This window comes from Thiothrix caldifontis, from assembly GCF_900107695.1.
Lineage (GTDB): Bacteria > Pseudomonadota > Gammaproteobacteria > Thiotrichales > Thiotrichaceae > Thiothrix > Thiothrix caldifontis.
Genome location: NZ_FNQP01000027.1, coordinates 1 through 42887, shown reverse-complemented (window position 1 = coordinate 42887; position 42887 = coordinate 1). Strand labels below are relative to the sequence as shown.

Sequence of the window (42887 nt, the reverse complement as noted above, 5' to 3'; positions counted from 1 at the left end):
AATGGGGAGCTGTTGGAAGGCGGCTGTCCGACTTAATCCATCCAATGTGCTGGCAGGATTGCCCATCCAGCCAAACACCAAGCTGCGGATGAAGTTCGAGCCGCTGAGTTTGCGCTGGCGTTGAATGAAGCCGCTTTTTTTGCTAACGCGTCCGCTTTTTCATACAAGATGGCTTGCAATGCGGTGGCTACTTTTGTCAGTATCAATGCGCGGTCTCCTTGTCGAAGTCGATCTATTCGGTGTGCAAAACTAATAGCCTACCAGAGAGGGAGACCGCTTTCGCGGGTTAAAGTTGATGCGTATAGGGTGGATTCTGCGGAGACTCCACCATCTCTACGCATGGTCTGCGCCTTTGTCGCGGCTGCGGCGGCAACGTTCGGAACAGTATTTCACCTCATCCCAACACGCAGCCCACTTTTTGCGCCATGCAAACGGGCGTTGGCATACGGTACAGGTTTTGTGGGGCAAATTGGGTTTGTGGTGTGCCATGTGTTGCCTTGCGCTGATTAGCGATCACCAACGGTATGCCGCTGGATCGTATTCCCGCTGTTGCAGTTCATGGTGCGAACGGTATGCCGAGAAAATCAAATAATTGCCCCGAATCGTCGGCTTGCAAGCATTGCATCACGTGAAGTAAGTGACTGGCGGTGAATTCAGGTGTTTGCAGATGATCAGGCGGCACATTGCGTTTGAAAGGTTCAGACAGTGCGGTATCGGTTGTACCCGGTTGCAAGCCAACGATGATAGTGGGACGTTTCAGACGGTTGAGTTCGATAGCAAAATTTTTAATTAGCATATTCAAGGCAGCTTTGCTGGCACGGTAGGAATGCCAGCCACCTAGTTGGTTATCGCTGATACTACCGACCCGTGCAGACAAAATACCGATGGTAGTCGAGTGTTTGGGGTTTAGCTTCGCTAGCAAGGATTTCACCAGTAAGGTAGGGCCGATGGCATTGACCATGTAGGCGTGTAATAAGTGGTCGGCCTCCAAACTACGCCAGGTTTTTTCCGGTTGCATGTTGTTATCGTGTAACCAGCCCGTGGCAATAAATACCCAGTCGATCTCCACTTTATCAGGTAGGGCTTGCAGAGCTTTGGTAATGCTGGCTGCATCGGTAATATCGAAAGCGAAGTCCTGAGTTACTACAGGCAGCGGCAACAATTTAGTAGTGTTCCGTGCAAAACGAATCAATTCAATGTCAGGAAATTGCGTAATTAGTTGTTGGCAAAATGCTTGCCCGATACCGCCAGATGCGCCTGCGACTAATGCACGACGCGGCGCTGCATTCGGTGGGCGGTGCAGAATGGTCATCGTTAGTTAATACTGCCAGTAATCGCACAATCCGCCATATCATCGAAGATTTTTTTCAGGCCGGGGCTGTTTTCGCCGCCGTGCATGGGAATATCGAGGTATTCGCACTTGTTAGCTTCAGATTGGAAATAAATTTTTAGATCACCATCCATAATAAAGGGAGCGTTTTCCAGATCGGTAACATCTTCGAGAGTGATCGGGTCTAGGGTGCAGACGCGCATGGTAAAATCCTCCTCCTAATTAGTGTATTACTAGCATCATCGTTGTACGTAAAACTTACAATTAGGCTTGTTTTGTATCAGGTATTTACACATAACCTATTCTAAAGTAATACAATGTATGCATGACCCAATGACAAGGATTCCAATATGAAAGTCAGCATCATCGGCGGCACGGGTTTCGTCGGTACTTACCTCATTGATGCTTTACTGCAAACAGGACATACGCCGCGCGTGTTAGTGCGTGCGGGCAGCGAGAGCAAGCTCGCAGCTCCCTGTCAATGTGAAATCGTTTCCGGTGACATCAGTGACACCGCAGCACTTGATCGTTGTCTGCAAGGCACGGATGCTGTGATTTATCTCATTGGTATCCTGCGCGAATTTCCCGCTAAAGGCATTACTTACGAGGAAAGCCAGTTCAAGGGTGTGGAGCGCACGGTTGCTGCTGCACAACGCCAAGGCGTGAAACATTTCATTTTAATGAGTGCCAATGGCGTGAAAGCGGGCGGCACGCAATACCAAGACACCAAGTTTCGCGCCGAAGAATGTGTGAAGGCATCTGGCTTGTCGTGGACAATCTTTCGCCCCTCTGTCATTTTCGGCGACCCGCGTGGTAAGGCAGAATTTTGCACTCAATTGCAAAAAGAACTGGTATTACCACCGATCCCCGCACCGCTGTTCTTTGGCGGTGTAAGTATTTTGCAAGCCGGTGAATTCCAGATGCAGCCAGTGCATGTCACCGATGTGGCGCAAGCGTTTGCGGTAGCATTGGATAATTCGGCAGCACTTGGCAAAACCTTCACATTGTGCGGTACGGATGCAGTGAGTTGGAAAACCATTATTCAAACGTTGGCACAGGCGTCAGGGCGTAACCGCAAACTTGCTGTGCCAGCCCCAGCGGAAATTCTCAAAGTGGTGGCGGGCTTATTGGATAAGCAAGCATGGTTTCCGATTACCCGTGATCAGATTGTGATGTTGTTGGAAGGCAATACGTGTAGCGATATGTCGGCTTGGCAACTCTTCGGTATTCAGCCCAAGCGCTTTGCATTGGAAAATTTAACTTACTTGAATACAAAAGGTTGAGCATGAAACGTTTTTTGCAGTTATGGATGATGGTGATGATGACCATGTGGTTATCAGCATGTGCGACGAGCGTACCGGAAGGCATTACGCCTGTTACCGGGTTTAATGTCGAACGCTACCTTGGTAAATGGTATGAAATTGCCCGTTTGGATCATTCCTCCGAGCGAGGTCTGGAACAAGTGACAGCGGAATACAGCCAGCGTGATGACGGGGATATTCGCGTGCTGAATCGCGGTTTCAATACCAAAACGCAGGCATTTGAAGAGGCGGAAGGTCGTGCTAAGTTTGTTGGTAAACCGGATGTGGGGCAGTTGAAAGTATCGTTCTTTGGCCCATTCTATGGTGGTTATAACATCGTGGAACTTGACTCTAATTACCAGTACGTGATGATTGCAGGCAACGACCGTGATTATTTGTGGATTTTGTCACGTACCCCGCAACTTGATCCTGCTATTCAACAACGTTTGCTGGCAAAAGCTCAATCGCTAGGTTTCGCCACCGACAAACTGATTTTGGTGAAGCAAAACCAACTGTGAATACAGCCGTTTAGCTTTGTTCTAACGCCTTAATTCGTGCTTTGGCAGCCTCCAGTTCTTGCTGGAGGGTGACTAGATCAGTGACATCTTTTTGTACCCCGATGTAGTAAGTCACGCCTTCTTCTGTATCGAAGTAGGGGGTGATCGTCAGGTCATTCCAAAACAAGCTACCGTCTTTACGGTAATTACGCAATACCACCCGCACAGGTTGGTCATTCTCAATTGCTTCACGGATGTTGGCTAAGCCTGCTTGCTCACGTTCGCCGTTTTGTAAAAAACGGCAATCACGGTATAAACATTCCTCGGATGAATAGCCCGTTAATTCTTCAAAAGCACGGTTGACGTACAGCAAAATCGTATCACCGCCTTCGCGCTCAGCAATGGTGATGCCGTGTTCGGCATGGTCGATTAATGCCAATAATAAATCGGGGCGAATGGGGAATTCTTGTTCGTTACGCATGGGAGTATCCTGCATGGTTTATAGCAGATCATTATAAAGGGCTGGAGCAGTGGCTACCAGTAGTAGGCTTATTCCTGAAAAACTGCTTGCCCTATTTAATATCCTACTAATTAACTCGGAATTGTGGTACAGAATCTGAGTCTATTTGCTGCCAAGTGCTTATCCCGCTAAATTCCTCACTAAATCACTCAACTATTATTGTGAGGTCAGTGCTGATGGAAGCCGCAGAACGCCACCTTGACGCGATGAACCACGCCAGTTATGCTGCTGGGTTCGTTACCGAGATCGAAGCTGACACGGTTGCTCCGGGTTTAGATGAATCGGTGATTCGCCATATTTCCGCCAAAAAACACGAGCCAGAGTTTATGCTCGACTGGCGTTTGCAAGCCTTTCGCCAGTGGCAGCAAATGTCAGAGCCAACATGGGCGCACGTGCATTACCCCAAAATTGACTACCAAGCCATTTCGTATTACTCCGCGCCAAAATCCGCCAGTGATGGCCCGAAAAGTTTGGATGAAGTTGACCCCGAATTGCTGCGTACCTACGAAAAACTGGGTATCCCCTTGCAGGAGCAAAAGATGCTTGCAGGTGTGGCTGTCGATATGGTGTTTGACAGCGTGTCGGTAGCCACCACCTTCCGCAAGCAACTCGCTGAAGCGGGGGTAATTTTCTGCTCGATTTCTGAAGCGATGCGTGAACACCCCGCACTGGTACAAATGTACCTCGGTACGGTAGTGCCACAAACCGACAATTATTTTGCAGCATTGAATGCAGCCGTATTCACCGACGGCACGTTTGTCTACATTCCGCCCGGGGTGCGTTGCCCGATGGAGCTTTCCACCTATTTCCGCATTAATGAACGCAACACCGGGCAGTTTGAACGCACCCTGATTATTGCTGATAAAGGCAGTTACGTCAGTTACTTGGAAGGTTGTACCGCGCCGCAACGTGATGAAAACCAGCTTCATGCGGCGGTGGTGGAATTGATTGCGTTGGAAGACGCCGAGATTAAATATTCCACTGTGCAAAACTGGTATCCCGGCGATGAAAACGGCAAGGGCGGCATTTACAACTTCGTCACCAAGCGCGGTTTGTGTGCGGGCGACCGCTCCCATATTTCGTGGACACAGGTGGAAACGGGGTCAGCAATTACTTGGAAGTATCCCAGTTGTATCCTCAAGGGGGACGATTCAGTGGGTGAATTTTATTCCGTTGCCGTGACCCGTGGCGCACAGCAAGCCGATACCGGCACAAAAATGTACCACATTGGCAAAAATACCCGCAGCACCATTGTGTCCAAAGGCATCTCGGCTGACCGTGGGCAAAATGCCTATCGCGGTTTGGTGCGCATGAACAAGGGGGCGGAAAATGGGCGCAATCACACCCAATGCGACTCGCTGCTGATCGGCGACAAATGCGGGGCGCACACGTTCCCTTACATCGAAGTGGCTAACCCCACTGCCAAAGTCGAACACGAAGCCACCACCTCCAAAATCGGCGAAGACCAATTGTTCTATTGCCGCCAACGCGGTTTGTCGCAGGAAGACGCGGTGTCGATGATCGTCAACGGCTTCTGCAAAGAAGTGTTCAAAGAATTGCCGATGGAATTCGCGGTCGAGGCTCGCAAGCTACTGGAAATTAGTCTGGAAGGCGCGGTTGGTTAATATAGGAGATAACCCATGCTACACATCAATAATTTACACGTATCAATCAACGGCAAAGCCATCCTTAATGGCTTGAATCTGGACATTAAACCCGGTGAAGTCCATGCGCTTATGGGGCCGAATGGTTCGGGTAAAAGCACCCTATCCAAAGTATTGGCAGGGCGGGAAGAATACATTGTCACCGCTGGCAGCATTACTTACCAAGGGCAGGATTTGCTGGCACTTGCCCCAGAAGAACGCGCCCACCAAGGCATTTTCATGGCATTCCAATACCCTGTGGAAATCCCCGGTGTGAATAACACGTACTTCCTGCACCAGTCGCTCAATGCCATCCGCAAAGCGCGGGGCGAACCGGAATTGAATTCGCTGGCGTTTATGCGCTTGGTGCGTGACAAGCTCAAGGCGCTGGATATGGATGAAAGCCTGCTGAAGCGTTACGTCAACACGGGCTTTTCCGGCGGTGAAATGAAGCGCAATGAAATTCTGCAAATGACACTCTTGGAGCCGAGGTTTGCGATTTTGGATGAAACCGATTCCGGTCTCGATATTGATGCCCTGAAGATTGTCGCCAAAGGGGTGAATACTTTGCGCAACCCGGAGCGTGCCATGCTGGTGATTACGCACTACCAACGCTTGCTCGATTACATTCAGCCGGATGTGGTGCATGTATTAAGTGGCGGTAAAATCGTCATGAGCGGCGATAAATCGCTGGCGTTGGAGCTGGAAGCCAAGGGCTACGGCTGGATTCACCCCGAATGGGAGGAAGCCGCATGAATGCCGCGTTGGATAACATCTTAAGCCATTACCGCAGGTTTGCTGCATCCGCCGATTATGCAGGCTTACCCGACAGTCAGCAAACTGCCGCCGCCGCGTTACACCGTTTGCCGTTGCCGACGCGTCGGGATGAAAGCTGGCGCTATACTCCCTTGCCAGCGGTGCTTGAACACCCGTTTCAGCCGATTGCACTGGAAGACGATTTATTGACACCTGATGATGTGGAGCAATTGCGCTTAACGCCAGCGGATAGCCCGCGTGTGGTGATGCTGAACGGCTTTTTTATACCGGAATTGTCGACTATTCCCGATGATGGCAGTGTGGAGATTCTCCCCTTAAACGCTGCGTTGCGCGACCTTAGCAGTGATGCTTTTACGCGTATTGGGCAACTCAGTGGCACACGGCAGCATTTGTTTACGGCGTTGAATACGGCATCCTTGGGTGAAGGGGTGTACGTGCGTGTGTCTGCTGGTACGGTGTTGGCTAAACCGTTGGAAGTGCTGCATGTCAGTATCAGTTTTGAAAGTGAATTCATTGCACAACCGCGTCTATTGGTGGTGCTGGAAGCAGGCGCACAAGCGACATTGGTGGAACAATACGCGCACTTATCCGATACTTTGTGCCTGAATAATGGCGTGGTAGAAGTGTTTTTGGAGGCGGGGGCGCAACTGAGCCACCCACGGTTACAACACGAAAGTTTGCGTACCCGGCATTTATCCAGTTTGTACCTGCGTCAAGCCGCCGAAAGCCACTACCAAGGCACGACGTTGGCGTTTGGGGGAGCATGGTCACGCACTGAATTTCATGTCGATTTCAGTGGCACGGGGGCGCATTGCGATCTCAATGGCTTTTATTTGGCGGGGGATAAGCAATCCCACGGTATGCACGTGGATGTCATCCACAATTTGCCCAACTGCACCAGTCGCGAACGCTTCAAAGGCATTTTATACGGCAATAGCACGGCGGTGTTTGATGGCAATATCTTGGTGCAAGCGGATGCGCAAAAAACCGATGCCCGTTTGAGCAACGACAATTTATTGCTGTCACGCGATGCCGAAATTAATACCAAACCACGCTTGGAAATTTATGCTGATGACGTGCAATGCAGTCACGGTACAACGGTGGGGCAGCTTGACCCGGAAATGTTGTTTTACCTGCGAGCGCGGGGGATTCCACATGAGCAAGCCGTCACTATGATTTGCATGGGGTTTGCTGGGGCAATAATTGCAACATGTGAGTTCGAAACGTTGGAACAATGTGCGAATGCTTTGTTGGTTAAGCGACTTTCAAAATTGGTTGGTCTATCCCATCAAAATATTGACTGATTGCATATAAAAAAAATGGATTATAACGCTATACCATGGTAGAATCCTAAGCTTAAATATTATACAGATTACTCTGTTTGCGAGGGAACCATGAGAATACCTAACAATAAAGGTATGCGGTGTATATTTGCGTCTAATTTATTACAACGTGTTATTCTTAATGGCTTTTTACCCGTTATCCTGCTCTTAAGTAGTGTCAATGCGTATCCGGGAAGCAGTGCCTTGGAAAGCCATGCTTATGCAACACGCCAACCGTTGTCAGTATTGCCTTACATTAGTTCACTAGCAGTGATTCGCTTACAAGATTTAAACGATGCCAGCAGTATTACGTTAGCTGCACAAGCCGCCGTTGCTGCTACGGCATTGATGCCACAAGGTCAACGTGCCTTGCTGAATGTTGATTTGGACTTTTTGTCCTTGGCTCAAGCGCTGATAACCGCAACAGATGAGGCTGGAAAACCCATACAGGGAATAACGACCGCAGGTGCTTTACTGCCAGATCACGGCATTTGGTTAGAGCAAGGTGTGGCTGCGGCACGTCAACGGGTGTTGGCGTTTTTTCAAGCGTATCAGCAACATCAAGGTCAGCTTGACCGGGTTGCGTTGGAATACACCGGTTTGGGTTTAAGTGCCGCCGAGCTGAAAGCGACGGGTGAGGCGTCGGGTGATTTAATGGCATACCTTGCTGCTATTGAAACCGATCCACGTTTTGCAACAGAGAATTTGGCAGCGCAACTGGGGTTTAGTCATTTAAGCTCAATGTATGCTGGCGATGCGCAAGCCGCTAGTTATCAAACCCGCTGGAATGCCGTGATGAAACAGCGAGTGGCAGCGTACTTATACCAAGCATTTTATCAGCCATTAGCAACAGTATTTCCGCAAGCACAAGTCGCTGCACGTGATTATTATCGCCAAACAACAGATTTTGCCGTAACAGGCAGCGCATTTCAGGATACCGCAGGGGCGCTAGCAGGTAATGCCCAAGGGCGTAATCTGACGGGTATTTTGCCCGATACCGGTTTACAGATTGATGGTGTAGCCTACCCAGCAACAGCTTTTAATGCTTTTCGCTATGAAATTAATCGTGTGCGCAGTATGGCATTGTCTGCACCTGAGCCTATTTTCCCGACATTAAGTCCACCGAACCCAGCAACACCTAGCGGCATGACAGCCTTGTTGGCAGGGAGTGATTTGTATCAGGAAATGGTGATTCATGCAGTCCTGACAGGAGCCAGACAGTTCGTTTACCGGAATACCCAAGCAACGGCTGAACAAGAAATTTCACTCAATAATACGTTAAATGAAGTCGATGCGCTGCTGGGTAAAATGCCAGTAGTATCTACAGTGGATAACTTATCGGTATGGAAACAACCGTTTGTGCTAACTTCGGCGCGGGGGGCTAACGGTACGGTATGGCGGTTTAGCCCGCAGTTGGATGCTTCTACACCACTGACGAATACCATTCTTCAGCAACAGCCCGCAGTCTTTGCCGTGGCTGGTTTGCAAGTGACTGTGCCAGCCGCGCAAGTGCATAGCGTGAATAATCCGGCATCAGGACAGGGTGTGTGGTTAACCGAAAGCGAAAATCCGCAGGTGGTCAGTTGCCCTCAACCTTTGGCGGTTGGGCGCGAATGCGTTGCGTATTACGCAGGTGATGCGCTTGCTGCCCCTGCCACTTTATTGGTAGAAAAAACAGCTCCAGCCGTTGATGCTGCGGGTGCTGCAACCGTATTGTTTGCACGTGACTGGAAATCGGGTGGGGCAGATGCCGCCACCGGACGTGATCAGTTTACGGTGCAATATAACGCCAATATGGATTTTCCGTCGGGGCTTTATCAGTTTGCGATCAAGGCTGATGACCAAGTGCGGCTTTGGGTTGATGATCAATTGTTGTTGGATGGTAACGTGGGTGAAACCACTGCTGCACGTGATTTGAGTGCCGATGTGGCGTTATCCGGTTTACATACTTTGAAACTGGAATACACCGATCTGGCGGATGAAGCTGTTTTGGAGTTGAGAATGCAACGTCTCAGTAGTGCAGCAGACGATTGTTCCACCGTACCGAGTGGCAAATTCTGTGGACAGTTTTTTGCAAACCGTGACTTGAGTGGTACATCGGCGGCAATTGCGTCTACAGCGGCAATTGCATTTGACTGGGGTAATGGTAAGCCGTTGCCGAGTTTACCTGCTGATAACTTCTCCTCCCGTTGGGTTGGTGATTTTCAATTTGCAGCCGGGAATTACACCTTCACCACGACCGCTGATGATGGTGTGCGGGTATGGGTTGACGATGAGCTACTGGTGGATGCATGGAAAGATCAAGCACCCACGACTTATGTGAAAAGCAAAACCCTGAGCGCGGGTAAGCATCGCGTCAAAATGGAATATTACGAGCGCGGTGGCGGTGCAGTAGCGAAGTTGAATTGGGAAAAAACGCAAAGCTGCGACACTATTCCTACCGGGCAATTCTGTGCGGAATACTACAACAACGTCGATTTCGTGGGGAATCCGGCGAAAATCCAAAATGAAACTGCGATTAATTACGAGTGGAAAGATGGCTCACCGGCTGAAGGGGTTAATGCTGATCGTTTTGCGGTACGGTGGCAGGGTGATTTTGAGCTGGCAGGTGATTATCGCTTTCTTGCCAAAGTCGATGACCGGATGCGGGTATGGGTCGGCGATGACTTGATCATTGACTTGTGGGAAAGCAATGACGCGAAAGAACATTTCCATGATGTGTCTTTGCCTGCTGGGAAACATCGCATCAAAGTAGAAATGCGTGAGTACGGTGGTTGGGCGCGTGCCATGATGTCGTGGGAGCAACGCGCCGATTGTGAAGGCGCACCTGACAATGCTTTTTGTGGCGCATTTTATGCTGGTGATGCGTTAGCGGGTGACGTACTGCGGACTCAAAAAGTGGATGCATTGAATGTTAACTGGGGTACTGAGCGCGTGATGCACGGCGTGCCCGCTGATATGTTCTCGGCACGCTGGTTGGGTAAATTTGATTTCCCTACTTCCGGCTATTACCGTTTCAATACTGAGATGGATGATGGGGTAAAAGTGTGGGTCGGCGATCAACTGGTGATTGACCAGTGGAGTTCCGATTGGCGTTGGTCGGGTAAGGCGCAATCCGCACCGTTTATTGAAGCGGGTAAACACACGGTCAAAGTTGAATACCGTGAGCGTTACGGCGCGGCTTTCCTTAACTTGGGTTGGCAGTTAGTCGATGGTTGTGGCACAACCCCGGAAAATGCATTTTGTCTGTCTTACTTCAATAATCAGGAATTGACTGGGATTCCGGCACAAGTGCTGAAAACCCCGGCTACGATTGATTACGCTTGGGGCGATGCGCAACAACCTGAACCGATGGTGTGGAAAGATACATTCTCCGCCCGTTGGGTCGGTAAAGTGAATTTTGAAGATGCCACTTACCGTTTCGCTACGGATGTGGATGATGGTGTGCGGATTTGGGTCGATGGTGACGAGTTACCGTTGAATGCGTGGAATCGGGTTTGGCCTAATTACGGTAAATACCAACTGCTCAAAAAAATGTCGCCCGGTTTACACGATCTGAAAATCGAATACCGCGAAGGCTGGGGTGCGGCTGCGGCGAAGGTAACGTGGGAAAAAGCCCCCGATTGCAGCACTGTCCCGGATGGTCAATTCTGTGCAGCCTTCTTTAATGGCATTGGGTTGCAAGGTGCGCCGTTGGATACGCGCATGGATCAGGCTATTAATTTTGACTGGAAGTATGAAAGTCCTACGCCTGCTGTTCCACGCGATAACTTCTCAACACGTTGGGTCGGTAATTTCACTTTTGCAGAAGGCGAATACACCTTTACTGCTCGTACTGATGATGGTTTCCGCCTGTGGGTTGGTGGCAAACCTTTAATTGACTCGTGGAAACCACAAGGGCCGACCACTTATACCAAGCGCGTTTTTCTGACAGAAGGTGCGCATGAGGTTAAAGTCGAATACTACGAAAGTGGCGGCGGTGCGGTAGCGCAATTGGCATGGCAAATTGATCTGTCTGGGCAACCGCAAGCACCGGTCAATTTAAAAGCCAGTCAAGTGACGCAAACAGCGGCTACTTTGGATTGGACAGCGCAGGAGTTAGCCAGCTTTTACCGCGTGTATCGTGATGGTGAATTAGTCGCAACAGTTACTACACCCACGTTTACCGATACCGATGTGACGGTTACCCAAAGCTATGCCTATCGCGTGACCGCGTTGTGGGCGAGTGGGCGTGAATCATTGCCAAGTACTTTGAACGTTACCATCCCGGATACGCAAGCACCGACCCAGCCCGCGAACTTGAGAGCGCAGGCGGTAACGGGTGATTCGATCCAGTTGGTGTGGCAAGCAGCCAGCGACAATGTGGCAGTGGCACGTTACCGGGTATTGCATGATGGGGCACAAGTGGCAGAAACCACTACGCCAAGCTTCACCGATAACGGTTTGAGTAGCTTTAGCCGCTATGCGTATAACGTGTTGGCGTTGGATGCTGCAGGCAATGTTTCCCTGATGTCGAATCCATTGACCGCGTATACCAGCGATGGTACGCCGCCTTCTGTGCCACAGGCGTTACAGGCGTTTGCGGATAAAGGGCAAGTGACCTTAAGTTGGCAAGCGGCTACCGATAATGTGGGTGTTGCGGCTTACCGGATTTTACGTGATGGGCAGGAAATTGGCACAAGTACCGCAGCACGTTTTGGTGATACCAGCGTACAGCAAAATACTACTTACCGTTATCAGGTAGTAGCAGTCGACAGTGCGGGTAATCGTTCGGAGTCGAGTGCGGCGGTTAGTTTACTCAGTGGTGATTCCACCGCGCCGAGTGCCCCGGCAAATATGAGCGCGAATGCGGATGCCACACGCTTGCAAGTGGCACTGCGTTGGGATGCGGCAAACGATAACGTGGGTGTGGCTCAATACCGCGTATTGCGTAACGGACGTTTATTGGCGGTCAGTAAATTAGCTACTTACACCGATACGGATGTACAGCTTGGCAACACCTATCGTTACAGCGTGACGGCGGAAGATGCGGCTGGGAATGCCTCCATCGCCAGCAATGCCGTGGAAACCAGCTTATCCGCCATTTGCGAATCGACTCAACTGTATTACCAGCAACAAGTGGAAACCCATGTTGGTAACTGTGCCAGTTGTCACGTTGCTGGCGGTATGGCGCAAAACAGTCGCTTGATTTTCAGTACGGGCGACAATGCCAGCGCACGTAATCTCAATGCGTTGAATGCCATTACCCAAACCGTAGGCAAAACCACGGTATTGCAAAAAGCCAGCGGACAAGTTGCGCACGGCGGTGGTGCGGTATTGCCTGTAGGGTCAGACGCATTGCAGGTGTTCACTACTTTGCTGGATAAATTAGCTGATCCACAGCAGTGTGATGCCGTCAATACCAGTACCGGCGTGGCTGTTTTGGTGGAATCAATGGCAGCAAACTGTGCATCCTGCCACGGTACGAACGGTGTCAGTCATGGCCCCGCGACACCGGGTCTGGCGGGAATGGATAGCCACTATTTCAGTAAATTGATGCGTGATTACCAAACAGGCAATCGTGCTTCTACCGTTATGGGGCGGATCGCGAAAGGCTACAGTGCGCAAGAAATTGACCAACTGGCAACGTTTTTTGCGGCGCAAACCTTCAAGGTGACTGAGCAAACCACCGATGCAGTCCAAGTGGCACGTGGGCAGGGCTTACATCAGCAATATTGCGCGAGTTGCCACACGGCGAATGGGCGTGATGACAGTTTGACGGGGGTGCGTTTAGCAGGGCAGTGGCAGCCTTATTTGGAGCGTACCCTGCAAGATTACGCCACCAAACGCAGCCACGCACCCACCGGTATGGCAAATCAGCTAAGCGCGTTGCTAGCGCGTGAAGATGGGGAAGCGTTGAATGCATTAGCAGCATTTTATGCGAGTTCCCCAGCGGATAGCCAAGCTCCCGATGCTCCTGAGTATGTGGAGGTAGCTGCATACACGCCAACCGGTGTGACCTTAACTTGGATGGATGCTTCCGATGAATGGGGTGTGTCTTACTACGAAATTTACCGCGATGGCGTGTTGATTGGGCGCAGCCGTTACAACAGCTTTACGGATACCGGCTTAGCGCAAGGCAGTTACCGTTACACCATCGTGGCTGTGGATGCCTCTGGCAACCGTTCGGTGGTGAGTAATGAAGTGGTGGCGAGTGTATCCAGCGAAACCGCAACACCGAATGGGGTGCAATTGCTGGATTACCCGGAAACCTTGCGTAAGGCAGCGGTGCTATTGCTGAATCGTACCCCGACAGCAGCAGAATTGGCGGCAGTGACTTCTGAGGAAACCTTCCGTAGTACGCTTCGTACTATGTTGGATGCGGCTGGGGCATTGAATCCATTTGTGTACCGCGCCGGGCATGAGGTGTTCTTGAGCAATGGTGCGGCACGGGTTAATAGCGGCAATGGCGGCATCCAAACGATGGACTTCCCCGCATTAGCGACGCTTACGACTGAAGAAATGAACATTGTCAGCGATACAATTCGTAAAGAGCCGGTGTTCCTGATGCAGTACATTGTGGGCAGTGACCGTCCTTGGACAGAAGTGCTGACAGCGGATTACACCGTTTTGAACCCCATGTTGTCGAAAGCCTTGGGTGCGCAACCCTTGGAAGCGTTTACGAATGTGACCGATCAAAACGAATTGCGCCCCGCCCGTATTCCGCAAGTATCGGCGCGTTTTGCGGATAAACCATTCCCGCACGCTGGGGTGTTGACGACGAATGCGTGGTTGTCGCGTTTCCCCACCACGGATACTAACCGTAACCGTCACCGTGCCTCTAAGGTTTACAAGCAATTTTTGGGTCTGAACATTGAAGCTTTGGCGCAACGCCCATTGAATGACAGCGGCAATGGTAATTTCCGGGTGCCAACCATGGAAAATCCGAACTGCATGGTTTGCCATACAGTAATGGATCCGGTGGCGGGTGCATTTAAGGAGTGGGGTAATAATGCCCGTTATCTGCAAAATTTTGATGGTACTCAAGGCGATAAAGATTCCTTGGCGTGGGCTTACAAATCTTCTTCTTATCCGCTGAGCCATTTGGGGCAGGCGTGGTATCAAAAAGGTGATTTGTGGTATCGGGATATGCTGATGCCGGGATTAGATGGCAAAGCCATGCCGGGAGGCTTCACAGGTTTCGGCAGTGAAACGTGGGTGGATAGCGTTAACTTGTTGGTTAACCCATCAGCAGAATCCGGGGTATCGGGCTGGACAACTGTAACAGGTAAAGCAGAAGCCAGTAATAAAGCCGGGTGTTCACGCATTACTCGTGACCCCCAGTCTGGGCAGGCATTGTTCCACCTTGGTGTGTGTAATCAAGACACGGCTGAAACCTTGCTGCAACAAACCATAGACATTACTAGCCATGCCAGTGTAGTCGATGCGGGTAAAGCCGCAGTCAACTACGGTGCTTACATGAGTACTAAAGGCAGCGGTGATATTCCTTCCGTTTGGGTAACGTTTGTCGGCGCGGATGATCAGGTCTTGGGTGAAAGCCGCATTTTGTTAGAAACGATTGGCTGGAAATGGGGCAATCAAAAAGCCGAACAGGCTGTGCCGGTGGGAACCCGTCACTTGCGCTTTAATCTGCGTGGGGTGCGTTCACCGAATACTTGGGCGGATAAATTCCTTGATGTGTATGCTGATGATGTATTCCTTACCCTGAAAACACCGGCCAGTAACGTGGCAGCGGCGGAAGGTTTGCAAGACAGCCTGCAATGGTTGGGTAAGCATTTGGTTGCGGATCAACGCTTTGCCAAAGGCGGGGTGCATTTCTGGTATCGCACACTGTTCAAACGTGAACCGTTGACTGCGCCAGTGGATCCGGCAGTGGCAGGTTACGCGCAACAAATGGCGGCATTTAACGAGCAAGATGCGCAGCTCACTACTTTGGCTGAACAATTCCGCCAAGACAGTGGTCACGGTATCTGGAACGTTAAAGACTTGCTGATCAATATGGTGGCTAGTCCCTTGTTCCGTGCGGAATCGGGTTACTTGGATGCAACAGCTAAACAGGCGATACCGGATTTGGGCGTTGCGCGTTTGCTAACCCCAGAGGAAATCAACGGCAAACTCAAAGCGTTGTTAGGTGCTGAATGGTCGCCGTTCCGCCCTGAACGTGCGTGGGGTGACCGCATGGGCTTGTTTTACGGTGGTTTTGACGGTGGTAGTTTGCAGCCAACGCCTAATACGGAAATGAACACATTAATGAGTAAAATTCCTGAACGGATGGCGATTGAACTCAGTTGTAATGCCGTTTACAACGATTTCCGCAGCACTGCGTCTGAGCGTAAATTGTTCCGTTTAGTCGAGGCTACCGACACACCAAGCCTAGAAGAGTTGGGCGATAGTCAAGCCAATATGTTGCTGAATCCGGGTGCGGAACAAGGCATGGCAAGCTGGGTGATTGAGCAAGGTACAGCACGTATTCTCTCTGGTGCTGCAGGCTGTGATGGCGGGCCGTCGATCCGTAGCGGGCAAGCAATTTTCAACCCTGGTAGCATTTGCAAAACCCCGACACCATTGGGGCGGATGTATCAGGATGTCGACGTTACCGCATGGGCGACCACGATTGATGCGGGTCAAGGCCGTGCTGTCTTCGGTGCAGCTTTACGGGGCTGGTCAACTAATAACGATGAAGCCAGCATTTCCCTCAGCTTCCGTGATGCCAGTGGCGTTGAAATTGGCACATCCGCTGTTTTGAGCAGTGCGCGTGACCGGTGGGAAAACTTCTCCACCTCGACCAATGTGCCAGCTAATACCCGCCTGATTCGTTTCGTGATGCAAGGGCGGAATTTGGGTGCAGCCAACAGCAATACCGACGCTTTTGTGGACGACACTTATCTGCGCGTCGTGGCTAATGGCAGCGATTACATGGCGGCTGGAGAAAAACGCATCCGCAGCAATATTCAATTCCTGCATAAGCATTTGCTGAATGAAGATTTGCTTTTGGACGATGCGGAAATCGACCGTACTTACCGCCTGTTTAGTGAGGTTCAAGCCGATGCCATGGGTGTTGGCACGAGTGCTTGCCGCCTTTACAGCGATTGGGAAGACCCGCAACGCACCAAACGCGCGTGGAGCATCGTCATGATGTACCTGTTGACCGATGCACGTTTCTTGTACGAATAAGGTGAGTGAGGAGAGTCAGGCATGAACAGACGCAACTTTTTAAAGACGCTGGGTGCTGTCGGGTTTGCTACCTCACTGCCGTGGGTGAGCAACCGTGTACAGGCGGCGAATTTGCATACCGGGAAAATCCTGTTAACCCTGAACCTTGGTGGGGGATGGGATCACAGCTCGTTTTCCGACCCGCGTAATAACCCGCTGGTGAATCGCTGGGCAAGCACGCAGGTGGCAGGTGAAGCGGGTAATTTACGCTATGCACCCATGGCGGAAAACGCGGCATTTTTTAATAAATACCAGCGTTACATGTTGGTGGTGAATGGCATTGACATTCAAACTAACGGACATGAGGCAGCGGAACGCAATCGTAATACCGGCAATTTGATGCAAGGTTATCCGTCCTTGAACGAGTTGTACGCTGCGGTGGCAGCACCGACCGTACCTATGCCGTTTGTGCGTGATGGCGGTTTTGCGGAAACCGCCGGGATCATGCCATTCACGGTATTGCCGGATGAAACCTTGCTGCGCACCTTGGCAAATCCTAACTACTACGATGCGACGCGCAGTTATTACGCGAATTCGCACGTCAGTACCCTACAGCGTTTTCGCGACGAACGTTTGCAAGCGCAAGTAAGCCAGCCCAATAACCTCCCGCGTTGGCAGGAAAAGCTGGATGAACTGCAACGCGCTCGCGCGGGTACGGGCGATATGAATGTGTTGGGAACGGTATTATCCGGCACGCTTGACCGTAACGATTTACAAGGGCAGGCGCGTAATGGCATTCAAAACCTGCACCTGTTTTTGACGCTGGCAGCAGCGGGTATGACCGCAACCGGGTGTTTCAGTACAGGGGGCTTTGATACGCACGGCAACCACGACACTAACCATGCGAATGCGTTGATCAATACCACACGCTTGCTGGATTATTTGTGGACAAAGGCTGAAGGCATGGGTCTAGCGGATCGTTTGGTAGTGCATGTCACTTCTGATGTGGGGCGCACTCCTAGTTACAACGCCGGTAACGGTAAAGACCACTGGTCATTGGGCAGTGACATTATCATGGCGAAAAACGCACCTTGGGCAAATCGTATTGTTGGTATTAGTGGTGCAACTCATGAAAAACGGGCGATTAACCCGAACACCCTGCAATTGAGTGAATCCGGGGTGCAATTGCAACCGCGTCACGTGCAGGCAGAGTTGCGCAAACTCCTCGGCATCGACACCCACGCTCTTGCGCAACGCTACGACCTGAAAGCCGAAAGCATGGCATTATTCAACCCCGCAGTATCCAGCGGCATCACGGTTTAGGAGTACACACCATGACAAACGTAAACCGTCGACAGTTTTTGAAAGCCCTGAGTGCGGGTGGCTTGGTTTTGCTATCTGGCATTTCGACCCGTAGCTGGGGTGCAAATGCTAATGTGGTGATTATCGGTGGCGGTACTGCTGGTGCAACGGCTGCCAAGTACCTGAAACTCGCCGACCCCAGTATTAACATTACCCTGATCGAAAAAAATGCTCACTACTACACCTGTTACATGAGTAACGAAGTATTGGGCGGTGGGCGCACTTTAGACTCCCTGAAATTCGGTTATGCAGGCTTGGAAAAACGCGGTATTACCGTGGTGCAAGCCGAAGTCACCGCCATTGATGCAGTGGCTAAATCCGTGCAAACCACTGCTGGCAATTTCCCCTATGATCGCTGCATTGTCGCACCGGGGATCGACTACCGTTACGAAACCATTGAAAATTACAGCGCGGATGTGGCACAACAGATTCCGCACGCATGGAAAGCAGGTGAGCAAACCACCTTGCTGCGTTCCCAGCTTGAAGCCATGCCTAACGGCGGCACATTCGTAATGGTTGCACCACCCAACCCTTACCGTTGCCCGCCTGCGCCGTATGAACGCGCCAGCCAAGTTGCCAGTTATTTCAAAAAGCACAAGCCTAACAGCAAAGTGTTGATTCTTGATCCGAAAACCAGCTTTACCAAGCAATCCCTGTTTGAAGAGGGCTGGATGCAATTGTACGGTTATGGTAACAACGACAGCATGATTGAGTGGGCTTCGGGTGGAAGCAATGCCGTAGTGAGCCTAGATACTGCCACGAAAACCGTCACAACAGCGGGTGGTGAGAGAATTGCAGCCAATGTCCTGAACATTATTCCGGCGCAAAAAGCGGGTGCGTTAGCGTTTAGTGCTGGATTAACCGATAGCAGTGGCTGGTGTCCGGTCGCCGTTGCTAGCTTTGAGTCCACCTTGCATGACAATATTCACGTCATTGGTGATGCGTGCATTGCTAATCCGTTGCCCAAGTCAGGTTTCGCCGCGAATTCGGAAGCCAAAGCCTGCGCTTTAGCCGTGGCAGCGTTATTGAACGGGCGCGAACCGGGCAGAACCTCGTTTTCCAACGGTTGTTACAGTTTAGTGGGCGACGATTACGCGATTTCCGTGGTTGGCATTTACCGGCTATCAGCCGATGGCAAAATGATTGAAGCTGTACCAAATTCCGGCGGCACATCACCCTTGGCAGCGGCAGAAGAAGAGCGTTTAATCGACGTGCAATACGCTTACAGTTGGTACAACAACTTTACGCAGGATGTGTTCTTTTAGTGCTTAGCCATCACGTCTGAAATTGTTCTAGTGAATACAGGCTTATTTGCAGGCAGTAGATAGTCACATTATATTCCTTATTAAATTACTCAACTATTAAGTGAGGGAGTGAGGAGTGTTATGTTCAAACTATCACGACTAGCCAAAGCCAAGGCTGCTGAGCAATACGCTGACCCGCTGGAAGCCCAGCGAGCGTGGTTGCGTGGTGAAATCATCAACGCCCTCCGCCAAGTGTATGACCCAGAAATTCCGGTGAATATTTACGATCTTGGGCTGATCTACGCTCTGACGCTGGATGACAATAATAACGTGCATATCAAGATGACCCTTACTAGCCCCGGTTGCCCTGTGGCAGGCAGTTTGCCGGGGCAGGTGGAAGCAGCAGCACGTTCCCCTATTGAGGTCAATGATGTGACGGTAGAACTGGTGTGGTCACCACCGTGGAATCAATCGCGCATGAGTGAAGCTGCCCGTTTGCAACTGGATATGTTTTAAGGGAAGGTAGACAGCATGACCCCTGAACTGGATACCATCGCCAGCGATTTTGAGTTTTTGGAAAACTGGGAACAGCGTTACCAATATTTAATCGAGTTAGGCGAAGCTTTAGAACCGATGCCTGATGCGGAAAAAACCGATGACAATCGGGTGAAAGCTTGCATGAGCAAGGTATGGGTTTATGCGTTTCCCGACCCACAACATCCCAGCAAACTGGTGTTTCATGGCGATTGTGACACGGCTATTATCAAGGGTGTCGTGGCATTACTGGTCAATCTGTTTTCACACAAATCCCCATCACACAGCGTCGACTTGGATGTGGATGCTTTGTTTGATCGAATCCGGCTGGCAGAAAATCTCAGCCCGACACGGCATGTGGGGATTTATGCGATTGTCGAAAAAATGCGGGCGCAAGCGCAGGCGTTTATACCTTCCTGACGAATTCGGATTTCAGACTCATTGCCCCAATACCGTCGATTTTACAATCAATATCATGGTCACCATCGACCAAACGAATATTTTTGACTTTGGTACCGACTTTCACCACTAAAGAAGAACCTTTTAGTTTCAAGTCTTTGATTACCGTGACGGTATCGCCGTCCTGCAATACATTGCCGTTGGAATCCTTAATAATGCGCTCACCATCGCCTTCCGTGGAGGCGGCAACTTGTGGCCACTCGTGGGCGCATTCCGGGCAGACGAACATAGTGCCATCTTCGTAGGTATATTCAGAACCGCATTGGGGGCAGGCAGGTAAACTCATGGGTTTTCCTCAACTAAAAAGGCACGAGTCTAGCATAATCTTACGGTACATGAGCCGCAAACAACCCACCCACATCCACCCGCGCCCGCAATTTCGCCGCCAGTAAATACAAGCCGCCCAGTTTGCGATGCAAAAATAACGCATCAGCAGGTGGGGTATGCCAGTAATCTTTTTCCATGCTCAACGCCATGCCTGCATCACGAATTCGGCTTGCCAAATTCGATGATCCAAAGTCATACACGCCGTACCAGCGCAACGGCTCACATGCTTGCTCAAACAAATCCAGCACCGCAGCCCGCTGCTCCGGTTTGATGAACGCTTGGAAGAAACCGATTTGCGCCGCACCTGCATCCATCAGGGCGCGGTCGCGTTGCACCGCGCCTTGCATCACTTGTCGATAACCTTCGGCAATGCATTCGGGGTATGCGCGGGTTGCGCCAAAGTCCAGCAAAATCAATTGCTGCGCTTCGCGGTCATAACGGTAATTGGCAAAATTCGGGTCAGTTTGCACCAGCCGGAAGCTGAAGATTTCGCGGAACAACAAGCCGAGTAGCAGGTGCATTACGTGGTCACGCTCTGCTTGCGGCGCGTTCGCCAGCGATTCAATCGGAACACCGCCAACGTGGGTCATCGCCAGAATATTCGTGGTCGTGAAGTCGTCATGTACGGTGGGCAGTGCAAATTCAGGGCTATCCGCTAACAGCGTTTGGTAACGGCGGATGTGGGCTGCTTCCTGACAATAATCCGCTTCTTGGTGTAATTGCTGCTTGGCTTCTTCCAACAGTGGTTGGTAGTCGATACTTTTGGGGATCAGCCCGGAAATGCGTAGCAACGCGGCAACATTATCCACGTCACTGCTAATGCTTTCACGTACACCGGGGTATTGGATTTTCAGCGCTAAATGCCGCCCGTCTTTAGTATGCCCTGAATGCACTTGCCCGATGGAAGCCGCCGCTAAGGGTTGGAAAGAAAATTGTTGGAAGCGGGTGTTCCAGCCTTTGCCCCACTGCTCATCCAGCACTTTTGCCAATTGGCTCAAAGGCATGGGTTTGGCATCGGAGCGCAGCCGCGAGAGGATGTCGGTGAGTTCGGCGGGCAACATATCGCCTGCGTCCATTGACAGCAGTTGCCCGACTTTCATCGCTGCCCCACGCAGCCGTGATAATTCGTCGGCAACACGCTTGGCATTCGCGGGGGTAAGCAGCAAGTCGCTGACTTTGGGGCGATTGCCTTGGGCGAGTTGCCGCGCACCTTCGGCGATCATACCGCCTGCAACGCCCGTGGCGAGTGAACCGAGTCGAGCCATGCGAGCTAAACGCCCTGAAGGAACGCTGGCATTGTGTTTTTCGTCAATAGTCGTCATGGCAGTTTCATCAGTTCGAGGTGTTCGGGGTTGATGCATAAGCGGTTACCACACGTTTGGCGTACTAGGGATTTCGGTGGGATTTCCCCGAAAAACGCAATGTAGCTGGCATCGTCTGCACCGACTGTGCGCGGCATTCCGTCGTCTTGGATCATAATACGCCCGCGCCCGCTATTGGAAATTTGCCCCTGCCATTCCCAGCATTGCGTGGTGGTGTTAACGGTGCTGAGGGATTTGAGTTGGGCTTGCAGTTTGGCTCGGTACATGGGGAGTTCCTGTCACAAAGTTTAGGGCGCGAATGGCAAACCCATGAAGTCGAAAAGTTGCCCCGAATCGCTCAATTGGCGGGTTTGCATAGGGCTGACGGTGTTCAGGGTGAACGAACGTAGCAGGTGATCCGCGTACAGATTGAGCCATGTTTTTTCGGGCTGAGTATCGTTGTCGTGTAACCAGCCAGTAGCAATAAAAACCCAATCAATCTCGGCGTTGTCCGGCAAGCTTTGCAACGCGGTAATCATGCTGGCTTCGTCGGTGAGATCGAAGCTAATGTCTTGTGTTGCAATGCTCAATGGCAACAATGTTTCGGTGTGACGCGCCAAACGAATCAGGTGGATGTCGGGAAATTGCACCGCCAATTGCTGGCAAAATCTTCTAGGCTAATGGGGTCAAGGGTTGAAATGCGCATGGTTGAACTCCTCCTAATGGTTGTACCCTGAGTGTCGTGATTCTCGACAAGACCTGCAATTAATCCTGCTTTATATCGGGTAATTGTACAAGAGTGTGACAATGCTATGCCCTGATACTCACTGCTTGCGCCCTAATTGCGTTGCGTTCCGTTGCGGATAGTTTGCGCAAATTACTCACCATAAACCCCATGCGCGGGTGTGCGGCAAAACGCGCTTCGTGCCGATCGAGAAAATCCCAAAATAGCGTGGTGAACGGGCAGGCATCTGCACCCACGGCTTTGGCGGAGTTAAAGCGGCAATGTTGGCAATAATTGCTCATTTTTTGGATGTATTTGCCGCTGGCAATGTACGGTTTGGAAGCCATGCGCCCGCCATCCGCGTACTGGCTCATGCCCAGTGTATTGGGCAATTCCACCCATTCGACCGCATCGACGTATACCGCCAGATACCATTCGTGTACCTGCATTGGTTTCACGCCGTAGAGTTGCGCAAACAATCCTGTGACCATTAGCCGTTGAATGTGGTGCGCGTAACCGTGTTGCAAGGTTTGCCCGATGGCTTGCCGCAGGCAATTCATTTCAGTGTTGCCCGTCCAGTAAAACGCGGGCAAATCGTGTTGTGCGTCGAGCGCGTTCCACTCGTACCAGTCGGGCATGTGCTGCCAATACAAGCCGTGCACGTATTCACGCCAGCCGAGAATTTGGCGGATGAAACCTTCAACAGTGGCTAAGGGGGCGCGGTGTTGCCAATAACGTTCTTCGGCTTTGCGGATAACCTCCAGCGGATTCAGCAATTTGAGGTTGAGGCTGCTGGCAAGCAGGGAATGGTTGAGGAAGGGCTGATGTTGCCACATGGCATCTTGAAAATCGCCGAATTGGGGCAGTGCTTCATCGAGAAAACGGGTAAGCGCTTGTTGCGCTTGTACGGGCGTGACCGACCATTGCAGGCTATCGAGTGTGCCGGGGTGATCGGGAAAACGTGCATTCACCAGCCGAATGACTTCTTGGGTAATATTATCAGTGGCAAAATTGGGGGGCGCTGGCACGGCAGTCGGACCGGATTTGGGAAAGGATTTGCGGTTGTCGCTGTCGTAATTCCAGTTGCCGCCGATGGGCTGCTTGCCGTCTTCGAGTAGAATATTGTAGCGTTTGCGCAGTTCTCGATACCAATATTCCATGCGCAATTGCTTGCGTTCGCCTGCCCAGCGACGGAATTCGCCGGGAGTTGACAGGAAGTGGGTGTCGCTGAGCAGTTTCAGCGGGGTATTGTAGTGTTTGCAGGTGGCGACAATTTCCAGCAAGACGCGGTAATCACCGGGGCGTACCAGCCAGACTTCGGCGGGAGAAGTGGTTTGCAACGTTTGTGCCAATGCTTCGCCTAAACTGGCGGCGTGGTGCTGGTCAAGTTTGAGGTAGTGTAGCGGGTATTGTTTGACGGTGAGTTCGGCAGCGAAGTGGCGCATGGCTGCAAGAAACAGCGCGATGCGTTGCTTGTGTGACCAGACGTGCGTGGCTTCTTGGGTAACTTCTGCCATCCACAGGCAATCGTGTTGCGGGTCGAAGTCTTTGAATAGCGGTGAGGCGCGGTCGAGTTGGTCGCCGAGAATTAGGCACAATTTACGCATGAGTCGCGCCTGTGTCACGGCTGCGGCGGCAGCGTTCGGAACAGTATTTCACCTCATCCCAGTATTTTTCCCATTTTTTGCGCCATGCGAACGGGCGTTGGCAGATGGGGCAGGTTTTGTGGGGTAGGGTGGGTTTGTGGTGTGCCATGTACGTTGTTGAATCCTTAAACCGCAATGTTACTGCTGATTATCAGTAATGTATAAGTCTGGTGCTATTATCGGGAGAGTTTATAAGGTATTTTTCAAATGAAGTTATACAAAACTGCTTTCAATGACGCTGACTTGAGCCGCATCGTGGAAATGGCATGGGAAGACCGTACCCCGTTTGAAGCCATTAACACGCTTTACGGCTTGAACGAAACGGCGGTGATTGATTTGATGCGCCAACAGATGCAGCCGTCCAGTTTTCGGATGTGGCGTAAACGCATGGCGGGGCGCACCACCAAACATTTGGGCAAACGTGGTTTTCTGGTCGGGCGATTCGTCTGTCCATCACAGCGTACCCGCTAGGAATGAGATCGTGAAACAGAAAAATCCGAATCCGCAAGGCAAAGGGCTAGTGCCGGTGTTGGCGGCGCTGGGCAATGCCAGCAGACGGCTGATTTGTTTACATCGATGTTTGTGCTGGAAAGTCGCTTCAGTTTCAAACCCGTGCGCGGGCGCAAGTATTGGTTGTATCGCTACGGTGAACGTTTTCAGCTTTCGCCAGTGTTCCCGCAACAATGGAGTGTGCCGACGTTTGATCAGGTGATCGGGTGCTGTGAATTGCATGATGATTTGGCGTGGACGTTGGAATTGAGTGAAGAAACTGCACGCGATGCCGTGTTTCTGGCTTATATTCGTACCCGGCGTGAAACCTTGGAGCAGGTGTTGCAAGCGAGTCCGACGCTGGAAGCGGCATTGCCCGTCTATGTGGCATCGCTGCCTTTTTACCAGCGGGTGTTTGCGTCGGCGTTGGCGAATTCGTTGGGGCGGTCTATGCAGTTGGCTGGCATTGCGCAGTTGAATTATCAGCAGGCAGTGTATGATAGCGAGTATGGTAGACAGATTTCACTCATCAGGAGCATCAGTAATGGATAAGATGGATTCGCTCAATGTACTCGGTACAGAACTCGAAGTATGCAGCACACAACCGAATACGGGTTTTTTCCGCGACGGGTCTTGCAATACCAGCAAGCAAGACGTGGGTTCACACACGCTTTGTGCGGTGATGACACGCGATTTTCTGGAATACAGCCGTGAACAGGGTAATGACTTGATAACCCCGCAACCACAATACGGTTTCCCCGGACTGAAGCCCGGCGATCGCTGGTGTTTGTGTGCGCGTCGCTGGCTGGAGGCATTTGAGGCTGGGAAAGCCCCTAGATTGGTGGTTCGCGCCACCCATCAGGCGTGTTTGCAGGTATTGTCGTTGGATGATTTGAAGCAGCACGCGATTGATTTGTCATGATGAAATCTAAATCTACGAAACCCGTTTTTTGCCCGTGAGTGGCAATCGCCAGTACGCAAATACACGATATCCCATTTCCATGACAGGCACTAAAAACGGCAGGCGTTCGAGGAGTGCCGCCATGCGTCGATAGTAAGGCAGTTGTTTCCACACTTGGATAAAACCGCGCACCCCGGTTTGCATTTGCTGGTCTGCGCCGATGACGTGAATGCGTTCCATCGCTTGTTTGTAGGTAATCCCCGCCGCAGCCAAGGCTTCCGATTCTTGGGTGATGTCGATCCACTGAATATTGCCCGCTGTATCCAGCTTTTTCATGCCGTTGATTTCGAGGTTGCAGATGGGGCATTCGCCGTCGTGGAAGCAGGTTACTTTCGGGGTGGTCATGTGTGGATTCCTTAGAATGTGGGGTAATGGCTTAAACATAAGCCTTTCCTAATGTGTTTCAAGAAACCTTGGTGTTGTTTGGGTTGAATAAAGGGGATTTGTATGGCTGATCATCTGCCAAAAATGCCGGTGGTTTTCATTGGTCACGGCGCACCGACGCTGGTGTTGAGCGATAACCGTTATACCCGCGCATGGCGACAATTAGCGCAAAGTTTACCGCGCCCACAAGCAATCATGGTGGTTTCTGCGCATTGGCTGACACGCGGTAAAACGCTGGTAACAGCGATGCCGCAACCGCGCACGCTTCACGATTTTGGGCGTATGGATGCGCGATTGTTCCAGATGCAATACCTCGCACCCGGCGCACCAGCCTTGGCGAAACGGATTGCGCAACAGGTTAGCCATACGCGCATTGCGTTGGATGAGAGCTGGGGGTTGGATCATGGCGCATGGTGTCCTTTGGCGATGATGTACCCACAGGCGGATATTCCGGTGATTCAGTTGAGCATGAATGCGGATCAGCCACCCGCTGCTCATTACGCCTTGGCGCAGCAACTGGCTTTTTTACGTACTGAAGGGGTGTTGGTGCTGTGTAGCGGCAACATTGTGCATAACTTACGGCGTATGGTCTTGCCGGAAGATCATGCGTTTGATTGGGCGCAACGCTTTGATCAGGCAGTGTGCGCTGGTATTAACAGCGCGATGCATCAGCCGTTACTGGATTATGTCGGGTTTGGGGAGGATGCGCGGCTTGCTGTACCGACCAGTGAACATTATTTGCCGCTCTTGTATGCGTTGGCACTCAAGGACGCAGGAGATCGAGTTCGTTATCCGGTGGAGGGATTTGCTTACGGCTCGATTTCGATGCGTTCGGTATTGATTGGTTGAAGCGTGCTGTTGTGGTGTTCTTAAACCGCAGTATTCCTGCTGATTATCAGTAATGTACAATATTGGTGCTAGTATCGTTACACTTTACAAGGAGTTTTTTATGAAGTTGTACAGAAAATTATCTTACGCATGGCTACTGGGTTTGGCACTGTTGTTGTCCGGCTGTGTCGGCATTCCAGACGGCATAACGCCAGTGACAGGTTTCCAAGTCGAGTGATGGATAAGGCGAAAAGCCTTGGTTTTGCCACTGACAAACTGATTTTTGTGAAGCAGGAATAACGCCGTACACAGGCTACAATCCTGTATACGTCCAACAAGCCAGAAAAGGAGATTCTCATGTACCCTAAACGTTCTTTGCCCAAAGTGATGTGGTGGTTAGGTTACGGCGGCTTAGTGCCGTTTTTTGCCCTGACGGTGGCGTTATTGCTGGGGTCTGGTTTGCCGCTGTTGGAAAATGTGCGGCTGGATTGGTGGCTGGCAGCGTATGCGGCGATTATCCTGAGCTTCCTCGGTGCGGTGCATTGGGGTGTGGCGTTGGGGATGCAGGATACGCTGGATGAGCGTGACTTGGGCAAGTTGTTGCTGTTTAGTGTTGTGCCCAGTGTACTGGCGTGGTTTTCTTTGTTGTTGCCGATTAAATGGGCGTTGTTCGTGTTGGCTGGGTTGGTGGCGTTGGCTTATATCGTGGACTCGCTGCTGCTGTTTAAGCATTTGTCGGCAGATTACGGGAAAATGCGTCTGCATTTGACGGTGATTGTGGTGCTGTTATTGGTGGCAGCGGGAGTGGCAGTGTGATGAAAGCGCAGTCTGTCGCGTGGCTGGTGGGGGCAAGTTCGGGTATCGGGCAGGCGCTGGCGTTCCAGTTGGCACAAGCCGGTTGGCAGGTGGCGATTAGCGCCCGGCGACTGGAGCCGTTAAGGGCGATGCAAGCGCAAAACCCAGCCTTGCACCCCTATACGCTGGATGTGACCAATGTGTCGAGCCTGCATGAAGCGGCAGCGGCGATTACCCGCGAGTTGGGCGAAATCGACTTGTGCGTGCTGAATGCGGGGGATTATACGCCGATGCCCTTGGCGGATTTCAATATTGGGTTGTTCCGCAAGCTGTGTGACATCAATTATCTGGGGGTGGTGAACGGGCTGGATGCCATCTTGCCGTTGATGTTGGCACGAGGACGGGGGCAAGTTTTGTTAACGGCGAGTATTGCGGGGTATCGCGGTTTACCAAAATCTGCCCCTTACAGTGCCAGCAAGGCGGCGGTGATCAGCTTGGCGGAATCGTTGCACCTGGAGTTGAAAGCTAAGGGTGTGTTACTGCGGGTGGTTAACCCTGGTTTTGTGCGTTCGCCGCTGACCGATAAAAACGATTTCAAAATGCCGTTTCTGATGGAGGCCGAAGATGCGGCACAAGCAATTATGCGCGATTTGCCGCGTCAAAATTTCGAGATTGTTTTTCCTAAGCGCTTTGCTTATTTGATGAAACTGTTGCGTATTTTGCCGTATTGGTTGTATTTCAAACTGACTAAGGGAGCAGCATGATGGAGCACGTGAACCGTTATTTGCAGACCTTTACGACCTTGCAAGCGGATGGGTTGGAACAATTGGCGGGGATTTTTGCGGCAGATGCGCGGTTTAAAGACCCGTTTAATGATGTGCGTGGGGTGGTGTCGATTACACGGGTGTTTGCACATATGTTTGCTACCACCCAGCATTCACGTTTTACGATTGTGGATCATGCCTTAACCGAAAAAACGTTATTTATTCGTTGGGATTACCGTTTTCAGACCTTGAAAGGGGAGAGGTGGGAAATCCCCGGTACGAGTGTGGTGCATTTTAATGATGAAGGCTTGGCGGTGGAGCATGTGGATTATTGGGATCCGGCGGAGCATGTGTATAGCAAGTTACCAGTGTTGGGGTGGGTGATGCGCTGGTTGCGGGGGAGGTTGATGGCTAATTAAAAGGTTAACCATGCTGGTAAAACTTTTGCAGCATGGTGGTTGGTTGATGGGGTTTCACAATGACTTCAGTAAATCACTCCGCAAACGCTGCGCAATCGGCTGTTTCTCAGCCAGCCAAATCCCAAAGTACGCGCTGGCAAATTCCGCCGACTTCACCTTGGTCAATGTCTTGCCATTCAGCAATAATGTGGTGGTTTGCTGCTTTGCGTCGTAACACATCTGGTACACATCACCGGGTTTTACGTCTTGGTACGCACGATGCAATTGCTCAAGCTGTGGTTTTAATTGCTGTAAGGTCGCTGCATCATGTTGGCGTTTCAGGATCGTATCCGCCGCCAAGGCAAACTTATCTGCCGTCAAATCCAGCGCATAATCCAGCTTTAAACAGCGTGATACGTTGGCATCCAACACTGTGTCACGGCTGGCATTGCTACTGACCGACAGTTGCGCATCGTACACTTTGATCACTTTCAGGTAAAACGCCTCGCCTTGCCCCACAGGTTTTAAGCCTACCGGAACATTTGCCGACCCCATGCCGGGTGTTAGCAGCAGTGCCGCCAGCAATATTGTGCGTAATGTGACCATCATAGCCTCCGTTAACGTTTCTGAAATGCAATTGTCACTTCACCCAAGGTAAGCCCGAACTTGCTCATCTTGGCGCGGTTTAGCAATACACCATCGGGTTGCAAGAACATCCAGTCATCGAAACTCACCTGCCACACTTTGCCATCTACTGGTAGCTTCAAATCGTATTGCCAGTTGAGCGCATTACCATTAGCCACGCCTTTGGCTTCGCCGACCACATCTGCCGCCCGCCCGCTGTAACGGTGTGCATCTTGCTTGCGGATGCGCCAAACACGCTGCGACTTTTCGCCATCATTCCACACAAAATCTTCTGTCATTACCAACTCACCATTGGGGCTAACTTCGCCTTTAATATCGACCACAAACTGGCGTTTTAACGCGCCGCCGCGATCCTGAAACATGCCCCAACCACGGGTGTTGCCCTGAAAATACTCAAACAGGTCAAATTTTGGTTCAAAATTCGCGTAGTCTTCAATCTTCATGCTGCTGCACCCGCTCACGATGAAGAGCAGAAGGGTAAGCAGCATAGAGCGCATTCGCATAACTCATCTCCCAATAATCACGAAAATCGACTTCACTAAATGGAAAGTTCCACATACGCCAAATCACCCACGCTTTTAACAATACCGGCAAACCGGCATATAACAAGGCCATGCTGGTTAAGGTAAACGCCGTTTGAGTACTGGCATCCGCTACAAACCCCGCCCAATCCAATAACGGGAACGCAATCCCTACGGCTAAAGCCAGCGCCAATTTGGTCAACAAACCCCATACCCCAAACAGCAATCCCGTATTGGGGTTGCCCTGATGCTGCATTTGCTGGGCAATATCCGCTTGCATTGACGCTGGTAATGCCACATCTGCCCCTAACGCCAAGCCACTGACGACGCAAATCGCTATGAACCATGCGGTATCGCCCACACCCAACAACGGCACAAACGCAAACCCCAACACGGATAATATAAGAGCCAATGCCCATGCCCGACTTTTGTCGACGTGCCGTGCCAACCACAACCACAGCGGTAGACCAAGAACACCGCTGAGGAAGTAAACCAGCAGCACCACGCCCACCTGTTCCGGTGCTTGCAATACATGCGTCACAAACAAAATGAACAGGGTAGCGGGCAAGGCATTGGCGAAACTGTTAATAAAGTAAGCGGGCAGCAACTGGCGTATCGCTGGATGTGCAGAGAGAATGCTACCCACCTTGCGCAAGGGCGCGAACCGACGCTCTTGACGGCGCTCCACCAACCACAGCAAGGCAGGCAGTAACGCCAATGGCAACAGCCACCACAGCAACGTTGCCAATGTGCCCAACGTAGTCACCGCAGCCTGAGAGCCGACGAAGAACGGTAAACTAATCACGACCACCGTACCGAGAATGGCAAACCCTTCCCGGCTGGCGGAAAGCGCACTCTTGCCGTGGTAATCACGGGTCATTTCTGCCCCCCATGCTTGCCAAGGAATGCTGATAAATGTCCACCCCAGATAGGTGACGAACGACCAGGCAAACAAATACAACCCATCGACCTTACCGCTAGGGCGCAGCAAATACTCCAAACCCACCAGTAATAAGGGTAAACCCAATAACATAAATAACTTACGCCGCCCCATCCGGCTTTGCACTTTGTCGTTCAGCCAGCCGATCAGTGGGTCGGTAATCACATCCAAGCCACGTGCCGCCAGTAGCGCCATCCCTACCACACTCAACGACAAGCCTAAGTCTTGCGCATAAAACGAGGGCAAATACACATACAACGGCAAACCCAACATCGCCAGCGGTAGCCCCGGTAAGCCGTAGAATAGCAACTGGCGATAATGGGCAGCGGTCATGACAGCGGTTTCTCCAAGGTGGTTTGGATTACATCAATACGCCCCTCGTTGAACCCCGCTTCGCAGTAAGCCAAGTAATAACGCCACAGCCGTTCAAAACGTTGGTCGTATCCCAACGGGCGCAGAGTAGGCAGAGCGGCAATAAACCGCTGATCCCACTCTGCCAGAGTACGCGCATAGTCTTTGCCAAAGCTAATATGATTGATTTGTTTAAGGTTGTTATCTGTAATCAGCGTATCCAAGCGTAAGGGGGAAGGTAACATGCCACCCGGAAACACATAACGCTGGATAAAATCTGCCCTTGATCGGTAGGTTTCAAACCATGCATCGCCAATGGTGATGATTTGCAGCACGGCACGTCCACCGGGTTTCAGATGGTGTTGCAAGGTTTGGAAATAGGTTTCCCAATACTGTTCGCCAACTGCTTCAAACATTTCAATGGAGACAATGTGGTCGTAACTGCCTTGCAAGTGACGGTAATCACGCAATTCCATTTGGGTTTGCGTGCCGAAGCGTGCCAAGCGGTGTCGTGCCCATGCCAATTGTTCGCGGGAGAGGGTAATGCCATGCACCTTGCAACCGTATTCTGCTGCTAGTTCCGCAAAGCCACCCCAGCCGCAACCAATTTCGAGGATGGTTTGCCCCGGTTGTACCTGCAATTCGTCGAGGATGCGCTGGTATTTGGCGCGTTGCGCTTGTTCCAGCGTCATTTCCGGTGCGGTATAGAGCGCGGCAGAATAGGTCATGCTGGCATCAAGCCATTCACGGTAGAAATCGTTACCCATGTCGTAATGGTGCGCAATGTTCTTGCGGCTATTGTGCACACTGTTACGGCGTAAGTTGTGCCACCAGTTGGCAGGTTTGCGTAACAGTTTGCGGTTGTCGAGCGTATTACCGAACTTTTCCCAATTGCGTAATAACAAGGTCAGTAATGCGGCAGGGTGATCGCTAGACCAATCGCCCGCGACATAGGCTTCGCCAAACCCTAAGTCACCCTTACCCAAGCATTTGAGGGCGAGGCGTAACGGATGGTGAATACGAATAGTGGCGTGGAGTTCATCACTATGCCCGACAACGTAACGTTCGCCGTCAAGGTGAATGGTGAGTCTGCCATGTTGGATACGGGCAAGAACCCCCATTAGCCAGCGTTTAAAGGTGGGCAAATGCCCAAAATCAGCAACCAGTGGGCGGGGTAAGGTGGTTTCTAGCGGCATTCAGGTGATCTCCTCAGTCGGTGGGGCGGGTTTACGGTGGAATGTGCCGCCTTTAAGCCAGATTTTGAGCGCCTCCCAATGGATAAGCGCCATGATTTTGAGACTTTGTAAGGGGATACGCGCAAAGCATTGCAGCAATACCCGTGTTGAAAACGCTTCACGCTGACCTTGTTGGCTGGCAATCAGCATTAATTCATCGCCTTCGTATTCGTGGATCAGGATATTCAGCTTGTCCTGAGGTTGATGAATAAAAAATTCATAACGTGCCTGCATTCCCACAAACGGTGAAACATGGAATACCTTTTGCTTACTGCCGGTGACGATGGGGGCGAGGGGTTTTCCCTGTTCATGCAGCAAGTAATGATGGTGTTCGCCAAAGGTATTGCGGACTTCCCCAATCACCGCCAGCAAGTTGCCCGTCGTGTCATGGCAGAACCACAGGCTCAACGGGTTAAAGCCATACCCCAAGATACGCGGGAAACACAGCAATTGGATGTTGCCAATGGGGGCGCTAATCCCCTGCTTGTGCAGCACCTGTTCAACCCATCCCCGCCATGCGCTGCCATCGCGTGCGCCGTGGTCACGTTGGTAAAGGCTGAACAGGTTGAAACGGTCGATCGAAAACAGTGGGTTACGCCCGATTTCTGGGAGTCGGTCGATGTCCACCAATAAACTAAAAACGCGATAGCTGAAACGGTATTGCATCGGAAAACGCCGACTGTGCATGACTGTTGAGGGGAAGACAGCCGCTGCGTCGTGCATGTTCATGATGCAACCGCCCCAGCCATCGCAAGCGCAAGCACAGGTTGAGGAGTCGTTTCCTGTGCTTTGACCCAAACCGGGGTGATACCAAAATCCTTACACACCGTAACCGCCGAGGCGAGCGCGTCTTCATGGAAACCATAACGGTGATAGCTACCGCAAAACCATGAACATTGCTGCCCTTGCAGGTTGGCGAGTTGTGGCTGCGCATCCATGGCGGCTTGGTTGAAGATGGGATGTTCGTAAGTCATGCTGGTAATAATTTGTTCGTCACTGGGCAATAGGTAGGGGTTGAGGGTGACGAAATAGTCTTTACTGGTGTTCAGCCCTTGCAGGTTATTCATCCAGTACGTCGCGGTCATTTGCTGGCGAGATTCGGGCTGGCTGGTGGCAAGATAATTCCAGGACGACCAGACGTTGCGGTTGACGGGCATGAGCTTGGCGTCGGTGTGCAAATAGGTCTGATTCTTTTCGTACTGAAAGCAACCGAGGATGCGTTGTTCTTCCGGTGTTGGTTGCACCAGCAGTGCAAGGGCCTGGTCGGCGTGGCAAGCAAAAATGACGGCATCAAAGTCGTGCTTGGCGGTCGCGGTGAACACGCTGGCTTGGGTGGCAGTACGTTCTACCCGGATTGCGCCGGATTGCAGTTGAAGCTTATCGCCCATTGCGGCGAGAAGTTTACGGACATAAAAAGAACTTCCTCCGCAAACGGTGCGCCACTGGGGACGGTTGTGGAGATCAATCAAACCGTGATTGGCGAAGAAGCGGAGGAAGCTGAGCGCGGGAAACGTTAGCATGGTCTCAACGGGACACGACCAAATGGCGGCTCCCATTGGTAGTAAATAGTGTTCGCGCATCTCACGGGAAAACTGGTGCGCGTCGAGCATTTCACCCAAGCTCATATTGGGCACTGCAACGGGGTTTTCGAGCAAACGGTGTGCGACTTTATTGAAGCGCATGATTTCTTTGAGTAAGCGCCAGTGGCTTAGGCGGAACAAGTTTTTGCGTTGTGCGAACAGGGTATTGAGACTAGAGCCGGAATATTCCAATTCGCCTTGATTCAGCGAAAACCCAAACGACATATCGGTGTCACGGGTGGGAATGCCGAGTTGTGCGAATAGCCCAATCAGGTTGGGGTAGTTGCGGTCATTGTAGACGATAAAACCGGTATCAACAGGGATTTGGCGGTCTTGTTCAGGTACGTCGATGGTGTGGGTATGCCCGCCGAGATAGGCATTTTTTTCAAACAGGGTGACGTTGTACTGTTGATGCAATAACCATGCGGATGCAAGCCCTGTAATACCTGAACCAATAATTGCCACACGTTTCTTGTACATATTCCGCACTTCCTTTGTCTAAACCTATACCTTACTTGTACGGTCGAGTATGCGTTATGGATGCAGGGAAGTGCTAAAAAACGAAGCTTTTGTGGGGTTATCGGGTCTGGGTATTGGGTATAATGCTTTTTCTGTTTCCCTTATTGTTGTTCAGGAATGGCATGGCTATTAAAAAAACCGAACTCTACCGCTCCCTGTGGGAAAGCTGCGACGTGTTGCGCGGCAGCATGGACGCTTCCCAATACAAGGATTACATCCTCACCTTGTTGTTTGTGAAATACGTGTCGGACAAGGCGGGGCAGGCAGATTCGTTGATTGACGTGCCGGAAGGGGCATCCTTCGCCGATATGGTTAAGCTCAAGGGCAAGCCCAATATTGGCGAAGGCGTGCAGATGGTCATCGACAAACTCGCCGAAGAAAACCACCTTAAGCGCGTCATCAATAACGCCGATTTCAACAACCCCGACAAGTTAGGCAGCGGTAAGGACATGATCGACCGCCTCAGCAAACTGATCGGTATTTTTGAAGGTTTGGTTTTGGGCGGCAACCGCGCTACCGACGACGATTTGCTGGGTGATGCGTATGAATACCTGATGCGCCATTTCGCGGTGCAATCCGGCAAGAGCAAGGGGCAATTCTATACGCCGTCGGAAGTCTCGCAGGTGTTGGCAAAAATTATCGGCATTACGCCACATACCACCCAAGACAAAACCGTGTATGACCCGACTTGCGGTTCTGGCTCTTTATTGCTGAAAGTGGCTGACCAAGCCCCGAATGGGCTGACGCTATACGGACAGGAAAACGACAACGCCACCACCGCGTTGGCGAAGATGAATATGATCCTGCATGAAAATGCCGACGCTGACATTCAGCAAGGTAACACGCTGGCAAATCCGCTGTTTCTGAAATCAGCCGATACGCTGGAAACCTTCGATTTCGTGGTGGCAAACCCGCCGTTTTCCAATAAGCAGTGGACTAACGGGGTGAATGTCGAGGAAGACCCGTTTGGGCGCTTTGAATACGGCGTACCGCCTTCAAAAAACGGCGATTATGCGTTTCTGTTGCACATTCTCAAATCCATGAAAAGCACGGGCAAAGCGGCGGTGATTTTGCCGCACGGGGTGTTGTTTCGGGGCAATGCCGAGGCGGATATTCGCCAGAATCTCGTGAAGCAAGGGTATATCAAAGGCATTATCGGTTTGCCTGCCAACCTGTTTTACGGCACGGGGATTCACGCCTGCATTATCGTGCTGGACAAGGAAGATGCCCACGCCCGTAAAGGCATTTTCATGGTGGATGCCAGCAAGGGCTTTATCAAGGATGGCAACAAGAACCGCCTGCGTAGCCAAGACATTCACCAAATCGTCGATGTATTCACCAAGCAAGGCGAAGTAGCACGCTATAGCCGCATGGTGACGTTGGCAGAGATTGCGGGGAATGGGTATAACCTGAATATCCCGCGTTACATTGATGCCTCTGAGCCGGAAGATATTCACGACCTTGACGCGCATTTGCAGGGCGGAATTCCGCAGCGCGATCTGGATTTGCTGGAACATTACTGGCAGCAATTCCCGACCTTGCGCAAACAGCTTTTTCAAGCCGATACCCAACGCCCAACCTATTTCCGTAGCCAGTGTGCCGCCAACGATTTTAAGCGCACGATTCTGGCGGGTGAGGAATATCAGGCATTTGCGGATCAGGCGATGCAACGTTTCGCGGCATGGCGGGCGCGGCATGTGGATGGTTTGAAAGCCTTGTCGCAAGGGATCAAGCCCAAAGACAAAATCCGTGAGTTGTCAGAGGATTTGTTGTTGACGTTTACGGGTGCGCCGTTGCTCGACAAGTACGCGGTTTACCAGATTTTAATGGATTACTGGACAGAAACCTTCCAAGACGATGTGTACATGCTCGCGCTAGAAGGCTGGTCGCCGCCTGCGTTGGTGCGTCTGGTGCGCAAAGATGACAAGGATAAGGATGTTGAAAAACCGGATTTGGTGGTGGGCAGCGGTAAGAGTGCGCAAAAGTTTAAGATGGATTTTATCGCGCCGAGTTTGATGATCGAACACTATTTTGCGGCTGAACAGGCGGCGCTGGATGCATTGCAACAGGTGCAGGATGAAGCGACGCAAGCCCTCACCGAGCATCAGGAAGAGCATGGCGGGGAAGATGGTGTGTTGAAGGATGTCAGCAATAAAGCCGAAGCTGAAAAAGAGCTGGCAGACAATGAAGATTTGGCATGGAAAGCCTTCGACAAAGCGGGTTTTGCGCAGTACGACAGCCAGCGTAAGGCTTTGGATGCTGCGGAAAATCGCATCCGTGCGCTGGAAGATGAGCCAGTGCTGGCGGACTTCAAAAATGCCAAGGGCAAAATTGCTGCCAAGGATGTGAAAGAGCGGCTGACGGATAGCTACACTCCAGCGGAAAACCGTGTGCTGGATGATTATCTGCGAAAACTTGCTGAGGCAGCAACGGCGCGTAAAACCTTGAAGCAGCAGCGTGAAGATTGGCAGATGTTGAAGACCCTCACCCCCCGGCCCCCTCTCCCAGAGGTAGAGGGGGAACAAGAGCGGATTGTTGCTGATATTCAAATCATTGAAACGTGGCTGACATTGTTGGAGGCTGAGGGGCAAGCCAAAAAAGCGGTCAAAGAGGCGCAGGAAAAGCTCAATCAGCAAGTGCTGGAACAATACGGCAAGCTGGACGAGTTCGATATGAAGGTGTTGATGGTCGAAAAGAAATGGCTGGCAACGCTGGAAGCGCGGGTACGGTCTGACATCGAACGCATGATTCAGCAATTCGCCAACCGCCTGAAGCAACTGCATGAGCGTTACGCGCAACCACTGCCAACGCTGGAACAACAAACTGCCGCGCTCAGTGCTACGGTTGCCAAACACTTGCAAGCGATGGGGTTGTCATGGTGATGAATAATTCTTCCAAACAGACCGATGTTGCCCTCTCTATACAACCCTTGATTGAGAGCCTTAGCCTGATCATTGAGCAAGGTCGAGGACAGTTAAAGCAATCGGTCAATAGTGTGATGCTGCAAAGCTATTGGCAGATGGGGCGCGTAATTGTCGAGCATGAACAGCAAGGGCAGGCACGGGCAGCTTACGGTACGCAACAGTTGCAGCAGATTGCGCAACACCTTACCCAGCAGTTCGGCAAGGGCTTTGATGTCAGCAATTTGCGCAATATGCGACGTTTATCAAGCAAAGACCCTGCACCCATTATTCAAGAGGCACAGGAAAGAACTGCTGCCTTACAACAGAATGCAAAAGATTATTTGCGTGACCCTTATATTTTAGACTTCCTGAACTTGCCGTCAAAACATATGTTGGAAAGCGATTTAGAGCAGGGCTTGATCGACAACTTGCAACGCTTTTTGCTGGAGCTGGGTAAGGGATTTGCGTTTGTGGAGCGTCAGCAACGGGTGCGGACTGCTGATCAGGATTTTTATATCGACTTGGTGTTTTACCATTTTAAACTGAAATGCTTTTTGCTGATTGATTTGAAGATAGGCAAGCTGAATCATCAGGATGTGGGGCAAATGGATACTTATGTGCGTATCTATGACCAACACAAAAAGGGCGATGATGATAATCCTACGATTGGGTTGATTCTGTGCAGTCAGAAAAGCGAAGCCATCGTTAAGTATTCCGTGTTGACCGACAGCCAACAACTGTTTGCGGCGAAGTACCTGCCTTACCTGCCAACTGAGGAAGAACTTAAGCACGAATTAGAACGTGAACGCGAGTGGGTACAAGTGCAGCTTACCCAGCAAGGAGACTTCGATGACTAACGCCACCATCCCCGCAGGCTACAAACAAACCGAAGTCGGCATCATCCCCGAAGACTGGGAAGTTAAATCATTAGGTGATGTTGCATCTTTTGGTGGAGGAACTACACCCAGTAGAAGCCAACAAGAAAAATATTTTGCTAATGGTGTTTTTCTTTGGGTAAAAACAACCGATCTAAATAATTCATATATCTATGAAACTGAGGAGAAAGTTACTCAGTCCGCAATGAGTGAAACCTGTTTGACTTTGCACCCATCTGAAACGATTTTAGTTGCAATGTATGGTGGACTTAATCAAATAGGTAGAACAGGCTTGTTGCTATCTCCCGCTACAATTAATCAAGCACTTTCTGCCGTTATACCAAATGACAAGCTCATTGTTTCACATTATGCTTTGCACTACTTAAACTTTAAAGTTGATTATTGGAAAAGCGTTGCGAGCAGTAGCAGAAAAGATCCTAATATCACAAGTAATGATATTAAAAGTTTCCCTATAATACTTCCTTCTATAAAAGAACAAACCGCTATTGCTATCGTTCTTTCTGATGTGGATGCTCTGATTGCGTCGCTCAATGCCCAGATTGCCAAAAAACGCGACATTAAAACCGCCACCATGCAGCAGCTTTTGACCGGAAAGCAACGGCTGGCGGGTTTTGGTGAAGGCAAAGGCATGAAGTCGAGCGAGTTGGGGGAAATACCGGAGGATTGGGAGGTTGTTCCTCTGAGTGAATTAATTAGGCAACTTATCGCTGGAGTAAGTGTAAATTCTATTGATAGTGATGATTATGATGAGGAAACGAGTGCGATTCTGAAAACCTCAGCAGTTTACAATGGACGGTTTTTTCCTCAAGAGTCAAAAAAAATTTCTGCAACAGATATTAAAAGAGCAAAAATAAATCCCCATGCTAATAGTATTATTGTTAGCCGAATGAATACACCATCTTTAGTTGGTGAATGCGGTTATGTTGATAAAAGTTATCCATTTCTTTTTGTTCCAGATAGACTTTGGTCGATTTATCTCAGAAGTGAAAAGACTAATGTGAAATGGTTGGTATTACTTCTTGGCTATTCAAAGTTTCATCTGGCAATTAAAGAAATAGCGACGGGAACTAGTGGCTCTATGAAGAATATTGCTAAGCCTGCATTTCTTGCTTTGTCTGTATTCTGTCCGCCTAGTGAGGAGCAAGCGGCGATTGCGGGGGTGTTGTCGGCGATGGATGAGGACATTGCGGCATTGGAGCAGCGGCTGGCGAAGACCAAGGCGATGAAGCAGGGGATGATGCAGGAGTTGCTGACGGGGAGGACGCGGCTGGTGGTGGGGTCTACCAAACCATCGCCGTTTGATCTGTACGAACAAACAAAGCGAGAGAACTTTGTACATAGTTCACGTCTGGAAGGCATCCACATGCCAATGCAAAAACCAGAAACATCATTAGCGGATGTTTTGGCTAAATACCGGGCTGCTTGATATGGATAAATACGATGCTATCCATGATTATTATTGTTATCCGAGTTCGGCGGTATTAAAAAATAAGCTCGGCATAACGGATGCGAGTATTTTTGAACAGGCAGAGTGTGATATTACCAGTCTTACCATTGAGCGAGTGACTTATCAATCACCGCCTTATACGTTGCAAACGTTTAAGAAAATTCATTACGCTTTATTTTCAGATGTTTATGAATGGGCAGGTGAGATACGAACAGTTGATATTTCAAAAGGTGGCACACGCTTCTGTACGTGTAACCGCATTGAACCAGAAGCTACCAAGCTATTTAGAAACCTTGAAAAAGATCACTGGCTGAAAGATTTGTTACCTGCTGGCTTAGCAACTAAACTTGCTGAACATTATTGTGAATTCAATATGTTGCACCCGTTTCGGGAAGGAAACGGACGAGTGCAACGTATTTTCTTTGAGCATCTGGCACTGTCATCTGGCTATCGTCTGGATTGGCGTGATGTCACCAAAGACGAATGGATTCAGGCAAATATCGACGGCGTGCAAGTCGAATACGGCAAGATGGAAAAGATTTTTGCGCGGATATTACAAACGACGCAGGACATTAAGTAGTACCCCGTAAAGCCAAACTGATGCACCCTAAACACCTTGATAAGGTTCTGATTTATCAGTATTAGCGTGAGTGTGCCGACGCGATTTGTATGAGGATGTGGGGTTTGTGCAAGAAGTAGACATTAGAACCTGATAAAAATCATGCTGTACTTTTGTATATAATGTTATATATGATCAAAAAATAGCATTGATGATGGATGGCAATTAATATATTTAATTTATAATATTGATTGTTTAACTAATGATTATGTGAATGCGGGCTAGTTTCTTATGGATAACTCACACTTGAATGGCGTCTTTCCTGTAGTAGCAGAAGATACAACAGCGCCCCAGAAAAAGGTATTGGACGTCGTTTTCATCCACGGCTTGGGTGGCGATGCTTACACAACATGGCAAGCTGATGATGATCCTAAAAAATTCTGGCCTGCTTGGTTGGCGGAAGATATTAAAAACGTTGGTGTGTGGACGGTTGGTTATGGTGCTTCCCCTACCCGTTGGGTAGAAGATGAAATGCCGATGCAAGATCGCTCATTTAATTTGTTACATCATTTTTCAGTCAATAAAATTGGTGAAAAACCTTTTATTTTAGTGACCCATAGTATGGGTGGTTTAATTGCGAAATACCTGTTAACTTCAGCCGAACAAGAAAACTCTAAAAAATATCGAAAAATAGCGGATAATTGTACAGATATAATTTTTCTGGCTGTTCCTCATAATGGCTCTGAACTTGCCAATATATTTGAGTATGCTCGTTTTTTCGTGCGTCGCAATGAAATTGTTCGGCAACTACAAAAAGATGAATCTGCTTTGCGTTACCTTGCAAATGGATTTAAAAACTATGTGCAACGAAAAAAAATTCAATGTATATCTTATTACGAAACCAAACAAGTTCGTGTGAAAAAACAAGGTTTGCTTGGGCTTGGTAAAATTGTACCTTTTGGAAAGATGATTGTTAGCGAGTCCAGTGCTATTGGTAATTTTTCTCAAGAGCTTCCTGTGCCATTGGATGCGGATCATATTTCAATTTGTAAAATAAATTCACGAGAAGATTTGTTATATTTAGGCATGAAGGAAATAATTAGTCGTCGAATGATGAATAATGGATTGGATGACGGTTTGGTTGATGATTTTGATGCAGTTATAACAGCACGTATTAATGAGTTAGAGAATGACACTCAACATATTATTAATAAAATGCAACGTGTTTCTAGTGAACGAGATCAGCTAAAATCTGAATGTATTTCCGATTACAGAGATGTTGCTGATTGGTTATCAGACAATAGAAATGTGTTGGCAGAGCGAATTAGCACAAAGGCGATAACCAATTATAAAAGTCAGTTGAATGTACAGAAAATACCTAAAACCGAAGAGGAAATTGAAGATTTTCAATTAGATGTCTCACAATTTATTGGTCAGTTGGAAGTGTGTTTGTTGCAGGATAGTAAGAAAATAATGGATGAACCTTATTTTAGCATTGGTTTTGATGTTGAGCTGTATGAGACTGCCTTGTCATACCTACTAGAAAGAACACCTGATGATGTTTCTCCTCAATCAAAAGTAAGGCTTAAGTATTTTATTGATTACTTGATCAAGCGCATTTAGCTTGGCAATCCCAAGCCAAATGCTGGGTTTTTTAGATGGTTAGCTATTTTGATTTCTCTTTCGCAATAGCAGCTTTGATGCGTTCCATTTGCTCCGTAAGGCGCTTACGTTCCCTGTCAGCAGTCTTTAGCTGGCGTTCTAACTCATGATATTCCTTGGTCAATTGGTCTAGCTTAGACATAAATCCCCCTGTGTTGATAAATCATCATAATTAGATTCTATTGGCAATAGAAAGTTCATGCAAATTTGGATAGCTAGCGATAAAACACAGGCATGGTGATGCACTTTTCGGCATAATAAACCCTTGTTATCCACGGGCAAAACAGAGCAAGCATGAGTAACGTCAGTGACCGCGAGCGCATTACCCAAAATCGCGTTATCCGTTTGTTTCAAGACAAACTCGGTTACGAGTATCTGGGCAATTGGGAAAAACGCGCCAACAACCGCAATATCGAACCTGATTACCTGAGCGCGTGGTTACGCAAGCAACACGTCAGCGACACCTTGATCGACAAAACCCTGCAAGAATTGGCGCGTGATAATGCCTTGGATGAAGGCAACAATCTTTATACCCCTATACGCATCAACTTTAAGCCCTCCATTCCCTAACTTGCTGTAATCTCATCCAATTATTAGGTTTTTTCCTCCGTTTGTTTTGTCGGCAAGCGGTTGAAGAAGCGAAGAGTTTTGCCAGTTGCTTGAGGCATTTTATCAAGCTGCGTCGCTCAGCGATGCAGGCGGCAAGATGGGAAGCCTGTTCCTGAATGGCTTGAACACCTTTGGTGAGGCTGCGCTGGGGTATTTCCCACAATCCGGTGAGCATGATCCAGTGTTGGATGAGGATAATCAGTAATTTGACGTAGATTTCACACAAAATTCGCCATACGTTGGCACTTCTGGAAACCGCGA

The 42887-nt window shown here is 50.2% G+C and carries 43 protein-coding genes; 24 read left to right on the top strand and 19 right to left on the bottom strand.

The window, feature by feature from the left end; all coding sequences use genetic code 11:
- Positions 1–32: 32 nt before the first annotated feature.
- From BLV87_RS19510 to BLV87_RS16160, 4 genes are all read right to left on the bottom strand, one after another.
- A complete protein-coding gene (locus tag BLV87_RS19510) occupies positions 33–206 on the bottom strand; it encodes a hypothetical protein (RefSeq protein ID WP_175517799.1) in 174 nt (57 codons plus the stop codon).
- A gap of 127 nt (positions 207–333) precedes the next feature.
- A complete protein-coding gene (locus BLV87_RS16170) occupies positions 334–489 on the bottom strand; it encodes a DUF2256 domain-containing protein (protein ID WP_093070340.1) in 156 nt (51 codons plus the stop codon).
- Between the two features lie 67 nt (positions 490–556).
- Positions 557–1312 (bottom strand): SDR family NAD(P)-dependent oxidoreductase, encoded by a 756-nt coding sequence (locus tag BLV87_RS16165; RefSeq protein ID WP_093070338.1) that lies wholly within the window; start codon positions 1310–1312, stop codon positions 557–559.
- 2 nt (positions 1313–1314) lie between these two features.
- Positions 1315–1533, bottom strand: a complete 219-nt coding sequence (locus tag BLV87_RS16160; RefSeq protein ID WP_093070336.1) for a hypothetical protein — start codon at positions 1531–1533, stop codon at positions 1315–1317.
- A gap of 147 nt (positions 1534–1680) precedes the next feature.
- Here BLV87_RS16160 and BLV87_RS16155 point away from each other — a divergent pair, with 147 nt between their 5' ends.
- On the top strand, positions 1681–2613 hold the full coding sequence (locus BLV87_RS16155) for an NAD(P)H-binding protein (protein WP_093070334.1): 933 nt from the start codon (positions 1681–1683) through the stop codon (positions 2611–2613).
- A 2-nt stretch (positions 2614–2615) separates the two neighbouring features.
- Entirely contained in the window at positions 2616–3149 is a 534-nt protein-coding gene (locus tag BLV87_RS16150; RefSeq protein ID WP_093070332.1) for a lipocalin family protein, read from the top strand.
- Positions 3150–3159: 10 nt separating this feature from the next.
- Here the strand turns inward: BLV87_RS16150 and BLV87_RS16145 are convergent, their stop codons facing one another.
- The gene (locus BLV87_RS16145; RefSeq protein ID WP_093070330.1) at positions 3160–3609 is read right to left on the bottom strand and encodes a PAS domain-containing protein; all 450 of its coding nucleotides are present in this window, start codon (positions 3607–3609) and stop codon (positions 3160–3162) included.
- 215 nt (positions 3610–3824) lie between these two features.
- Between BLV87_RS16145 and sufB the strand changes: the two genes are divergently transcribed.
- The 8 genes from sufB (at position 3825) to BLV87_RS16105 (ending at position 20103) form a co-directional block, all read left to right on the top strand.
- Positions 3825–5273 carry a Fe-S cluster assembly protein SufB gene (sufB, locus tag BLV87_RS16140; RefSeq protein WP_093070328.1) on the top strand — a complete coding sequence of 483 codons (1449 nt, stop codon included), beginning with the start codon at positions 3825–3827 and terminating at the stop codon, positions 5271–5273.
- A gap of 15 nt (positions 5274–5288) precedes the next feature.
- On the top strand, positions 5289–6047 hold the full coding sequence (sufC, locus tag BLV87_RS16135) for a Fe-S cluster assembly ATPase SufC (RefSeq protein WP_093070327.1): 759 nt from the start codon (positions 5289–5291) through the stop codon (positions 6045–6047).
- A complete protein-coding gene (gene sufD / locus BLV87_RS16130; RefSeq protein WP_175517990.1) occupies positions 6044–7372 on the top strand; it encodes a Fe-S cluster assembly protein SufD in 1329 nt (442 codons plus the stop codon). The genes sufC and sufD overlap by 4 nt, the downstream gene beginning before the upstream one ends.
- 90 nt (positions 7373–7462) lie before the next feature.
- On the top strand, positions 7463–16564 hold the full coding sequence (locus BLV87_RS16125; RefSeq protein WP_093070323.1) for a PA14 domain-containing protein: 9102 nt from the start codon (positions 7463–7465) through the stop codon (positions 16562–16564).
- A 21-nt stretch (positions 16565–16585) separates the two neighbouring features.
- Positions 16586–17866, top strand: a complete 1281-nt coding sequence (locus tag BLV87_RS16120; RefSeq protein WP_093070321.1) for a DUF1501 domain-containing protein — start codon at positions 16586–16588, stop codon at positions 17864–17866.
- Positions 17867–17877: 11 nt separating this feature from the next.
- Positions 17878–19170, top strand: a complete 1293-nt coding sequence (locus tag BLV87_RS16115) for an NAD(P)/FAD-dependent oxidoreductase (RefSeq protein ID WP_093070319.1) — start codon at positions 17878–17880, stop codon at positions 19168–19170.
- 120 nt (positions 19171–19290) lie between these two features.
- Positions 19291–19665, top strand: a complete 375-nt coding sequence (locus BLV87_RS16110) for a DUF59 domain-containing protein (RefSeq protein ID WP_093070318.1) — start codon at positions 19291–19293, stop codon at positions 19663–19665.
- Positions 19666–19680: 15 nt separating this feature from the next.
- Positions 19681–20103 (top strand): SufE family protein, encoded by a 423-nt coding sequence (locus BLV87_RS16105; RefSeq protein ID WP_093070316.1) that lies wholly within the window; start codon positions 19681–19683, stop codon positions 20101–20103.
- Here the strand turns inward: BLV87_RS16105 and BLV87_RS16100 are convergent.
- From BLV87_RS16100 to BLV87_RS16075, 6 genes are all read right to left on the bottom strand, one after another.
- Positions 20090–20428 (bottom strand): zinc ribbon domain-containing protein YjdM, encoded by a 339-nt coding sequence (locus tag BLV87_RS16100; protein ID WP_093070314.1) that lies wholly within the window; start codon positions 20426–20428, stop codon positions 20090–20092. The genes BLV87_RS16105 and BLV87_RS16100 overlap by 14 nt on opposite strands.
- A gap of 40 nt (positions 20429–20468) precedes the next feature.
- On the bottom strand, positions 20469–21791 hold the full coding sequence (locus BLV87_RS16095) for an ABC1 kinase family protein (protein WP_175517988.1): 1323 nt from the start codon (positions 21789–21791) through the stop codon (positions 20469–20471).
- Positions 21788–22057 (bottom strand): HNH endonuclease family protein, encoded by a 270-nt coding sequence (locus tag BLV87_RS16090; RefSeq protein ID WP_093070312.1) that lies wholly within the window; start codon positions 22055–22057, stop codon positions 21788–21790. The genes BLV87_RS16095 and BLV87_RS16090 overlap by 4 nt, the downstream gene beginning before the upstream one ends.
- A 21-nt stretch (positions 22058–22078) precedes the next feature.
- Positions 22079–22420 (bottom strand): Rossmann-fold NAD(P)-binding domain-containing protein, encoded by a 342-nt coding sequence (locus BLV87_RS16085; RefSeq protein WP_093070310.1) that lies wholly within the window; start codon positions 22418–22420, stop codon positions 22079–22081.
- A gap of 160 nt (positions 22421–22580) precedes the next feature.
- A complete protein-coding gene (locus BLV87_RS16080) occupies positions 22581–24101 on the bottom strand; it encodes a cryptochrome/photolyase family protein (protein WP_093070308.1) in 1521 nt (506 codons plus the stop codon).
- On the bottom strand, positions 24094–24249 hold the full coding sequence (locus tag BLV87_RS16075; RefSeq protein WP_093070307.1) for a DUF2256 domain-containing protein: 156 nt from the start codon (positions 24247–24249) through the stop codon (positions 24094–24096). The genes BLV87_RS16080 and BLV87_RS16075 overlap by 8 nt, the downstream gene beginning before the upstream one ends.
- Positions 24250–24347: 98 nt before the next feature.
- On the opposite strand from BLV87_RS16075, the gene BLV87_RS16070 reads away from it, so the two are divergent.
- From BLV87_RS16070 to BLV87_RS16060, 3 genes are all read left to right on the top strand, one after another.
- Positions 24348–24611 (top strand): TIGR03643 family protein, encoded by a 264-nt coding sequence (locus BLV87_RS16070; protein ID WP_093070305.1) that lies wholly within the window; start codon positions 24348–24350, stop codon positions 24609–24611.
- A gap of 93 nt (positions 24612–24704) precedes the next feature.
- Positions 24705–25181 (top strand): hypothetical protein, encoded by a 477-nt coding sequence (locus BLV87_RS16065; protein ID WP_093070303.1) that lies wholly within the window; start codon positions 24705–24707, stop codon positions 25179–25181.
- Positions 25174–25551: a DUF2237 family protein gene (locus BLV87_RS16060; protein ID WP_093070301.1), complete on the top strand. Its 378-nt coding sequence runs from the start codon at positions 25174–25176 to the stop codon at positions 25549–25551. Before BLV87_RS16065 ends, BLV87_RS16060 begins: the two co-directional genes overlap by 8 nt.
- A gap of 12 nt (positions 25552–25563) precedes the next feature.
- Here BLV87_RS16060 and BLV87_RS16055 read toward each other — a convergent pair whose 3' ends face one another.
- Positions 25564–25935, bottom strand: coding sequence for a thiol-disulfide oxidoreductase DCC family protein (locus tag BLV87_RS16055; RefSeq protein WP_175517986.1), 372 nt, complete (start codon positions 25933–25935; stop codon positions 25564–25566).
- A gap of 102 nt (positions 25936–26037) precedes the next feature.
- Here BLV87_RS16055 and ygiD point away from each other — a divergent pair, with 102 nt between their 5' ends.
- The 4 genes from ygiD to BLV87_RS16035 all read left to right on the top strand — a co-directional run bounded on the left by ygiD (position 26038) and on the right by BLV87_RS16035 (position 28780).
- Entirely contained in the window at positions 26038–26823 is a 786-nt protein-coding gene (ygiD, locus tag BLV87_RS16050; RefSeq protein ID WP_093070298.1) for a 4,5-DOPA-extradiol-dioxygenase, read from the top strand.
- Positions 26824–27159: 336 nt separating this feature from the next.
- On the top strand, positions 27160–27618 hold the full coding sequence (locus BLV87_RS16045; protein ID WP_245707059.1) for a DUF3429 domain-containing protein: 459 nt from the start codon (positions 27160–27162) through the stop codon (positions 27616–27618).
- The gene (locus BLV87_RS16040; RefSeq protein ID WP_093070297.1) at positions 27618–28361 is read left to right on the top strand and encodes an SDR family NAD(P)-dependent oxidoreductase; all 744 of its coding nucleotides are present in this window, start codon (positions 27618–27620) and stop codon (positions 28359–28361) included. The genes BLV87_RS16045 and BLV87_RS16040 overlap by 1 nt, the downstream gene beginning before the upstream one ends.
- Positions 28358–28780, top strand: a complete 423-nt coding sequence (locus BLV87_RS16035; RefSeq protein ID WP_093070295.1) for a nuclear transport factor 2 family protein — start codon at positions 28358–28360, stop codon at positions 28778–28780. The genes BLV87_RS16040 and BLV87_RS16035 overlap by 4 nt, the downstream gene beginning before the upstream one ends.
- Positions 28781–28834: 54 nt before the next feature.
- Here BLV87_RS16035 and BLV87_RS16030 read toward each other — a convergent pair whose 3' ends face one another.
- Genes BLV87_RS16030 through BLV87_RS16005 form a run of 6 tightly spaced genes read right to left on the bottom strand, consistent with a single transcriptional unit; the run spans position 28835 to position 34511 of the window.
- Entirely contained in the window at positions 28835–29365 is a 531-nt protein-coding gene (locus BLV87_RS16030) for a chalcone isomerase family protein (protein ID WP_175517984.1), read from the bottom strand.
- A gap of 11 nt (positions 29366–29376) precedes the next feature.
- Positions 29377–29847, bottom strand: a complete 471-nt coding sequence (locus tag BLV87_RS16025; RefSeq protein WP_245707058.1) for a DUF3833 domain-containing protein — start codon at positions 29845–29847, stop codon at positions 29377–29379.
- Positions 29837–31198 (bottom strand): MFS transporter, encoded by a 1362-nt coding sequence (locus BLV87_RS16020; protein WP_093070289.1) that lies wholly within the window; start codon positions 31196–31198, stop codon positions 29837–29839. Before BLV87_RS16020 ends, BLV87_RS16025 begins: the two co-directional genes overlap by 11 nt.
- Positions 31195–32412, bottom strand: a complete 1218-nt coding sequence (locus tag BLV87_RS16015; RefSeq protein WP_093070288.1) for an SAM-dependent methyltransferase — start codon at positions 32410–32412, stop codon at positions 31195–31197. Before BLV87_RS16015 ends, BLV87_RS16020 begins: the two co-directional genes overlap by 4 nt.
- A complete protein-coding gene (locus BLV87_RS16010; protein WP_093070286.1) occupies positions 32413–33180 on the bottom strand; it encodes a DUF1365 domain-containing protein in 768 nt (255 codons plus the stop codon). It lies immediately after the preceding gene.
- Complete coding sequence (locus BLV87_RS16005) at positions 33177–34511, bottom strand: NAD(P)/FAD-dependent oxidoreductase (protein ID WP_093070284.1); 1335 nt, start codon at positions 34509–34511, stop codon at positions 33177–33179. The genes BLV87_RS16010 and BLV87_RS16005 overlap by 4 nt, the downstream gene beginning before the upstream one ends.
- A gap of 161 nt (positions 34512–34672) precedes the next feature.
- On the opposite strand from BLV87_RS16005, the gene BLV87_RS16000 reads away from it, so the two are divergent.
- From BLV87_RS16000 to BLV87_RS15980, 5 genes are all read left to right on the top strand, one after another.
- A complete protein-coding gene (locus BLV87_RS16000; RefSeq protein ID WP_093070282.1) occupies positions 34673–37432 on the top strand; it encodes a type I restriction-modification system subunit M in 2760 nt (919 codons plus the stop codon).
- Positions 37432–38310, top strand: coding sequence for a PDDEXK nuclease domain-containing protein (locus BLV87_RS15995; protein ID WP_093070344.1), 879 nt, complete (start codon positions 37432–37434; stop codon positions 38308–38310). Before BLV87_RS16000 ends, BLV87_RS15995 begins: the two co-directional genes overlap by 1 nt.
- The gene (locus BLV87_RS15990; protein WP_093070280.1) at positions 38303–39775 is read left to right on the top strand and encodes a YhfG family protein; all 1473 of its coding nucleotides are present in this window, start codon (positions 38303–38305) and stop codon (positions 39773–39775) included. Before BLV87_RS15995 ends, BLV87_RS15990 begins: the two co-directional genes overlap by 8 nt.
- 1 nt (position 39776) lies before the next feature.
- Positions 39777–40376 carry a putative adenosine monophosphate-protein transferase Fic gene (locus tag BLV87_RS15985; protein ID WP_093070342.1) on the top strand — a complete coding sequence of 200 codons (600 nt, stop codon included), beginning with the start codon at positions 39777–39779 and terminating at the stop codon, positions 40374–40376.
- Positions 40377–40661: 285 nt separating this feature from the next.
- Positions 40662–41978, top strand: coding sequence for an esterase/lipase family protein (locus tag BLV87_RS15980; protein WP_175517982.1), 1317 nt, complete (start codon positions 40662–40664; stop codon positions 41976–41978).
- A gap of 43 nt (positions 41979–42021) precedes the next feature.
- Here the strand turns inward: BLV87_RS15980 and BLV87_RS19505 are convergent, their stop codons facing one another.
- The gene (locus tag BLV87_RS19505) at positions 42022–42159 is read right to left on the bottom strand and encodes a hypothetical protein (protein ID WP_175517980.1); all 138 of its coding nucleotides are present in this window, start codon (positions 42157–42159) and stop codon (positions 42022–42024) included.
- A 152-nt stretch (positions 42160–42311) separates the two neighbouring features.
- On the opposite strand from BLV87_RS19505, the gene BLV87_RS15975 reads away from it, so the two are divergent.
- Together BLV87_RS15975 and BLV87_RS19500 are read left to right on the top strand one after the other, a co-directional pair.
- Positions 42312–42587 carry a hypothetical protein gene (locus BLV87_RS15975; protein WP_175517978.1) on the top strand — a complete coding sequence of 92 codons (276 nt, stop codon included), beginning with the start codon at positions 42312–42314 and terminating at the stop codon, positions 42585–42587.
- A gap of 85 nt (positions 42588–42672) precedes the next feature.
- Positions 42673–42831: a hypothetical protein gene (locus tag BLV87_RS19500; protein ID WP_175517813.1), complete on the top strand. Its 159-nt coding sequence runs from the start codon at positions 42673–42675 to the stop codon at positions 42829–42831.
- Positions 42832–42887: the final 56 nt, after the last annotated feature.

Bases quoted from the DNA above. Each gene is read 5' to 3' on its own strand.
- BLV87_RS16170 (WP_093070340.1), bottom strand. From the start codon at position 489: ATGGCACACCACAAACCCAATTTGCCCCACAAAACCTGTACCGTATGC.
- BLV87_RS16165 (WP_093070338.1), bottom strand. From the start codon at position 1,312: ATGACCATTCTGCACCGCCCACCGAATGCAGCGCCGCGTCGTGCATTA.
- BLV87_RS16160 (WP_093070336.1), bottom strand. From the start codon at position 1,533: ATGCGCGTCTGCACCCTAGACCCGATCACTCTCGAAGATGTTACCGAT.
- BLV87_RS16155 (WP_093070334.1), top strand. From the start codon at position 1,681: ATGAAAGTCAGCATCATCGGCGGCACGGGTTTCGTCGGTACTTACCTC.
- BLV87_RS16150 (WP_093070332.1), top strand. From the start codon at position 2,616: ATGAAACGTTTTTTGCAGTTATGGATGATGGTGATGATGACCATGTGG.
- BLV87_RS16145 (WP_093070330.1), bottom strand. From the start codon at position 3,609: ATGCGTAACGAACAAGAATTCCCCATTCGCCCCGATTTATTATTGGCA.
- sufB (WP_093070328.1), top strand. From the start codon at position 3,825: ATGGAAGCCGCAGAACGCCACCTTGACGCGATGAACCACGCCAGTTAT.
- sufC (WP_093070327.1), top strand. From the start codon at position 5,289: ATGCTACACATCAATAATTTACACGTATCAATCAACGGCAAAGCCATC.
- sufD (WP_175517990.1), top strand. From the start codon at position 6,044: ATGAATGCCGCGTTGGATAACATCTTAAGCCATTACCGCAGGTTTGCT.
- BLV87_RS16125 (WP_093070323.1), top strand. From the start codon at position 7,463: ATGAGAATACCTAACAATAAAGGTATGCGGTGTATATTTGCGTCTAAT.
- BLV87_RS16120 (WP_093070321.1), top strand. From the start codon at position 16,586: ATGAACAGACGCAACTTTTTAAAGACGCTGGGTGCTGTCGGGTTTGCT.
- BLV87_RS16115 (WP_093070319.1), top strand. From the start codon at position 17,878: ATGACAAACGTAAACCGTCGACAGTTTTTGAAAGCCCTGAGTGCGGGT.
- BLV87_RS16110 (WP_093070318.1), top strand. From the start codon at position 19,291: ATGTTCAAACTATCACGACTAGCCAAAGCCAAGGCTGCTGAGCAATAC.
- BLV87_RS16105 (WP_093070316.1), top strand. From the start codon at position 19,681: ATGACCCCTGAACTGGATACCATCGCCAGCGATTTTGAGTTTTTGGAA.
- BLV87_RS16100 (WP_093070314.1), bottom strand. From the start codon at position 20,428: ATGAGTTTACCTGCCTGCCCCCAATGCGGTTCTGAATATACCTACGAA.
- BLV87_RS16095 (WP_175517988.1), bottom strand. From the start codon at position 21,791: ATGACGACTATTGACGAAAAACACAATGCCAGCGTTCCTTCAGGGCGT.
- BLV87_RS16090 (WP_093070312.1), bottom strand. From the start codon at position 22,057: ATGTACCGAGCCAAACTGCAAGCCCAACTCAAATCCCTCAGCACCGTT.
- BLV87_RS16080 (WP_093070308.1), bottom strand. From the start codon at position 24,101: ATGCGTAAATTGTGCCTAATTCTCGGCGACCAACTCGACCGCGCCTCA.
- BLV87_RS16075 (WP_093070307.1), bottom strand. From the start codon at position 24,249: ATGGCACACCACAAACCCACCCTACCCCACAAAACCTGCCCCATCTGC.
- BLV87_RS16070 (WP_093070305.1), top strand. From the start codon at position 24,348: ATGAAGTTATACAAAACTGCTTTCAATGACGCTGACTTGAGCCGCATC.
- BLV87_RS16060 (WP_093070301.1), top strand. From the start codon at position 25,174: ATGGATAAGATGGATTCGCTCAATGTACTCGGTACAGAACTCGAAGTA.
- BLV87_RS16055 (WP_175517986.1), bottom strand. From the start codon at position 25,935: ATGACCACCCCGAAAGTAACCTGCTTCCACGACGGCGAATGCCCCATC.
- ygiD (WP_093070298.1), top strand. From the start codon at position 26,038: ATGGCTGATCATCTGCCAAAAATGCCGGTGGTTTTCATTGGTCACGGC.
- BLV87_RS16045 (WP_245707059.1), top strand. From the start codon at position 27,160: ATGTACCCTAAACGTTCTTTGCCCAAAGTGATGTGGTGGTTAGGTTAC.
- BLV87_RS16040 (WP_093070297.1), top strand. From the start codon at position 27,618: ATGAAAGCGCAGTCTGTCGCGTGGCTGGTGGGGGCAAGTTCGGGTATC.
- BLV87_RS16035 (WP_093070295.1), top strand. From the start codon at position 28,358: ATGATGGAGCACGTGAACCGTTATTTGCAGACCTTTACGACCTTGCAA.
- BLV87_RS16030 (WP_175517984.1), bottom strand. From the start codon at position 29,365: ATGGTCACATTACGCACAATATTGCTGGCGGCACTGCTGCTAACACCC.
- BLV87_RS16025 (WP_245707058.1), bottom strand. From the start codon at position 29,847: ATGAAGATTGAAGACTACGCGAATTTTGAACCAAAATTTGACCTGTTT.
- BLV87_RS16020 (WP_093070289.1), bottom strand. From the start codon at position 31,198: ATGACCGCTGCCCATTATCGCCAGTTGCTATTCTACGGCTTACCGGGG.
- BLV87_RS16015 (WP_093070288.1), bottom strand. From the start codon at position 32,412: ATGCCGCTAGAAACCACCTTACCCCGCCCACTGGTTGCTGATTTTGGG.
- BLV87_RS16010 (WP_093070286.1), bottom strand. From the start codon at position 33,180: ATGAACATGCACGACGCAGCGGCTGTCTTCCCCTCAACAGTCATGCAC.
- BLV87_RS16005 (WP_093070284.1), bottom strand. From the start codon at position 34,511: ATGTACAAGAAACGTGTGGCAATTATTGGTTCAGGTATTACAGGGCTT.
- BLV87_RS16000 (WP_093070282.1), top strand. From the start codon at position 34,673: ATGGCTATTAAAAAAACCGAACTCTACCGCTCCCTGTGGGAAAGCTGC.
- BLV87_RS15995 (WP_093070344.1), top strand. From the start codon at position 37,432: ATGAATAATTCTTCCAAACAGACCGATGTTGCCCTCTCTATACAACCC.
- BLV87_RS15990 (WP_093070280.1), top strand. From the start codon at position 38,303: ATGACTAACGCCACCATCCCCGCAGGCTACAAACAAACCGAAGTCGGC.
- BLV87_RS15985 (WP_093070342.1), top strand. From the start codon at position 39,777: ATGGATAAATACGATGCTATCCATGATTATTATTGTTATCCGAGTTCG.
- BLV87_RS19505 (WP_175517980.1), bottom strand. From the start codon at position 42,159: ATGTCTAAGCTAGACCAATTGACCAAGGAATATCATGAGTTAGAACGC.
- BLV87_RS15975 (WP_175517978.1), top strand. From the start codon at position 42,312: ATGAGTAACGTCAGTGACCGCGAGCGCATTACCCAAAATCGCGTTATC.